This window comes from Metabacillus crassostreae (assembly GCF_016908395.1).
GTDB lineage: Bacteria > Bacillota > Bacilli > Bacillales > Bacillaceae > Metabacillus > Metabacillus crassostreae.
Genome location: NZ_JAFBDU010000010.1, coordinates 1 through 57,671, shown reverse-complemented (window position 1 = coordinate 57,671; position 57,671 = coordinate 1). Strand labels below are relative to the sequence as shown.

General features: G+C 35.3%; 46 protein-coding genes (1 of these 46 running past the window's edge). 40 read left to right on the top strand and 6 right to left on the bottom strand.

Going from position 1 to position 57,671, the window contains the following annotated elements:
- From JOC75_RS20785 to JOC75_RS20750, 8 genes are all read left to right on the top strand, one after another.
- Positions 1-791 carry the 3' end of a sensor histidine kinase gene (locus JOC75_RS20785; protein WP_338036618.1) on the top strand. It extends 946 nt beyond the left edge of the window, so 791 of the gene's 1,737 nt are visible here — the last part of the coding sequence; its start codon lies beyond the left edge, outside the window; the stop codon is at positions 789-791.
- Positions 788-2,176 carry a response regulator transcription factor gene (locus JOC75_RS20780; RefSeq protein WP_204955889.1) on the top strand — a complete coding sequence of 463 codons (1,389 nt, stop codon included), beginning with the start codon at positions 788-790 and terminating at the stop codon, positions 2,174-2,176. The genes JOC75_RS20785 and JOC75_RS20780 overlap by 4 nt, the downstream gene beginning before the upstream one ends.
- Positions 2,177-2,443: 267 nt before the next feature.
- Positions 2,444-4,120, top strand: coding sequence for an extracellular solute-binding protein (locus JOC75_RS20775; RefSeq protein WP_204955888.1), 1,677 nt, complete (start codon positions 2,444-2,446; stop codon positions 4,118-4,120).
- Between the two features lie 160 nt (positions 4,121-4,280).
- The gene (locus tag JOC75_RS20770; RefSeq protein WP_239589608.1) at positions 4,281-5,135 is read left to right on the top strand and encodes an ABC transporter permease; all 855 of its coding nucleotides are present in this window, start codon (positions 4,281-4,283) and stop codon (positions 5,133-5,135) included.
- A 16-nt stretch (positions 5,136-5,151) separates the two neighbouring features.
- Entirely contained in the window at positions 5,152-6,036 is an 885-nt protein-coding gene (locus tag JOC75_RS20765; protein WP_204955886.1) for a carbohydrate ABC transporter permease, read from the top strand.
- Positions 6,037-6,151: 115 nt separating this feature from the next.
- Complete coding sequence (locus JOC75_RS20760; protein WP_204955885.1) at positions 6,152-8,521, top strand: glycoside hydrolase family 31 protein; 2,370 nt, start codon at positions 6,152-6,154, stop codon at positions 8,519-8,521.
- Between the two features lie 214 nt (positions 8,522-8,735).
- A complete protein-coding gene (locus tag JOC75_RS24510; RefSeq protein ID WP_204955884.1) occupies positions 8,736-8,981 on the top strand; it encodes a pullulanase-associated domain-containing protein in 246 nt (81 codons plus the stop codon).
- The gene (locus tag JOC75_RS20750; protein WP_239589605.1) at positions 8,866-10,461 is read left to right on the top strand and encodes an alpha-amylase family glycosyl hydrolase; all 1,596 of its coding nucleotides are present in this window, start codon (positions 8,866-8,868) and stop codon (positions 10,459-10,461) included. Before JOC75_RS24510 ends, JOC75_RS20750 begins: the two co-directional genes overlap by 116 nt.
- Positions 10,462-10,623: 162 nt before the next feature.
- Here the strand turns inward: JOC75_RS20750 and JOC75_RS20745 are convergent, their stop codons facing one another.
- Positions 10,624-11,154 carry a YcxB family protein gene (locus tag JOC75_RS20745; protein ID WP_204955883.1) on the bottom strand — a complete coding sequence of 177 codons (531 nt, stop codon included), beginning with the start codon at positions 11,152-11,154 and terminating at the stop codon, positions 10,624-10,626.
- Positions 11,155-11,345: 191 nt separating this feature from the next.
- Between JOC75_RS20745 and JOC75_RS20740 the strand changes: the two genes are divergently transcribed.
- From JOC75_RS20740 to JOC75_RS20725, 4 genes are all read left to right on the top strand, one after another.
- Complete coding sequence (locus JOC75_RS20740) at positions 11,346-12,182, top strand: C39 family peptidase (RefSeq protein WP_204955882.1); 837 nt, start codon at positions 11,346-11,348, stop codon at positions 12,180-12,182.
- A 262-nt stretch (positions 12,183-12,444) separates the two neighbouring features.
- A complete protein-coding gene (locus JOC75_RS20735; RefSeq protein ID WP_204955881.1) occupies positions 12,445-13,281 on the top strand; it encodes an MIP/aquaporin family protein in 837 nt (278 codons plus the stop codon).
- Positions 13,282-13,308: 27 nt separating this feature from the next.
- Positions 13,309-14,835, top strand: a complete 1,527-nt coding sequence (glpK, locus tag JOC75_RS20730; protein ID WP_204955880.1) for a glycerol kinase GlpK — start codon at positions 13,309-13,311, stop codon at positions 14,833-14,835.
- A 260-nt stretch (positions 14,836-15,095) separates the two neighbouring features.
- Entirely contained in the window at positions 15,096-15,641 is a 546-nt protein-coding gene (locus tag JOC75_RS20725) for a glycerol-3-phosphate responsive antiterminator (protein WP_204955879.1), read from the top strand.
- Between the two features lie 44 nt (positions 15,642-15,685).
- Here JOC75_RS20725 and JOC75_RS20720 read toward each other — a convergent pair whose 3' ends face one another.
- Positions 15,686-16,171: a hypothetical protein gene (locus JOC75_RS20720; RefSeq protein WP_204955878.1), complete on the bottom strand. Its 486-nt coding sequence runs from the start codon at positions 16,169-16,171 to the stop codon at positions 15,686-15,688.
- A 144-nt stretch (positions 16,172-16,315) separates the two neighbouring features.
- Between JOC75_RS20720 and JOC75_RS20715 the strand changes: the two genes are divergently transcribed.
- From JOC75_RS20715 to JOC75_RS20695, 5 genes are all read left to right on the top strand, one after another.
- A complete protein-coding gene (locus JOC75_RS20715) occupies positions 16,316-17,143 on the top strand; it encodes a DUF2935 domain-containing protein (protein WP_204955877.1) in 828 nt (275 codons plus the stop codon).
- A gap of 541 nt (positions 17,144-17,684) precedes the next feature.
- The gene (locus JOC75_RS20710) at positions 17,685-19,124 is read left to right on the top strand and encodes a PTS mannitol transporter subunit IIBC (protein WP_204955876.1); all 1,440 of its coding nucleotides are present in this window, start codon (positions 17,685-17,687) and stop codon (positions 19,122-19,124) included.
- 343 nt (positions 19,125-19,467) lie between these two features.
- Entirely contained in the window at positions 19,468-21,570 is a 2,103-nt protein-coding gene (locus JOC75_RS20705; RefSeq protein WP_204955875.1) for a BglG family transcription antiterminator, read from the top strand.
- Between the two features lie 3 nt (positions 21,571-21,573).
- On the top strand, positions 21,574-22,005 hold the full coding sequence (locus JOC75_RS20700; RefSeq protein WP_146947702.1) for a PTS mannitol transporter subunit IIA: 432 nt from the start codon (positions 21,574-21,576) through the stop codon (positions 22,003-22,005).
- A 1-nt stretch (position 22,006) separates the two neighbouring features.
- Positions 22,007-23,143 (top strand): mannitol-1-phosphate 5-dehydrogenase, encoded by a 1,137-nt coding sequence (locus tag JOC75_RS20695; protein WP_204955874.1) that lies wholly within the window; start codon positions 22,007-22,009, stop codon positions 23,141-23,143.
- 128 nt (positions 23,144-23,271) lie between these two features.
- On the opposite strand, the gene JOC75_RS20690 is transcribed toward JOC75_RS20695, so the two are convergent.
- Entirely contained in the window at positions 23,272-24,567 is a 1,296-nt protein-coding gene (locus JOC75_RS20690; RefSeq protein ID WP_204955873.1) for an aminotransferase class I/II-fold pyridoxal phosphate-dependent enzyme, read from the bottom strand.
- Positions 24,568-24,951: 384 nt separating this feature from the next.
- On the opposite strand from JOC75_RS20690, the gene cls reads away from it, so the two are divergent.
- On the top strand, positions 24,952-26,400 hold the full coding sequence (gene cls, locus JOC75_RS20685; RefSeq protein WP_204955872.1) for a cardiolipin synthase: 1,449 nt from the start codon (positions 24,952-24,954) through the stop codon (positions 26,398-26,400).
- 645 nt (positions 26,401-27,045) lie between these two features.
- Here cls and JOC75_RS20680 read toward each other — a convergent pair.
- Positions 27,046-27,891 carry a TetR/AcrR family transcriptional regulator gene (locus JOC75_RS20680; protein ID WP_204955871.1) on the bottom strand — a complete coding sequence of 282 codons (846 nt, stop codon included), beginning with the start codon at positions 27,889-27,891 and terminating at the stop codon, positions 27,046-27,048.
- Between the two features lie 372 nt (positions 27,892-28,263).
- Here JOC75_RS20680 and JOC75_RS20675 point away from each other — a divergent pair, with 372 nt between their 5' ends.
- The 12 genes from JOC75_RS20675 (at position 28,264) to JOC75_RS20620 (ending at position 47,553) form a co-directional block, all read left to right on the top strand.
- Positions 28,264-31,437, top strand: coding sequence for an efflux RND transporter permease subunit (locus tag JOC75_RS20675; RefSeq protein WP_204955870.1), 3,174 nt, complete (start codon positions 28,264-28,266; stop codon positions 31,435-31,437).
- A gap of 292 nt (positions 31,438-31,729) precedes the next feature.
- Positions 31,730-32,536 carry a pyruvate, water dikinase regulatory protein gene (locus JOC75_RS20670; RefSeq protein ID WP_204955869.1) on the top strand — a complete coding sequence of 269 codons (807 nt, stop codon included), beginning with the start codon at positions 31,730-31,732 and terminating at the stop codon, positions 32,534-32,536.
- Between the two features lie 4 nt (positions 32,537-32,540).
- Positions 32,541-35,210, top strand: a complete 2,670-nt coding sequence (ppdK, locus tag JOC75_RS20665; RefSeq protein ID WP_204955868.1) for a pyruvate, phosphate dikinase — start codon at positions 32,541-32,543, stop codon at positions 35,208-35,210.
- Positions 35,211-36,038: 828 nt separating this feature from the next.
- The gene (locus JOC75_RS20660) at positions 36,039-36,662 is read left to right on the top strand and encodes a DUF47 domain-containing protein (RefSeq protein WP_204955867.1); all 624 of its coding nucleotides are present in this window, start codon (positions 36,039-36,041) and stop codon (positions 36,660-36,662) included.
- A 14-nt stretch (positions 36,663-36,676) separates the two neighbouring features.
- Entirely contained in the window at positions 36,677-37,675 is a 999-nt protein-coding gene (locus JOC75_RS20655; protein ID WP_204955866.1) for an inorganic phosphate transporter, read from the top strand.
- A gap of 113 nt (positions 37,676-37,788) precedes the next feature.
- Positions 37,789-37,962, top strand: a complete 174-nt coding sequence (locus JOC75_RS20650; RefSeq protein ID WP_204955865.1) for a hypothetical protein — start codon at positions 37,789-37,791, stop codon at positions 37,960-37,962.
- Between the two features lie 430 nt (positions 37,963-38,392).
- On the top strand, positions 38,393-39,979 hold the full coding sequence (locus JOC75_RS20645; protein WP_204955864.1) for a peptide chain release factor 3: 1,587 nt from the start codon (positions 38,393-38,395) through the stop codon (positions 39,977-39,979).
- Positions 39,980-40,227: 248 nt separating this feature from the next.
- Positions 40,228-40,677 carry a GNAT family N-acetyltransferase gene (locus tag JOC75_RS20640; protein WP_204955863.1) on the top strand — a complete coding sequence of 150 codons (450 nt, stop codon included), beginning with the start codon at positions 40,228-40,230 and terminating at the stop codon, positions 40,675-40,677.
- Between the two features lie 37 nt (positions 40,678-40,714).
- Positions 40,715-40,948 (top strand): DUF2198 family protein, encoded by a 234-nt coding sequence (locus JOC75_RS20635; protein WP_204955862.1) that lies wholly within the window; start codon positions 40,715-40,717, stop codon positions 40,946-40,948.
- Between the two features lie 668 nt (positions 40,949-41,616).
- Entirely contained in the window at positions 41,617-43,602 is a 1,986-nt protein-coding gene (gene uvrB / locus JOC75_RS20630; protein WP_204955861.1) for an excinuclease ABC subunit UvrB, read from the top strand.
- A 7-nt stretch (positions 43,603-43,609) separates the two neighbouring features.
- Positions 43,610-46,483 carry an excinuclease ABC subunit UvrA gene (gene uvrA, locus JOC75_RS20625; protein ID WP_204955860.1) on the top strand — a complete coding sequence of 958 codons (2,874 nt, stop codon included), beginning with the start codon at positions 43,610-43,612 and terminating at the stop codon, positions 46,481-46,483.
- Positions 46,484-46,653: 170 nt separating this feature from the next.
- Entirely contained in the window at positions 46,654-47,553 is a 900-nt protein-coding gene (locus JOC75_RS20620; RefSeq protein WP_204955859.1) for a GNAT family N-acetyltransferase, read from the top strand.
- Positions 47,554-47,903: 350 nt separating this feature from the next.
- Here the strand turns inward: JOC75_RS20620 and JOC75_RS20615 are convergent, their stop codons facing one another.
- Positions 47,904-48,062, bottom strand: a complete 159-nt coding sequence (locus JOC75_RS20615; protein ID WP_204955858.1) for a hypothetical protein — start codon at positions 48,060-48,062, stop codon at positions 47,904-47,906.
- A 159-nt stretch (positions 48,063-48,221) separates the two neighbouring features.
- Here JOC75_RS20615 and JOC75_RS20610 point away from each other — a divergent pair, with 159 nt between their 5' ends.
- The 5 genes from JOC75_RS20610 (at position 48,222) to JOC75_RS20590 (ending at position 51,882) form a co-directional block, all read left to right on the top strand.
- Positions 48,222-48,545 (top strand): magnetosome magnetite crystal formation protein family, encoded by a 324-nt coding sequence (locus JOC75_RS20610; protein WP_204955857.1) that lies wholly within the window; start codon positions 48,222-48,224, stop codon positions 48,543-48,545.
- A gap of 31 nt (positions 48,546-48,576) precedes the next feature.
- Positions 48,577-49,662 carry a DUF4097 family beta strand repeat-containing protein gene (locus tag JOC75_RS20605; RefSeq protein ID WP_204955856.1) on the top strand — a complete coding sequence of 362 codons (1,086 nt, stop codon included), beginning with the start codon at positions 48,577-48,579 and terminating at the stop codon, positions 49,660-49,662.
- 29 nt (positions 49,663-49,691) lie between these two features.
- Complete coding sequence (locus JOC75_RS20600; RefSeq protein WP_204955855.1) at positions 49,692-49,889, top strand: PspC domain-containing protein; 198 nt, start codon at positions 49,692-49,694, stop codon at positions 49,887-49,889.
- A gap of 1 nt (position 49,890) precedes the next feature.
- The gene (locus tag JOC75_RS20595; RefSeq protein WP_146947742.1) at positions 49,891-50,253 is read left to right on the top strand and encodes a phage holin family protein; all 363 of its coding nucleotides are present in this window, start codon (positions 49,891-49,893) and stop codon (positions 50,251-50,253) included.
- A 105-nt stretch (positions 50,254-50,358) separates the two neighbouring features.
- Entirely contained in the window at positions 50,359-51,882 is a 1,524-nt protein-coding gene (locus JOC75_RS20590; RefSeq protein WP_204955854.1) for a metallophosphoesterase, read from the top strand.
- A 41-nt stretch (positions 51,883-51,923) separates the two neighbouring features.
- Here JOC75_RS20590 and JOC75_RS20585 read toward each other — a convergent pair whose 3' ends face one another.
- Positions 51,924-52,613 carry an N-acetylmuramoyl-L-alanine amidase gene (locus JOC75_RS20585; protein ID WP_239589604.1) on the bottom strand — a complete coding sequence of 230 codons (690 nt, stop codon included), beginning with the start codon at positions 52,611-52,613 and terminating at the stop codon, positions 51,924-51,926.
- Positions 52,614-53,012: 399 nt separating this feature from the next.
- On the opposite strand from JOC75_RS20585, the gene hprK reads away from it, so the two are divergent.
- The 5 genes from hprK (at position 53,013) to JOC75_RS20560 (ending at position 57,165) form a co-directional block, all read left to right on the top strand.
- Positions 53,013-53,948 carry an HPr(Ser) kinase/phosphatase gene (hprK, locus tag JOC75_RS20580; protein WP_204955852.1) on the top strand — a complete coding sequence of 312 codons (936 nt, stop codon included), beginning with the start codon at positions 53,013-53,015 and terminating at the stop codon, positions 53,946-53,948.
- A 251-nt stretch (positions 53,949-54,199) separates the two neighbouring features.
- Positions 54,200-55,018 carry a prolipoprotein diacylglyceryl transferase gene (gene lgt / locus JOC75_RS20575; RefSeq protein ID WP_204955851.1) on the top strand — a complete coding sequence of 273 codons (819 nt, stop codon included), beginning with the start codon at positions 54,200-54,202 and terminating at the stop codon, positions 55,016-55,018.
- A gap of 39 nt (positions 55,019-55,057) precedes the next feature.
- On the top strand, positions 55,058-56,005 hold the full coding sequence (locus tag JOC75_RS20570; protein WP_204955850.1) for a nucleoside recognition domain-containing protein: 948 nt from the start codon (positions 55,058-55,060) through the stop codon (positions 56,003-56,005).
- A complete protein-coding gene (ppaX, locus tag JOC75_RS20565) occupies positions 55,995-56,636 on the top strand; it encodes a pyrophosphatase PpaX (RefSeq protein WP_204955849.1) in 642 nt (213 codons plus the stop codon). Before JOC75_RS20570 ends, ppaX begins: the two co-directional genes overlap by 11 nt.
- A 1-nt stretch (position 56,637) precedes the next feature.
- Positions 56,638-57,165: an acyltransferase gene (locus tag JOC75_RS20560; protein ID WP_204955848.1), complete on the top strand. Its 528-nt coding sequence runs from the start codon at positions 56,638-56,640 to the stop codon at positions 57,163-57,165.
- Positions 57,166-57,671 lie beyond the last annotated feature (506 nt).

The following is a 57,671-nucleotide window of genomic DNA, read 5'->3' as shown; positions in this document are numbered from 1 at the left end:
TGACGAAATTCAATAGAGAAGTGAAAACATTAATACAGACTGATACTCATAATACAGAACTAACTAAAATTCCCGAATTTGATAGTTTACTTAATCAAGTAAGAACGATGAAAACGAAGATTTGGGATTTGTATAGAGAAGTTGAACAAAAAGAAAAACGAAGAGCAGATTTAGAGGTAGAGAAATTATTGTATCAAATTAATCCACATTTCCTTATGAATACACTAGATACCGTGCGTTGGCTGGCTGTTTTTAACGGAAACAAAGAAATTGATAAGTTAGTTCTCTCGTTAAATAAGTTGCTTAGTTATAATCTTGGGAAAATGGGTGAAGAAACAACGGTTGAGAAAGAAATAGAGGCTGTAAAGGAATATTTGCAATTACAACAAATTCGCTATGATTTTCAATTTGATGTGGATATTGATGTTGATGAAAATACGATGGGGATTTCTATTCCTCGATTTATTCTTCAACCCTTGGTGGAAAATGCTCTTTATCATGGGGTTAGTGATGATGGTTATATCCACGTAGATATAAAATTGATGGATAAACTTCAGATTACGATTCAAGATAATGGCTCGGGAATGTCAAAAGAAGAAATTGATCTTTTACTTCTTGATCCAAAGAATGAAAGCCAAAAGGTGGGGATGGGAATTGGGATGAGGTATGTAAAGAGAATACTCGAATCAAATTATGGAGAAAAAGCAAATTTGGAAATTAAAAGTGAGGTTGGAAAAGGAACAATCGTTTCTATACTCCTACCTGTGTCTGGAGGTGAAAGTGTTCAATGATACGAGTGTTAATTGTAGACGATGAAAAAATCGTTCGTAAGGGATTAATATCATTCATGCCTTGGGAAGAATTTGGAATGTCTGTCGTGGGAGAAGCTAATAATGGTGAGAAAGCTCTTGAATTTTTGGAAACGAACAAGGTTGATCTAATAGTAACGGACTTAGCTATGCCTGTTATGTCAGGTATTGAATTAATGGAGGAGGTAAGCCGAAAATTTCCACACATTCAAATTGTTGTTCTTACGCTGCACCAAGACTTTGAATATGTACAAAAAGCCCTTCGCATAGGAGCAGTTGACTATATTGCTAAAACTGAGTTAGAAAAAGAGCAATTTGAAGATGTCCTAGGAAGAATAGTTTCATTAATCGAACAGAAAGATTCTTCAAACAAAAATTTAAGTAATGAGAATGAAATTGAAGCAACAGATGATCTAGTTGTGCTATACGCATTAAACCTCCAAAAGGATGAAGCAAAGTTAAATTCAGCTTTATTAAAAAAAGCGCTAGAAGCAGATTCTGGGATATGGTATTGGACAGATATTGTAGAACAAGAAAAAACATTAATAATTGAGTGGCTGTCTGAAATTGATTCAAACTCAGAACATGCTCTAATAATGTTTCAAAATCTGAAAGGAATGGATCGAAAATCGATTCTACAACTTCTACGTGGATATCAAAAGAGTGACTTGTTTTATGATTACAATCCTGCAGAGTCTTTTCAGATTGTTCATAGTGAAGATGTGTTGATGAAGAAGAAAAAAGAAACGAAATATGATTTAAATGAAATGAAGGAGAGATGGCTATCTGGTGAATGGCTTTATGATGAAACTATTTTTGCTCGAATGATTCATGAGGTTAAATCTTTGCGGATGCAACCAATAAGATTAACAAGGTTTTTTTATTCATTAACAGATGAATGGAACCGGCTCTACAGTCAAATTTTGTCTGAACCCATCACAATAGAAGATTTTCTGTCCAGTTGGTTTCATTTTGAGAAATGGTTAAGAGAAACGAGAGAAATCATTAAGGTAATAAATACGAAAACTCCTTATTCAGATGAAATTCATGATAGTATCATGAGAGCTGTGACAATGGCACAAAGAATGATCAATCAGCCTTTGACAGCAGGGGAGATTGCGAGAAAAGTGAATATGAGCAGTAGTTATTTTAGCCAATGTTTTAAAGATATTATTGGTCAAACTTATACAGATTATTTACGGGAAATTCGCATAGAGAGAGCAAAAGAATATTTGCAAAATTCTTCAAAAACGATTCAGTGGATATCGGAGAAGGTTGGATATAACGATGAAAAATACTTTAGCAGACTGTTTCGAGATTATGTAGGAGTATTGCCTAGTGAGTATAGAAGAAGCTTCAAAGAGTAAGTAGGATATAGGTCTCGTTCGAATTAAAGTTCACTTTATTCGAACCTTTTTATTTTTCACAAATCACACAGCCAAGAATGAGGAGTAAATAAGGAAAACTAAAAAAGGGTAGAAAACGTTCGGAAAAAAGATAGACATTTTTCGGACGTTTTTCTAATTGTTAGTAGAATAATCAACTATATTTGAAATCGCTTTCTAACTTATAGAATCAGACATCGTGATATATTGAAAACGTAAACAATAAAGGGAATCAAGAGGGGGATTAGGATGAAAAAGCTGTTCACACTTTTTAGTATGCTTTTAGTTATTGCAAGTTTAAGTGCTTGTATGGGAAATGATGTAAGCAGTAACGAATCAAAAGAAAACAAAAGTAAAACTTCCGAAGAAAATATTGATCCGCTAGGAAGTTTTTCGGAGCCTGTTGAAATTTCAATTGGAAGAGGTATTGATCCGAACTATAAATTTGAAGGTGATGATACACCTGAAGACAATGTATACACACGTTGGTTAGAGGATCAGTATAACATTGTTTCAAAACATGAATGGGAAGCAACAGCAGGAGAGGACTATGAACAAAAAGTAAGTTTGTCAATTGCTAGTAATGATATCCCAGATGCTATGGTAGTTAATGAAACTCAACTTAAACAAATGGTTAAAGCAGGTCAGTTAGCAGATTTAACTGATGTTTATGAGGATTATGGTGCAGAGCGATTAAAGGATATTTATAAGTCAAATCCAGGACTATTAGAGAATGTAACTTACGATGGAAAGCTATATGCATTACCTGAGACTACACTTCCATCAGCACCTTTAACTTGGATACGACAAGATTGGCTTGATGAACTAGGTCTTAAGGCACCTAAGACTTTAGAAGATCTTGAAAAAATTGCACAAGCATTCATTGATAATAAAATGGGTGGAGAAAATACATTAGGAATCGTTGGAACATCACAAGGAGGAGCGCTGAGTTCAACATTTCTGACCTCAAGTGATCATTTCTTAAATTTCTCATCCCTATTCTTTGCGAATAATGCTTACCCGGGAATATGGGTAGAAGATAAAGATGGAAAGGCTGTTTATGGATCTACTACATCAGAAACAAAGAAAACACTTGAAATGATGCGCGATTGGTATGCAAAAGGGATTATAGACAAGGAAATGGCTTTAAGAAAAAGTGCGCAAGAAGTTCTAGTAAGTGGGAAAGCGGGTATCTTCTTTGGTCCTTGGTGGTCACCTTATAATCTGGAAGATTCCATTAAAAATGATCCGAAAGCTAACTGGCGTCCATATGCTGGTCCAGCAGATTCCACAGGGAAAATTAATTCAAACGAAACTACTGGAAGCACTTATGTAGTAGTAAGCAAAGATTATGAACATCCAGAAGCCGTGATTAAGATGCTTAATATTCATGTTAGCGAGAAAGATGCTAGTTATGAGGAAGTAGTAGCGGATAAGCAAATGACTTCACAGGAAATTCCGTTATTCATGGTAATGGGTCATGGAGATCAGTTAGAGTATGCTGTAACTTCAACACAGAAGCATCTCGCTGGAGAACTTAAGCTAGAGGATATTGATAAAGTAAACTATGGCTTTGCGTATGATCTGGCAGAACATGTGAAGAATGTGAAAAAGGAACCGTACGATGACTATAACATTCAATACTGGGATAGAGCCGGAGATGAAGCATTCTTCACTCATTTATACGCTCATCTAAATGGGGGCTCTGCTTTCATCAATGCAGATATCAATTATGTTCGTAGTATAGCCACAGCAAAAACAAAAACGATGGAATTAAAATGGAATAATTTAAAGAAATTAGAAGATGAAACGTTCCTAAAAATTATCATGGGTAATGCACCACTAAGTGATTTTGATAAATTTGTTGAGAAGTGGCACGACCAAGGTGGAGACCAAATCACGAAGGAAGTAAATGAATTAAAGTAAAAAAAGTCAAGACGGGTGGGTATTCACTCGTCTTGATATCTTCTTAAGGAGGATAAGTATGGAAAATAAAACGGAAACGATAAAAATTCATCGTGGTGTTCGTATCAACCTTAGAACAAAGGCTAAGAAAAACAGATCTGATTATAAGCATTACTTTTTGATGCTGCTTCCGGGAATCATATGGTTATTCTTTTTTAATTTATTGCCTATGTATGGAATCTTAATGGCTTTTAAAGATTTTAATCCAGGGATAGGATTATTCAAGTCAGAATGGATTGGATTAGACAATTTTAAGTATATGTTTGAGCTTGATGATAGTAAGCAAATATTTAGAAATACGATTCTCATTGCATTAGCAAAAATGATTGGAAACTTAATTGTGCCATTAGTATTTGCTTTGATGTTAAATGAAGTGAAAAAAAAGTTTTTTACCCGATCTGTTCAGACGATTGTCTATTTACCTCACTTTTTGTCTTGGGTCATTATAGCTGGCATTATGTTGGATATGTTTTCGATCTCTGGTCCGGTCAATCAATTTATTACTACGATAGGAATTGAACCTATTTTGTTCTTTGCTGATGCGGAAATATTTCCAGCTCTTGTTGTTGGTAGTGATATATGGAAGGAATTTGGATTTGCGGCAATTATTTATTTTGCAGCACTAACATCTATCAGTCCAGAATTGTATGAAGCGGCTGCTATTGATGGAGCTTCTCAGTTTAGACGGTTAATAAGTATTACGCTACCGAGTATATTACCTGTTGCTGTTTTATTAGGTACGTTAAGCATGGGGAACATTTTGAATGCAGGTTTCGACCAAATTTTTAATCTTTATAATCCACTTGTTTATTCAACTGGAGATATTATCGACACATGGGTTTACCGGGCTGGGCTTATTGATATGCAATATGGTTTAGCAACAGCAGTGGGACTACTAAAATCTGTTGTAGGATTTATTCTTATTGCGGTCTCATATGGATTAGCATATCGTTTTGCGAATTATCGAATTTTCTAATAAAGGTGTGATGTAAATGGTAGAAGATAAATCAGCACTATCTAAATTTTTCAATGGATTTAATGTTTTTTTGCTTATGTTAATTACGTTTCTTTGTATTTATCCTGTTTGGTATACGTTAGTTATCTCGTTAAGTGATAAAGCAGCTGTCTCTGCAGGGCAAGTATTTTTTTGGCCAAAAGATTTTACTTTAGCAGCTTATTCACTAATTATTGAGGATGCTAAATTTCTTAAATCATTTTTTGTGTCAATCCAACGAGTGGTCTTGGGGACAATCACTACCTTTGTTGTTGTGGTATTAATGGCATATCCACTATCAAAAACATCAAAAGAGTTTGGACCAAGAAATATCATTATGTGGCTTTTAATTTTTGCGATGCTTTTTAATGGTGGTTTAGTTCCATGGTATATGACAATGAAAACTCTGGGAATGACAAACAATATATGGGGACTTGTCCTTGGTGGTGGATTACCTGTATTTAATGTCATTTTGGTCATGAATTTCTTTAGAAACCTGCCAAAGGAATTAGAAGAGTCAGCAGTAATGGATGGGGCAGGTCCATGGAGAATTCTATTTAGTATCTATTTACCATTGTCAAAGCCAGTATTGGCGACAATCTTAGTATTTACGATTGTTATGCATTGGAATGAGTTTTTTCAGGCACTGGTGTTAATGACAAATAATGATTTATATCCATTACAAACATATATACGTTCGGTCACTGTGGAAATTGATCCTTCAAAAATTGATGCAGAATCAGCACAACGAATTGCAAGCTCTTCCAATCAAACCTTGAATGCTGCGAAAATATTCATTTCAATGCTTCCTCTTTTAGTGATTTATCCGTTCTTCCAAAGATATTTCGTTAAAGGAATTACACTTGGATCTGTTAAAGGCTGAGGAAAGAAAAAGAGATTTAAAGTGATGTTCACTCACATTTCGATACAAGAACAAAAAACTCGTTTGATTTAATAGTGTGAATGAAACAATGATTAGGATATAAGGAGGTCTATGGATGCAAGATACAAGTTTCGCTATCCATCCGGGAAGTAAAAAGTCTATTGAAGGGGTTCCGTATCATGATATTGGTAATTTGAATTCTTTTACGAAAGTCGATAACATATTTTCATTTGTTTGTGAACAAGGGTTTGTGAATCTACAATTCTATAAGGAGGAAATTGTAAGGGTTGTTATGAACCCTTTTGCATCACCTACTATGGAAAGTAGTTTTGCACTAGTAATAGAACCAGAAGTTGTTGAGGTAGATGTTAGAGAAACTATAGAAACAATTGAACTTCATACTTCTAAACTATCAATAAAAGTCTTTCGTACCCCTTTTCGTATTGCTATTTATGATCATAATGAACGTATACTAGTTCAAGAAACCATACGTGGTATGGGATATAACGACAAAAAAGAAGTTATTTGCTATAAAGAGATGAAAAAAGAAGATCATTTCTATGGATTTGGTGAGAAGACCAGCTTTTTAGATAAACGTGGAGAAAAGATGACGATGTGGAATAGTGATGTGTTTGCACCACATAATCCAGAAATCGATGCACTGTATCAATCTATTCCGTTTTTTATGACCTTAAACAAAGGTTTTGCTCATGGTATTTTCTTTGATAATACATTCAAATCAGTGTTTGATATGAAAACAGAAAATGATGTTTACTCTTTTTCTGCTGAAGGTGGGGAACTAGACTACTATGTGATGTTAGGTCCAACACCTAAAAATGTATTGGAACAATATACAACACTTACTGGTCGGATGGATATTCCGCCAAAATGGGCACTCGGTTATCATCAATCCCGTTACAGTTATGAAACGGAAGCAGAAGTGCGAGAACTTGTTAATCATTTCTTAGAAAAAGAGATACCGGTGGATGCGATCTATTTAGATATTCATTATATGGATGGTTACAGGGTTTTTACATTTGATCGCGAACGTTTTCCAAATCCAGAACAACTTTTGAAAGATTTAAAGAAAGCAGGTATTCATGTCATACCAATCGTTGATCCAGGAGTTAAAGAAGACCCGGAATACTCTATCTATCAAGAGGGGATTTATGGTGATAAATTTTGTCAATACATTGACGGTCAAATCTATCATGGAGATGTTTGGCCAGGAAAAAGTGCCTTTCCGGACTTTACAAATAGTGATGTGAGAAAGTGGTGGGGAGAAAAACATAAATTTTATACAGATATGGGGATAGAGGGCATTTGGAATGATATGAATGAGCCAGCCGTCTTTAATGAAACCAAAACTATGGATACAAAGGTGATGCATAATCAAGATGGAAGCCTTAAAACTCATAGAGAAATGCATAATTTATATGGCTTTTATATGGGAGAAGCAACCTATAGCGGTATGAAAAATCTACTAAATGGTAAGCGGCCATTTTTATTAACTCGTGCTGGTTATGCTGGGGTTCAACGTTATGCAGCGGTTTGGACTGGGGATAACAGAAGTTTCTGGGAGCATTTACAAATGGCCATTCCAATGTGTATGAATCTTGGAATTTCTGGTGTGGCTTTGACTGGACCAGATGTAGGTGGGTTTGCACACGATACGACTGGTGAGTTGTTAGCGCGTTGGACACAATTTGGGACATTTACTCCTTATTTCCGTAACCATAGTGTGCTTGAAAGTATCCGCCAAGAACCATGGTCATTTGGTGAAGAAATCGAAGCAGTTGTAAAAAAATACATCCAACTTCGATATAAATGGATGCCTCACCTCTATACTTTATTTCATGAAGCTAGCAAAACGGGTGTACCAGTTATGCGTCCATTATTTATGGAGTATCCAAATGATCATCATACCTTCAACTTATCTGATCAATTTTTAATCGGTGATAATGTTATTGTCGCTCCAATGACAAAACCCGATACATTCCACCGGGTAGTATATCTTCCTGAAGGTAATTGGATCAATTATTGGACTGGTGAAGTAAGTGAGGGTAATAAACACATTTTAGTAGAAGCAAAACTTGATATTTTACCAATTTTTATAAAAGAAGGTTCGTTTGTATCTAATGGTTCTATTAAACAATCAACAAAACAGCTTGAGGAGGATTTACAAATTCATTTGTACCCATCTAATAGTGGCACTGCAAGCTACGTTTTATATGAGGATGATGGAAACACATTTTCTTATGAACAAGGGCAATATTTAGAGAAACATATTAACTGTGAATTTCATGGAAATAGACTTGAATTTACAATTGAAAATAAAGGGACCTACAAGCCTGATTGGAAACAATGGTCATTGATCATACACGGATCTGTTGAAGAAAAGGAAGTCCTATTAAATGGAGAAGAGATTTCACCTTTATTGATCCAAAATGAAGGTGAAATGGTTCGCTTTAAGTTGGATATTTAATAGAGTTTTTTCTAATAGTCTTTTCACTAACTTTATTGCTTTTTTAATCATTTTTTTTTGTTGTAATGAAACCGTTTAAGACAAGACCGCATAGCGACGAGGAGGCCCACCGCACGCCCATGGCCTTTGAGTTTAAAATTCTTAAACTTTGAGTTAATAAAAAACTAGAAAGGTAGACTTGTGAACTTTAATTTTAAAAAAGAAGGAGTAGGGTATGTTGAAAAAATATTTGAGTAAGAGTGTAGTACTATTAATGATGGCGATTATGTTAACTTCGAATGTTCATTTTCCTTATCCAAACACTGCTTCAGCTGAGACTACTGATGATACAATAAGAATTTATTATGAAAGAGAAGATCAAAATTACGACACATGGGGACTTTGGTTATGGGGGGGTTGCTGCAACACCTTCAGATCAAGTGGGTGGTTGGCCAACAGGTGCTACTCCTTTTTCAAATGATCAAATAGGAGAGCATGGTGCATATGTAGATGTTAAATTAAATGAAAATTCAGAGGTCATCAATTTTATTGTGGTTAATCGTGAAACAGGAGAGAAAGACGGGGATAGCAAGGGGTTTACCAAGTTAAATGAATATGAACAAGTTTATATTAAAGAGGGAGATGATTATGTGTATACCTCTCCTGATTACACAGTCACAGTTGAAAATAGTACCGCCCATTTTCCAGAATGGTCAAAGGATTCAACAATTTATGAAGTGAATGTCAGACAATATACACCCGAAGGAACCTTTAAAGCATTTGAAAAACATTTACCTCGATTAAAAAAATTAGGAGTTGAAGTATTGTGGTTTATGCCAATTCATCCAATTTCTGAGGAGGGAAGGATCGGAACGTTAGGCTCATACTATGCCATACAAAATTATAAAGCAATAAATCCGGAGTTTGGCACAATGGAAGATTTCAAAAGCTTGGTAGATAGAGCACATGATATGGGCTTCAAAGTCATGCTTGATTGGGTTGCCAATCATACAGGTAAAGACCATATTTGGACAAAAAATAAAGAATGGTACACATTGAATAATGAAGGGAATATTACTCATCCTCCGGGAACAGACTGGATGGATGTAGCAGATTTAAATTTTGAAAATGATGATATGCGAGCTGCTATGCTTGATGCGATGAAATATTGGGTACAAGAAGCCGATATTGACGGGTATCGTGCTGATTACGCAGGTGGTGTACCGGTAGACTTCTGGGAAACAGCGCGAAAAGAACTAGATAAAATAAAGCCAGTTTATCTGTTAGCAGAAGATAATGTAGAATTTGACTTGTTAAAGAATGCTTTCAACCTCAATTATGGATGGGAGCTTACTCACACGATGAGAGATATTGCAGCAGGTAATAAAGGAACAACAGGCATAAAGTCGTATCTTCATAAAATGAAACAGTTTTATCCAACTGGCTCCTATGCCATGCATTGGACTACTAATCATGATGATAATTCATGGGAAGGTACTACATCAGAGTTATTCGGTGAAGTTGAAAAAACAATGGCTGCATTAACCTTTACTTTACCAGGCATACCATTAATTTATTCTGGTCAAGAGGCAGGACTTAATAAACGCTTGGCATTCTTTGATAAAGACGAAATTTCGTGGCAAGACTTATCTATGCAAGAGTTTTATAAAGATTTCATTCGATTAAAAAAGAAAAATCAGGCATTGTGGAATGGTTCAACTGGTGGAGAAACGAACATTTTAGAAACATCTGATGAACGTATTCTTGCTTTTGAAAGAGTAAAAGGTAAATCGAAGGTAATTGTTGTCGCTAATTTATCAACAGAAACTGTTTCTGGTCAGGTAGAAGCTAACATGTCAGAAGGAAAATATCACATGTTTCCTTCGAATAAACTCTTCAAAATGAATAGCAAACAACAGTTCAATTTAGAGCCATGGGCTTATCAAATTATGGTTAAATAGATAGTAGAACTGAATTACTTATGAGGAAATTATTAAAAGGTAAAATAAAAGGGCTTGGCGATTCCAAGCCCTTTTTATCTTGTGTATTTTTCATATTAAAAGCTGGAAAAAATAATAGCGCATGGAGAAAAAAATTCTCCATGCGCTTATTCCTTTTATCAATCACATCATTTTAACCTTCTTAGCATTCATATTATTAACAATCAGCTTCTTAAAAAGAATAATATCTTTCTTGTTTTCAAAAAATCTCTTTGGTATAAGAAAAGCTTTATTTTTAGAAATGTACAGGCGAAACATTTCATAGTGTTCATGTGCTACTAAAATGTCATTCCAATCCAAGGAAGAGTTGGATCTTCTTACTTTTTGATTTATTCCAACGTTATCAAATGTATATGTTAATTCGCTTTTTATTAGTTGATCACTATTATATTCTCTACGAATACGGATACGTAATCCTATTATCAAGATTAATGTAAAGAAGCCTGCAATAATTAAAGCAATTATGAATGAAATGGGCACTATTAATATCCAATCACCAGAAAAAAGACGAGTGCACATATAGGTTAAAACTAATAGTGCAGTAATAAAATAACCAATGACAATCTTTCTTTGATGATAACGATTATGCTTTTGATAGTCCTTAAATGTTAACGTTCCCGTGGCTGTAACTTCTATTTGTTTATCTTGTGGCATTTTTCCTCCTTAATTTTAATATAATCATTTATTCTAGCATATATATTCCTATGACTCTAAAAATTATGTTAGGTAACTACACTATTTACCAGTGTAGGATCTTAAAATGGTAATGCTAGTTGCTCTTAGAATAGATATAATATACTTATAAGTTTTTTTATCTGTATTAGGTTTTTTGAAAGGAGTTTACTATGAGTTTGTTACTTATTTTTATTACGGCTCTCATAGCTCTTATTTTATTAATAACATATATAAAAAGTAGTAAGAAGTCGATTTATTATATGGGTTGGCTTGCTGTTCTTCTCTTTTTTACGACATTTATTTATAATGCTAAACAGTTAAAAGCAGAGTTTAATATTTTAGTAAACTCTTTGGATGAACCAGCATTTTTACAGAGTGTGATGACTGGTGAAGAAGTTATCCTTACTGAAAGAATGTTAGATGTACCTTTAGTATCACAGCTTCCAGAACTACCAAGAGGGTGTGAGGTAACTAGCTTAGAAATGCTTCTCTTATACGAGGGGATTGAAGTAGATAAAATGGAGTTAGCTAAAAATGTGAAAAAGGATCCTACTCCTAAGACTGTTAAAAATGGTGTGATTCACTTCGGCAATCCTCACTATGGCTTTGTTGGAGATATGTATACCTATAACAACCCTGGTTATGGAGTTTATCACGAGCCAATTGAGGAGCTAGCTGAAAAGTATCTGCCAAATAAAGTGGTTAACTTGTCAGGAAACGATTTTGAGGAAGTCATTAAGCATATTAATGCGGGTTCACCTGTATGGGTGATCGCGAATACTACGTTTAAAACTCTACCAGAATCACTTTTCGAAACGTGGGAAACACCACAGGGTAAAATTAAAATCACCTATAAAGAGCATTCAGTTGTTGTAACAGGCTATGATGAACTATTTATTTATTTTAATGATCCGCTAGCGAATAAGAAGGATCGAAAAATACCGAAAGAAAATTTTATCGCTGCTTGGGAGCAGATGGGGAAACAGGCAATTGCTATAAAACGTTAATTGATTGAAAGTAACTTATTACCACTAATTTACTGGATAAACAAAACAAATTTGCACATTTTTGTTAAAAAAGCGTTTACAAATGGTATTTATTTCTATATACTAAATTTAACAAGTTAAATCGTGCTGATGAGTGATGGAGAGACAGCCATTTGCAACTAATAAATTATTTTATTAGTTGTAAGTGGGCTGTCTTTTTTTTACTCTAAAAATATCTAACTTGTTAACAATGTAAGCAATGACAAAACAGGGGGGATACTTTATGTCAGCTTTTTTAGGTGAAATTATTGGTACGATGATCCTGATTATTTTTGGTGGAGGCGTTGTTGGAGGGGTAGTTCTAAATAAATCAAAGGCACAGAATTCTGGTTGGATCGTTATTACGATGGGCTGGGGATTTGCGGTAGCATTTGGAGTATATGCTGTTGGCGGTATTAGTGGTGCTCATTTAAATCCAGCGGTAACAGTAGGTTTTGCATCAATTGGCCAATTTCCATGGGCAGATGTACCAACATATATAGCAGCACAAATGATTGGAGCGATTCTCGGTGCAACGATCGTATGGTTATACTATTATCCACATTGGAAAGCAACAGAAGATAAAGGAGCAAAATTAGCAGTTTTTGCTACAGATCCAGCAATTGCTCATTCTCCTTCTAACTTTATAAGTGAGGTTCTAGGAACAGCGGTATTAGTTTTTGGATTATTATCAATAGGTGCAAACCAATTTACAGAAGGTTTAAATCCGATTATTGTTGGTTTCTTTATTACAGCGATTGGTCTTTCACTTGGTGGAACGACGGGATATGCAATTAACCCTGCCCGTGACCTTGGACCACGTATAGCACACTTTTTACTTCCGATTGCAGGAAAAGGGTCCTCTAATTGGAAATATGCATGGATACCTGTGGTAGGACCTATTGTAGGTGGGGTTTTAGGATCACAATTTTACCAGGTTTTATTTGTAAATGGCTCTGAGGTTGGATTATATATTTTAATAGGGTTATTGGCAATCATAGTTATAGGAGTAAGGCTTACGAGTGGAAGCAAAACAGTAGAAATGAATAAATCAGCGAATATAAATAATCAAGCTCTTTAATACTTACTATAATTGGAGGGAATTAATATGGAGAAAAAATACGTTTTATCACTTGACCAAGGAACAACAAGCTCAAGAGCGATTTTATTTAATAAAAATGGCGAAATCGTTGATGTGGCTCAAAAGGAATTCACACAGTATTTTCCGAAGCCAGGCTGGGTTGAGCACAATGCTCAGGAAATTTGGAGCTCAATATTAGCTGTTATTTCAGAGCTATTAATTAAAACGAATGTTTCTCCAAAAGAGATTGCTAGTATTGGAATTACAAACCAACGTGAAACAGCGGTTGTATGGGATCGTGAAACAGGTCAACCAGTTTATAATGCAATTGTTTGGCAATCGCGACAAACAGCTGAAATTTGTGAAGAATTAAAAGAAAAAGGTTATAACGATTTGTTCAGAAGTAAAACTGGATTATTAATTGATGCATACTTTTCTGGAACAAAAGTGAAATGGATACTTGATCATGTTGAAGGAGCAAGACAAAAAGCGAATGAAGGTAAATTACTTTTCGGTACTATTGACACATGGCTAATTTGGAAGCTATCTGGCGGTACAAAGCATGTGACGGATTATACGAATGCCTCTAGAACTTTAATGTATAATATTTATGATTTAGCATGGGATGATGAATTATTAGAGCTATTAACTGTTCCGAGATCAATGCTACCTGAAGTTTGTTCTTCATCAGAGGTTTATGCTGAAACGGTTGATTACCATTTCTTTGGTGAAGCCGTACCAATCGCAGGAGTTGCAGGTGATCAGCAAGCAGCATTATTCGGGCAAGCGTGCTTTGAGAAGGGTATGGCTAAAAACACATACGGTACAGGTTGCTTCATGTTAATGAACACTGGTGAAAAAGCGGTTCCTTCGAAACATGGATTATTAACAACAATTGCTTGGGGAATTGATGGAAAAGTTGAGTATGCTTTAGAAGGTAGTATTTTTGTAGCCGGATCTGCAGTTCAATGGCTTCGCGATGGCTTAAAAATGGTTGATAGTGCCCCAGAATCAGAGGAATATGCAACAAAAGTAGATTCAACTGATGGAGTATATGTTGTTCCTGCTTTTGTAGGGCTAGGAACTCCTTATTGGGACAGTGATGCTAGAGGAGCAATCTTTGGAATTACACGTGGTACTTCAAAAGAGCATTTTATTCGTGCAACACTTGAATCACTTGCTTATCAAACGAAGGATGTTTTAACAGCAATGGAAGCAGATTCAGGGATAGAGCTGAAGAAGCTACGTGTTGATGGTGGGGCAGTTAAAAATAACTTTTTAATGAATTTCCAAAGTGATGTTTTAAATGTTCCTGTTGAACGACCTGTTGTAAATGAAACAACTGCGTTAGGAGCTGCATATTTAGCTGGTCTTGCAGTTGGATTCTGGGGAAGTCGAGAAGAAATTATGAATCAATGGAGTGTTGATACATCCTTTGAACCTACAATGGCTGAAGAACAACGAACAGCCTTGTATGATGGCTGGCAAAAAGCAGTAGAAGCAACTATGGGCTTTAAGCCGAATAAAAAGGTGAAAACCGAAGAAAAGGTTTAAACATATAGTAATAAAATTTATACATGTTAATAATTTTGGTCTGAGAATACTGAGGGGACCACAACAAAGCTGAAGTTTAAAATATCAGCTTTTGTTGTGGTCCATTTTTTGTTGTTAAACCTAGATGGTACTACCTAAAATAGGGAACATTTTGCGAAAAGTGTTTAACGATATTTATTGCAATTCCCATATTAGTTAATATATGTTAAAAGTATAGAGTTATATAGAGATAATAGATTAAACGGATATGAGGGGATAAAATGGATTTTAATGGACAGAAGATTTTGCCTGCGATTAAGACAATGAAGGACTTCGAAATTATTTTGAAAAGTGATATTGAGTACATCGTTATGCTTGAGGTCCATATTGCTCAAGTGGAAAACATCATGAAATATGCTCATAAGCATGAAAAAAAGGTTTTATTGCATGCTGACTTGATTCAGGGTCTAAAAAATGATGAATATTCCGCTGAATATCTCTGTCAAAAAATCAAGCCTGATGGTCTTATTTCAACAAGAGGTAGTGTGTTGAAAACCGCAAATAAAAATAACATTCTATCCATACAACGATTATTTTTATTAGATACAATAGCACTTGAAACAGGCTATAAATTAATACAAAAGGTACAACCCAAATTTATTGAAGTCCTTCCTGGCTGTGTTCCACATCTCATCGAAAGAATAAGTAAAGAAACTGGACTGCCAATCATAGCAGGAGGTCTTATTACAAATAACGATGAAGTTGAAAGTGTACTATCAGCTGGTGCGAAGGCTGTCACAACATCTAGGAAGGAATTGTGGACTTAAATAATTGTAAAAAAAGAGGACACGTTAAATGGTGTCCTCTTAAATCATGATTCTGTTACTGAATGCGAATTCTTTTGACCGATCACCTTATCATACACCACTTGAAATCCATACATTAATACCGATTTCACTAAAAATAATAAAGAGAGCTGGAACTTTGTCAGTTTGACGAGCGATACATAACCAACCTTTTTAAACCAATCAAGAGTAAAGTAAGTAAAAAAAGAATCAACAATGATATTTATTAACATGTATAAATTAAATTTTCCATACGTGTATTTTAAAATCCAAAATGACCCAACAAAGAATGGTCCCAATATTAAAGGTAACTCTCCGATCACATTAGGTTTTACATGGAGAGGGAACCACCACCATTTTTTCTTCTCTGCGAAATAGCCTTCAGCTGTTACATATAAACACATAAATAATGCTCCTGGCATAAATCTTAGCAGTGTTTTTTTCTTTAGAAGTGGGATAGATAACCAAGGTAAGAGAGTCATTAGTATCATGAAAACTTTTGCGTTCTTCATCGGCAAACAACCTTTGCAATTTTCTTTTATAAGTTAAATATCACCAGATATCGTGAAATTTATGTGTTTTTAAAAGAATAATTCATTTCTTGTTCAACTACGTAGTAAATATAAAAGAGATAGTTGGAGGGAGATGTTTTTTCAATGAAATATTATTCAATACCAATTTGGGATGAGCACTTATTCTGGCTAGAAATTTTACAGGATCATGCGTTTTTTGTAAGAGATCATCTTTCAGTAACAGAAACAGAGTATGTTCAAACATCACAGCAATATATTAATTGGTTTAATGAACTTATTTCGATGTTACATACAATGCCACGTACAGCAGACCATACAGATGTGGGGATGATCAGCTTTGCTAAAAGAGCATGGCCGGTAGCTAAAGGATATTTTGAATTTGAAGGAAAAATGCAGGCGTTAAGAATAGATAATAAAGTGAATCTTAATTTATCACCAACCTATCTAAATGGGACATTAGCGGAAAATCAAGAATATATACGGATCTTAAATTTTCTAGTTCAAGGAAAAGAGCCTGTGCCACTATCTTTAGAGGATTTAATGGATTTATGGCTAGAAGACCAGCTCGGTCATGCACTTTTATTTGACGATATACTTGATCCTATTGAAATATTTGCTACACAACAAGCAGAAGCCTACATAAGTAGATATCAAGTGTTTATTGTCCAAAATCGCCATCTGAAGGGATACTTACGATTCAAACAACCAGGCTTTGCTCGCCAAATGGAATTTGCCTACGATGTTGGCAAAACAACACTTGACATGAGTGAATTCATTTTTAACATGCTCCTGAAATACAAAGAAAATAAAGTGTTAAACAAATCAACATTACGCTTCCTCGAGCATCACTTTCCAGAAACCTGTTATTTCATCAAAAAGCTTAGCTTTTATGCACCAAGACTGCGGGAGGAAGCTAGTAAGTGCTCGTTGAAAAGACCTTCTTATTACTGAATATGGAGAACTTCGACAAAAACCGGGGCGTGCCTGTCACTTCCCGGTTTTTTTATGCCTAGATTGTGGGAGTGGTTTTAGAATCGATTTTTATGGTGGTGGAGATGAAGTCCTTTAGGTAGCAGCTTTAAACAGAAAAGTTCTTCATTGGAGAAATAAAGACCAAGATGATTGTATGTTTATTCCGATAGGATTTAGCGTAGATTAAATCAATAGATATGATTAAAAGTGACAAAGCAAAATTGATTTGTTAATTTGCATGAGAAAAAATAGGTCTCGTAAAGCAGTGTGACCTCAACTGAATTGTATTCGACAAAAACCGGGGCGTGACAGGCACCGCCTCAAAAATGCCACAAAATCAAGGAGTTTCGACAATGTTCGATATTGACAAAGTGGAAAGGTTTCTACCTTAAATTTAGTTTTGTCAACATTGTGTCAGACAAAATCATGTTTAGATTAAATTGTTTCTTTTATGTAATCGCTTTATTATTAAGACAAGAAAGAAACACAATAACAGAAATCTTATAAAGAGGTGACCATAATGGAAAACAATCAAAACAAAGTTGATTTTCGCGTTAAAGCTCAACGTTTTGGTAGTTATTTAAGTGGCATGATTATGCCAAATATAGGTGCATTCATTGCATGGGGTATTATTACAGCTTTATTCATTCCTACAGGTAGAATTCCTAATGAAACATTAGGTGCATTAGTTGGTCCAATGATTACGTATCTTCTTCCACTTTTAATAGGTTACACAGGTGGTAAGATGATTTATGACGTACGTGGTGGTGTCGTTGGTGCGACAGCTACGATGGGGGTTATCGTTGGTTCTGATATTCCGATGTTCTTAGGTGCAATGGTTATGGGACCACTTGGTGGATATTTAATCAAAAAAGTTGATGATCTTTTAAAGGACCGAGTTCGTCAAGGTTTTGAAATGTTAGTAAACAACTTCTCAGCTGGTATTTTAGCAGCGATCTTAACAATAGCCGCATTATTAGGAATTGGACCAGTCGTTGAAGGGTTAAACAACGTATTGGCAAGCGCGGTTAGAGTGATTTTTGATGCTGGTTTACTTCCGTTAGCAAGTATTTTCATTGAACCAGCAAAAGTTCTATTCTTAAACAATGCAATAAATCACGGTATTTTAAGTCCAATTGGTATACAGGAAGCAGCAAGCGCTGGTAAATCAGTTTTATTCTTATTAGAATCAAATCCTGGTCCTGGTTTAGGTATCCTTTTAGCTTATATGTTCTTTGGAAGAGGTTCAGCAAAACAAACAGCTCCTGGTGCAGTGGTCATTCACTTCCTAGGTGGTATTCACGAAATCTACTTCCCGTATATCTTAATGAAGCCTATGTTACTTCTTGCAGCAATCGCTGGTGGTATTAGTGGTGTATTCACTTTCACAGTTTTCGATGCTGGTCTTGTTGCTAGCCCATCACCAGGTAGTATTATTGCATTGCTTGCAATGACGCCTAAAGGTGGTTACGTAGGAGTAATTCTAGGTGTTATCGTAGCAGCAACTGTATCATTCTTAGTAGCAGCACTAATCTTAAAAACAAGCAAACAAACAGATGAAGATTTAACAGAAGCTACAGCAAAAATGGAAGCAATGAAAGGCAAGAAAAGCTCTGTAAGTGGCAACTTAGCAGCTACTGAATCTGCAATTGAAGCTACTACAAATGAAGGCTTTGATTTTGGAAATGTGAAAAAAGTCATCTTCGCATGTGACGCTGGTATGGGTTCAAGTGCGATGGGTGCATCAATCTTAAGAAATAAAGTGAAAAAAGCTGAAATTGAAGGAGTTGACGTAACAAACACGTCAATTAATAACATTCCAGCTGATGCAGATATCGTTATTTCTCACAAAGACCTAACAGATCGTGCAAAAGCTAAATTACCAACTGCATATCACCTATCAGTTGATAACTTCTTAAACAGCCCAAAATATGATGAAATTGTAGATGAATTAAAATAAGCTACAATAAAAAGGATGCCACATTATAGGCATCCTTTTTACGTTTTAAACAATATAGTGGTGGATTTTTTACTAGTGTTTTTTTGTCGATTTTATCTGATCAAAGGTGAAACCAGAAAACCGAAGATAAATATGACTTTTATGACCTTATCAGAGTAATATCAATTAAATGACTAATAATAATCATTAGTCCACACTCTCATTCGCCAACACCCATTACAACAATTAAATAATGTCATGAACACAGTTGAAAAAACCATACTTTCTATTGTTTGAATCTACATAGAAGTCAATTATATAATTAAACTATGTCAATAACTCATGTTGAAACGAGTGATGGAAAATGATTGTTTCTGCAAGGGAGCGTCTTATTCTTCAGTATTTAATTGAAGAAGCCAATCAGGAGGTTACGATTAAAGAGCTCGCTGATGTGATAGATGTTAGTGAGAGAACGATTCATCGAGATTTGAAAAATGTTGAATCTTTATTAAAGGAATTTAAGCTTGAATTAGTTAAACGTGCTGGAATTGGAATCAAAATTGTTGGGAATGAAGTTAATTTTCATGAATTAAGAATTTCGATTCATAAGCAGGATTATAAGGAATATACCCCTGATGAGCGGATGATGGTGGCGTTTTGCACCTTATTAGATCATCAAGATCCTATGAAATTGCAAACTCTTGCAAATGACCTTGGTGTGACAACAGCAACAATTAGTCATGATCTTGATAAAATGGAGCCCTTTGTGCAAGAATATGGATTAACTTTAATTCGAAGAAGAGGCTATGGAATTGAGTTAACCGGTTCTGAAGAAGCCAAGCGAAAGGCGATAACAAGCCTGATATCAAACCGGTTTGATGTTCCAGACTTTTTACGAATGGTCAGAGAAAATATTGATAGAAAATCAACAAACAAAATCGATTCTATTTCTGAACGACTTCTAGGGCTTGTAAAAAAGGATAAAATCATTGTGATTGAGAACTTGATTAATCAAATTAATTCTCGATTACCATACCCCTTGGCAGATAGCTCTTATGTTGGATTGGTTGTTCATCTTGCTCTTGCTATTGAGAGAATTCAACGCGGTGAGAAAATTACGATCAAAGAAGAGTATCTTGATCAGCTAAAAGACTCACGTGAATTTACTTTTGCGGAAGAAATAGCAGAAAAGCTAGAAAATACATTTAATATATCCATCCCACTTGATGAAAAAGGCTATATTACGATGCACTTAAGAGGTGCCAAGCTCAGGTTCGAAGGAAAGCTCGATATTCAAGATGAAAATGTTGAAATTGCTTATCTTGTGCAACGTTTAATTGAGCAGGTGGAACAGCTAACGAATAATAAGCTCCAAGATCAATCGCTATTTCAAGGTCTTCTTGCTCATCTTCAGCCAGCTATTTATCGTCTGAAGCAGGGTATGAAAATTACGAATCCTCTTCTTCAGGAAATTAAGCGGGATTATCAAGAGCTGTTTGAGATTATTCAGCAGGCAGTAAAAGTAACATTACCATTTGATAAAGTACCTGAGGAAGAGATTGGATATTTGGTTCTACATTTTGGAGCAGCTTTGAATAAAAAGAAAGTTGTTCGGAAATTAAAGGCTTTAGTTGTTTGTTCTAGTGGTATAGGAACATCAAAGATGCTTGTTACGCAAATTAATAATCAATTTCCTCATTTAACTGAACTGAGAAGTATTTCAGCATTTGAATTAAGAGATATTGATCTTAACCATTATGATATTGTTCTTTCTACCATTGCCATTGAGGAGATTTCGAGCGATTATTTGCTTGTTAGTCCGATCTTAACTCCGCAGGAATTGGAAAGAATTAAAAAGTATATAGAAGGAAAAGGACTTGAGATTTCAGGTATAAGCTCTTATGAAGAAAATCATCCGAAGGTAGAAGTAACATTAAATTTTGAGCAATTTAAAGAGTTTACCGCAAAATCTCAGGTTTTGATTCAGCTTTTAGAGGAAATGGAGCTTTTCAAAATTGCTGATCGTGATGATGTTAGCTCAATTTTGAAGCCTGTAAGTAAAAGATTAAAAGAAAAAGGGTTAGTTAAGAATGAGCAAGAAATTGTTGATGCTTTGTTACAGAGAGAACAAATTGGTGGCTTAGCCATACCTGAAACAAAGCTTGCACTATTTCACGCAAGAAGTCAGACCGTAATGAAGGCTGGCTTTCATGTTCTTGATCTTGAAAAACCTAGAATCCTCCGAGCAATGGACAATGAAATGCTTGAAGTATCAAGAATTCTTCTGTTGATAGCACCTGAGAAAGCAACAAGTGAGGAGCTTGAGCTCATGAGCTTTATAAGTGCCAGTATTATTGAATCTCAAGAGAGTATCGTTATGTTTGAAACAGCTACAAAAAGTAGTTTTATTCAATATATTAGTCAAAAATATTTCAAAAACTTTATTCAAAATTTAAGGAGTGTTTAATCGATGAGTATTTTAAATGCAGAAAACATCTTATTAAATCAAAATTATGAAAACAAAATAGATGCAATTAAAGCAACAGGACAAATTTTAGTAGAAAAAGGCTATGTAGAAGCAGCTTATATTGAGGCAATGCTACAAAGAGAAGAATTATCTTCAACATTTATGGGGAATTTCGTTGCGATTCCACACGGAACAGAAGATGCCAAAACATCTGTAATCAACTCAGGTTTATCAGTTATCCAGGTTCCTGCAGGAGTTGATTTTGGCAATGGCAATATCGTAAAACTTCTCATTGGAATCGCAGGTAAAGGTGATGAGCACTTAGAAATTCTTTCTAAAATTGCGATTGTACTATCTGAAGAAGAAAATGTAGAAAAACTAGTTCAAGCACAAACGAAAGAGGAAATTATTCAACTTCTTAGCGAGGTGAACTAATTTGAAGGCAACTCACTTTGGTGCTGGTAATATTGGTCGCGGCTTTATCGGGCTATTATTACATCAATCAGGATATCATGTTGAATTTGTTGATGTGAATGAAGCATTGATAGATGAACTTAATAAAGAAAAATCTTACCGTGTGATTCTTGCAAATGAAGAAAAACAGGAGTTTTTTGTTGAAAATGTTTCAGGAATTAATAGTCAACAATCTCCTGATACGGTGATAAATTCGATCGCAACAGCTGATATGGTTACTACAGCTGTAGGTCCACATATATTGAAATTTGTTGCTCCTTTGATTGCTGAAGGTTTAAAAAAGCGTAAGCAAGTTGGTGGTAATCCACTTAACATAATTGCTTGTGAAAATATGGTCGGAGGAAGCAGTGAGCTGCAAAAGCATGTTCTTGAAAAGCTGAATGATGAAGAAAAAGCTTGGACCCTGGAGCATATTGGTTTTCCAAATTCAGCAGTTGATCGAATTGTACCAAATCAAAAAAATGAACGTTTATTAGATGTACTTGTTGAACCATTTCATGAATGGGTAATCGATTCAACACAAATAAAAGGTGAACAACCAAATGTTGAAGAAGCATTATTTGTTGATAATCTATCAGCATATATTGAGCGTAAGCTATTCACTGTGAACACAGGACATGCAGCAACTGCATATTTAGGCAATTTAGCTGGCTTTGCTACTGTTGCTGAAGCAATTGCAAATGAAGAGGTTAAAGAAGATGTTCTTGGTACTTTAAAAGAAACAGGCAGTGTGCTAGTTTCTAAATACGGTTTTAACGAAAATGAGCATCAAGCTTATATTCAAAAAATAATTGGTCGATTCGCTAATCCTTATATTGTAGATGATGTACAACGTGTTGGAAGAGCGCCAATTCGTAAGCTTGGACCAAAAGACCGTTTAGTGGCACCAGCTTTAGAATACTTAGAAGAATTCAAGGAAGTACCAGATCATCTTGTAAAAGTAATCGTTGCTGCACTTCAATTCGTTTCCGAGGAAGATCAAGAATCAATTGATCTAAAGAAGATGATCGAGGAAAAAGGGACAGCACGTGCTTTTAGTGAGATTTCAGGCTTAGCTGAGACTCATCCGTTAGTGAAGGAAGTAGAAGAGAAGATTTAATCGACAAAAACCGGGTGGTGACAGGCACCTGTATCTGCAAAAAAAAGTCGCCTATGTAGAGAAGGCGACTTTTTTATTTGAGTTATCTGATCGACCTTAGTCGACAAAAACCGGGTAGTGACAGGCACCTATTTCTGCAGGTCTTCAGCACCTTGTGCAATTAAGTCAAATAGTTCTTCGATGTCTTCAGCTTCTACGCATGAGAAAGCGATGCGCAGGTCTGTGGAGTTGATGGAGATTGTTCCGACACCGTATTTGTCTAGTAGGTGTAAGCGTAATTCTTCAGCATTTATGCTGTGAAGCTTTAAGCACATGAAGTATCCTGAGTTGAATGGATAGTACGTCCAGTACTTTTGGAATTCTTCTTTGTTTAGCACTTCTTTTGTTTTATCCGCACGGCTTTTCATTAACGCAAACTTTTGCTCTTTTTCTACGTCAAACTCGTTTGATTGTAGTGATTGTAAAATAATCGATTGTGAAGGATGGGAGCTGCTTGAGATTGTTCCTCTGATAAGACCCTTCGTTTTTTGCTCAAGTGCATTTAGAATTGCCGCACTTTTACTTGCATATGTGATAAAGCCAACACGAAATCCCCATACGTAGTTTTCCTTCGTTGCTCCATCAATTTTAACTGGTAGTATTCTAGGATGAACATCAGCTAATAAACTGAAAATTGATTCTGTCATCGAATCTTCATAAAATAATCCAAAATAAGCATCGTCAATAAGTGCCACTATATTTAAACCAGCTTCAGCAGCTTCAGTTAAAACAGACACAATTTCCTTTGCTTCTGATTCTAGTGGTGTATAGCCTGTTGGATTGTTAGGGAAGTTTAGTAAAACAACCACTTTACCAGCAGAACTGTGTGAATGTATAGCTTCTTTTAATCCAGCACTATTAAATCCTTCTGCTTCATTAAATAAAGGAAAAGTTGTAACTGTGCCCCCGCGACGAACTTTAAATGTTAAGTTGTAGTTGCCCCAATATTTATCAGGTAAAATAACGGGTGTACCTTCGTCAACAAATAAGTCAGCTGCAATACTTAAACCATGTGTTAGTGCATTTGTTACGATAGGATTTCCTACGATTTCACCATTTAAGCTTGGATTATCTTTTAGTATTTTCTTTTTCCACTCTTTACGTAAATCTTCTTTTCCTTGTGGTGGTGCATAAGGGAAAAGGTCCTTAGCAGCGACTCTATCTCCGAAAAGATCTTGTATATGCTGAAAATGCATTGGTTCATTGTTTTCCGTTGCGATACCGATCGTCGCATTAAATCGATGTGCCTTTTTACCAGCTTCCGCTGATTGACTCAAAATACCCTTTGGATAAAACATTTCTTTTCCGAGCTGTGATAGCATATCGTATACATATTCATTTTCTTCTTTAACAGCTTGATTTAGCGATTGAGCTAATTCATTCATGCTCTACTTCACCTCTATAATTAATAAGTATTTTGAAAATTCATTAAGTGATATTTTATCATAGTAAAGGTTGTTCTCACAGTGGTATTTCAACATTTTAGTGAAAATTAAAGTCACAATTTGACACAAGTTTTTGTGAGGAAATAACCGAATGTCTTAAGCTTCTACAATTTCAGGAAATGAAGCGTTTTATTACAGAGCATACATTCAACCAATATCTAAGATAACCAGTTTTACGCTAAAATATCTTATGACACTTTATGGAAAATAACCTTTGTTAGCATATAATATACTTAAGGATATAAGATAGCGATACCCTTTACAAGTTAATTCATCATAAAGAAGCATGAACCTTTAAGTTAGAAACGATTGAGGAGATATATAATGAATATTGTATCAGTATTACTTGGTGTAATCATTGTTTTGAATATCTTATTTGCTGTTATTGTGATTTTTCGGGAACGAAGAGATGCACCTTCTTCATGGGCATGGCTGCTTGTGTTGTTTTTTATCCCGGTATTAGGCTTTTTATTGTATTTATTATTTGGGCAAAATTTAAGTCGCTATCGGATGTTTCAATGGGAAGATCGTAAAAGGCTTGGCATTGAGAAATTATTAGCAACACAGCTAGAGCACATCAGAAACAATACGTTTGAGCTTCAAGCCGACACAGCGATACATCATAAACAACTTATTAATATGCATGTAACAAATAATGATGCTGTTTTAACAGAAGATAATTCTATTGATATTTTTACAGATGGAAATGAGAAATTTGATCAGCTTCTTCAAGATATTAATGAAGCAAAACATCATATTCATTTGCAATATTATATTTTAAAAAATGATCAGCTTGGTAAGCGGCTTCTTTCTGCATTAACAACAAAAGCAGAGGAGGGAGTGAAGGTTAGAGTTTTATACGATGATCTCGGATCGCGGGGCTTAAGGCCCTCATTTTTCCGGAAGCTTCGAGCGGCAGAAGGTGAAGTTGAAGTATTTTTTCCATCAAAATTAAGGTGGATCAATTTGCGAATGAATTATCGTAATCATCGCAAGCTTGTGATCATTGATGGAAGCATTGGTTATGTTGGTGGCTTCAATGTGGGTGATGAATATTTAAGCTTAAATCCTACATTTGGCTATTGGCGTGACACACATTTACGTATTCAAGGAACAGCTGTACATGCGATTCAAACACGATTTATCCTAGATTGGAATCAAGCAACAGAAAAAAGATGTATTGCTTACTCACCAGAGCTATTTCCAAGTCCAGTAGTTACAGGGGAAAGTAGTATACAGATCGTGACTAGTGGTCCTGATTCTGAATGGGAGCAAATCAAAAATGGCTACATAAAAATGATTTCAACAGCGCAGAAATCAATTTATATCCAAACACCTTATTTTATTCCTGATGCAAGTCTTTTAGATGCATTAAAAATTGCCTGCTTATCAGGTGTGAAGGTTGAATTAATGATCCCAAATAAACCAGATCATCCCTTTGTCTATTGGGCCACACTGTCATATGTAGGTGAACTATTAAATTCTGGAGCAAAGGTTTACATATATGAGAACGGCTTTATTCATGCAAAAACAATTGTGGTAGATGATGAGATTTCCTCAGTTGGGACAGCCAATATTGATGTTAGAAGCTTTAAGCTGAATTTCGAAGTGAATGCTTTTATTTATGACCGAAAGATTTCCTTGCAGCTTGTTGACGCTTTTCGGAAAGATGTGGCACTATCACGTGTTTTAACTCTAGAAGCTTATCTTCAAAGAACACGAAGAATTCGGTTCAAAGAATCTGTATCACGCCTGCTGTCTCCGATTTTATGATTGCTAAGAAAGTGAATTTGGTGTGCTCCCATAACTTGGGGGCTTTTTTTATGGTGTATTCTTTTTGTAATGAGGTGGAGAGGGGGCGGTTTTTGTCGAAAATAGTCTAATCGCTGATAAATTCGGAAAATCGCTGATAAGTCCGGAAAATCGCCGATAAATCCAGAAAATCGCTGATAAATCCAGAAAAGACTTACTGACAAATCAGCCGCAATCCTAAGATATATATATAAATCAATGATAAAGTGATTGCAGCTTGCTCGAGGTGTGAAAAAGTGAACGTTATACTCGTAATCGGTGCATGAACAAATTAGATCCAGCCTACTTTTACTAAGATATTTAAAAATTTAGTTAGTCGTAAGTGCATTTTTAATTAAGAGCTGTTTTCGTAAAATTTATTGTTTTTTGGATCATGATGGAAACAACTCTGTATAAAGGCTAGTGGCATCTTTTCTTCTACAAATTTGCACCTTTTATGCGATAACACACTGGTTGCAACAGATAATGAGGTCTAAAAGCAACAATCTTTCAGAAAAGAGCCTAAACAAAAAGCCCTTTGATTAGTCAAAAAACATCTACCAATAAATATTACACTGACTTTACAATACAAAAAAACTAGCGAATTCATATCCGCTAGTTACTTCCTCATAGTTCGAAATAGTCTTTTATTTGATTTCGTAATGGTCGTAGCTGAGATTTTTCGGGTATGTTGTTGATCATTCCTTGGATAACAGGGAGTCTTGGTTTGTCTCTTTTTAGTTCATCCTCGATTACTTCAAGTGTGATGGTTAAATTTTCGTCTTCTGTTTCTTGGATGGCTTTTGCTAGCTGTTGAAGTAATGCATCTTTATTAGACGTGATCAGTGGTTCTGAGTGCTTTGTGATCCAGTCTAATGTAATAATTGGTTCTTCTTTTGATACTTTGTAGCCAGAGGCCAAGTCGTCCATTCGGTTCATGATATAGATTGATAGCTTTCTTACATCTATGGATGATTGTTCGAAAATAATTAATTTTAGATATGACTGTATAATTCCTTGAAGGATTATGTTTAAGTCATACATATAAGCACTGATCGAGGTACCGTATAGTCTTGTGAGTGATTGATGATAGAGATTTCCAATTTCGTAGCCCATTTTACGAATGAAATCTTCTACCTCTGTATTAATTGGTGTTGTTTGCTCTCTAAATTGCATAATAATAAAATCTTTGTGTCTATTGATTTCTTCGAATTGGATTGTAAGCTGATTTATGAATGCTTCTCGAGGATCAACACCTTCTATATCGATGGAGTCAATTTTTGATTTTATCATATTAAATTGATACTTAAAGGCTGCAAGTAGTAAAGCATCTTTAGATTTAAAGTGAAGATAAAATGCTCCCTTAGACATTCCGCATGCATCAACAATTTCTTGAATCGATGTTGTTGAGTAGCCCTTTTTAGCAAATAATCTGCTACCTGCTTCGATGATCATTTTTTCTTTAGCGTTCATGACAATCTCCTTTTAAGGATATTTACGTAATCTTTGCTGCTTTTAGAAATTTAAAAGTAATAGCACTATATATAGTTTTGTGGCATCTTTTCTTCTAAAAATCGTTTCTTTTATAAGATAAAACATTGTTTCTAATAAATTATGAGGTCTATTAGCAACAATACTTCAGAAAAGAGCCCTTTTAAAGCTTATCTATTTTAGTACCATTTATCTATTTGATGTCACCTCTTTTTTGTAATTCATGACCATTCGTTCACAATTTACAAAAAGTTAATATGGTATTTACGATATATTCATTGACGAATGACCGACTAGTCATTTATATTATTATATATTGTGACCTAGTAGTCAATGAAAAAAATGGAGGGTAATATGAATAGCTTAATTAATTTCGTGCTTAAAAACAAGTTTGCAGTATGGCTGCTTACGATTATTGTAACTGTAGCTGGTTTATATTCTGGGTTAAATATGAAGTTAGAAACAATACCTAATATTACTACCCCAATTATCTCTGTTACAACCGTCTATCCAGGTGCAACTCCTGAAGAGGTAGCAGATAACGTAACAGAACCAATTGAACAAACAGTATCAAATTTAAATGGAGTGAGCGTTGTTAGTTCAAATTCATTCCAAAATGCATCATCTATTCAAATAGAATATGGATTTGAAAAGGATATGGATGAAGCAGAAGATGAGTTAACTAGTATTCTAGCAAAGCTTGAATTACCAGAGGGTGCTAATGATCCTTCTGTTTCTAGAATTAGCTTAAATGCATTTCCGATCTTAGCATTAAGTATTGCTAATGATGATTTATCACTTGCAGAGCTTACAACAGAAGTAGAGGATAAAATTCTTCCAGCATTAAAAGGTGTTGATGGAGTTTCATCAGTTCAAGTATCTGGTCAACAAGTTGAGGAAATAGAGTTTTCTTTTAATGAAGAGAAAATGAAGGAATATGGTCTTGATGAAGAAACTGTTCAAAATATCATTAAAGGCGCAGATGTAAGTTTTCCTCTAGGTTTATACACATTAGATGATACGGAGAAATCTGTTGTTGTTGATGGGAATATTACAAATTTAGAAGATTTGCAAAACTTAGAAATACCTGTTATACCTTCAGCTGGTGCAGCACAGCAAGGAATGATGCCAAGTGAGCAGCAAGCTGGTATGACTGGTCAGTCACAAGCTGGGGCAGAAGCAGCTGATCAAGCACAAGCAGCTCAATCAATTGAGTTACCAACTGTTAAGTTATCAGAAATTGCTACCATTGAACTAGTTGGTAAAGCAGAATCTATTTCAAGAACGAATGGTAAAGAAGCAATAGGAATTCAAATTGTGAAATCTGCTGATGCAAACACAGTTGATGTGGCAAAGGAAGTAGCTGCAGAGTTAGCTGATTTTGAAGAAGAGATGTCAGGCTTAGACATTGTGTATACACTAGATCAAGCAACGCCGATCGAAGAATCTGTTCATACAATGCTAAGTAAAGCGTTATTTGGAGCTCTTTTCGCAGTTGTGATCATTCTCTTATTTTTAAGAGATATTAAATCAACGTTAATTTCAATCATCTCAATTCCGTTATCACTATTAATCGCGATTGTTCTTTTAAATCAAATGGATATCACGCTTAATATGATGACATTAGGGGCAATGACAGTTGCTATCGGCCGTGTTGTTGATGACTCGATCGTTGTTATTGAAAATATCTATCGAAGAATGTCTCTAAAAGGTGAAGTATTAAAAGGTAAAGCACTTGTTCGTGAAGCAACGAAGGAAATGTTTATACCGATTATGTCGTCAACAATCGTAACAATTGCGGTATTCCTTCCGTTAGCTTTAGTAAAAGGAATGATTGGTGAGTTATTCTTACCATTTGCTTTAACAATGGTATTTGCGCTATTAGCGTCATTATTAGTTGCCGTAACAATTGTACCAATGATGGCACATAGCTTGTTTAAGAAAAATTTATATGGTGAAGGCAAACAGCTGAAACAACATGATGATAAACCTGGAAAGCTTGCAGGGTCTTATCGAAAGATTTTAGAATGGACATTAAATCATAAGATTATTACATCAGCTATTGCGGTCTTAATGCTAGTTGGAAGCTTATTCTTAGTGCCGGTTATTGGTGTTAGTTTCTTATCATCTGAAGAAGAAAAAATGATGATGGTTACCTACAAACCAGAGCCTGGTGAAACAAGAGAACAAGCAGAAGAAATGACAGAAGTTGCAGAGAAATTCTTCCTAGATCGTGAACATGTGAAAACAGTTCAGTTTTCATTAGGAAGTGAAAATCCAATGAATCCTGGTGATACAAATAGTGCTTTATTCTTTGTAGAGTATGAAGATGATACACCAAACTTTACTGAAGAAAAAGAAAAGGTTATTGAAGATTTAACAGAAGAAGCATCTGGTGGTGGAGAATGGGCTTCACAGGATTTTGCATCTGCAGGAGCAAGCAATGCAATCACAATGTTTGTTTATGGTAATAGCATTGAAGACATTACACCTGTAGTTAATGACATTGAAGACATTATGAAAGATAATGATAATCTTAAAAATGTTGAAACAAGTATGTCTGAAACATATGAAGAGTACACATTTGTTGCAAATCAAGAGGAATTAAGTAAGCTTGGTTTATCAGCAGCACAAATCGGGATGGAGCTAAGTCCGACAAGAGAGCGTCCTGTTTTAACTAAGATTGAAAAAGACGGAGAAGAAGTAAATGTATATCTTCAAGTTGAAGAAGAAGAATACGAATCTGTTGATGATTTAACAGAAAAAACAATTACTTCACCTTTAGGTCAAACAGTAAAAATTGGTGATGTTGTCGAAGTGAAAGAAGGCGAAACATCTAATACGGTAACAAGACGTGATGGTAAAATTTACGTTCAAGTTTCAGGAGAAATTAAAACCGATGATGTTGCTAAAGTTTCATCTGATGTTCAAACAAAGGTTAGTGATTTAGACATTCCTTCATCGATTGAAGTAAATATGGGTGGAGTAACGGAAGATATCCAAGAATCATTTACTCAATTAGGATTAGCGATGCTTGCAGCGATTGCAATTGTATACCTTATCCTTGTTGTAACATTTGGTGGAGGTTTAGCACCACTTGCGATTCTATTCTCACTACCATTTACAATTATTGGAGCACTTGTAGGATTATTGATTGCAGGTGAAACATTGAGTGTGAATGCAATGATTGGTGCGTTAATGTTAATCGGTATTGTTGTAACAAATGCGATAGTATTAATTGACCGCGTTATTCATAAAGAAAAAGAAGGCTTAAGTACACGTGAAGCACTTCTAGAAGCGGGTACAACTAGACTACGTCCGATCCTTATGACAGCTATTGCAACAATTGGAGCGTTAATTCCATTAGCTCTAGGTCTTGAAGGAAGCGGAATGATTTCTAAAGGTCTAGGTGTAACAGTAATCGGTGGTCTAACAAGTTCAACATTGTTAACACTTGTCATTGTACCAATCGTATATGAAATGCTTAGTAAATTTAGAAAAAATAAATCATTAGTTGAAGAAGAATAAAGAGTGAAGGCCTGACATTTGTCAGGTCTTTTTTTTGAAAACAAACTAGATGAAAAAATCTCTCGTAACTACCATAAATGTGATACCCTTTGACCCCAATATCCCACACACTTCGTTTACTATCATCCACAAGTGCAAAAAACGAATAATTAAGCTTCACAGTATCAATAAAAAAACATGACAAAAAAGGTATTGCAGCAATTACTCAATGATGTTAATATAAAAAACAACTAATTAGTATAACACATTATAAATATTGTATAACTTAATAAAAAGCGTGGGGAGGTTTGATATGTCAAAAATCGTTTATGTTGTTTCTGATTCAGTTGGAGAAACAGCTGAGTTATTAGTAAAAGCTGTAGCAAGCCAGTTTAATGGCGGAGTAGTTGAGATTCAGCATTTTTCATATGTACAGGATATTGAAGATCTGGAACTAATACTTGCTCAAGCGAAAAAGAATGATGCGATTATCGCATATACGATTGTTGTTCCACTTTTAAAGCAATTTCTTGATGAAAAAGCTAAAGAAGAAGGAATTTTCGCTGTGGATTTAATGAATCCGCTCATGCACGCTTTTAGTACAAAGTTTAATAGTGAACCAAAAAGTGAACCAGGCTTGATGAGAAGATTGGATGAAAACTATTTTAGAAGAGTTGAAGCGATTGAATTTGCAGTTAAATATGATGATGGTCAAGATGTACGGGGAATTAAATCTGCAGACATAGTATTAATCGGTGTTTCACGAACATCAAAGACACCGCTTTCAATGTATTTAGCAAATAAGAGATTTAAGGTTGCTAATGTTCCATTAGTGCCAGAAATCGCACCACCTGAAGAGCTATTTACCATACCCAAAAGCAAATGTGTTGGTTTAGTTATTACACCTAATAAATTGAATGAAATCCGCATCGAACGACTAAAAAATTTAGGGTTAACAGCACAAGCTAATTATGCAAATTTAGGTCGTATTCTTGAAGAATTGGATTATGCTGAGAAAATTATGAAGCGCATAGGCTGTCCTGTTATTAATGTTTCAAATAAAGCTGTTGAAGAAACAGCTGATGTGATATTAGCAATGTTCAAAAAGAGAGGGGTATGATTTTATGAGTAAATTTGTTTATATGTTTAATGAAGGAAACAGTAATCAAAAGGAGCTTTTAGGAGGCAAAGGAGCCAACCTGGCTGAAATGACTAAAATAGGTCTTCCTGTTCCAGCTGGCTTTACTGTATCTACAAAGGCATGCCTTTCTTATTATGAACTGGGTCAATCGATTTCAGTAGAAATAGAGTTTCAAATCTTAGAAGCTCTTAAAAAGCTTGAAAAAGAAACAGGAAAAAAACTTGGTGATTCAGCAAATCCATTGTTGGTTTCTGTAAGATCTGGTGCAGTACATTCTATGCCAGGCATGATGGATACCGTTTTGAATCTAGGAATGAATGATGAAACAGCCCAAGGATTAGCTGAGCTAACAAATAATCCTCGTTTTGCATTTGATTGCTATAGAAGATTTATTCAGATGTTTAGTGATGTTGTACTGAAGGTAGATGCTTTTTATTTTGAACAGTGTGTAGAAGATACCAGAGAAGAAAAAGGATATAAATCAGATCCTGAGATGTCTGCAGCTGATTGGAAAGAAGTGATTGAGAAATACAAGATCATTGTGAAAAAGCACTCGAAAAAAATGTTTCCTCAAGATCCTAAGGAGCAGTTATTTCTTGCGGTAAATGCTGTGTTTGATTCTTGGAATAATCAACGAGCTGTTGTGTACCGCCGTCTTCAGAATATTCCTGGTGACTTGGGAACAGCAGTTAATATTCAAAGCATGGTATTTGGTAATATGGGCAATGATTCTGGAACTGGTGTAGCTTTTACTCGTAATCCTTCAACTGGTGAAGCGATGCTTTATGGAGAATACTTAATAAATGCACAAGGGGAAGATGTTGTTGCTGGCATTCGAACTCCTCAACCAATTGCTACCTTACAAGATGAAATGCCTACTGTTTATCAGCAATTCGTCGATACATCTGAGTTACTTGAAAAGCATTATAAAGATATGCAGGATATTGAATTTACAGTAGAACGTGGGCAACTTTTTATTCTCCAAACTAGAACTGGCAAGAGAACTGCACAAGCAGCGATTCGAATTGCAGTTGAAATGGTGAAAGAAAACATCATTTCTAAGCAGGAAGCTATTTTACGAGTTGATCCAGATCAATTAAATCAATTGCTTCATAGACAAATAGATGACTCTTCTGACAAAACAACACTTGCAAAAGGGCTACCAGCTTCACCTGGAGCAGCAACAGGTCAAGTTGTTTTTACTGCAGATGATGCAGAACGTTTATCACAAAATCATAAAAAGGTCATTCTCGTTCGACCTGAAACAACGCCAGATGATATTCATGGAATGATTGCCTCACAAGCTACCGTTACTAGTCGTGGAGGGATGACTAGTCATGCGGCAGTTGTGGCAAGAGGGATGGGCAAGGCGTGTATTTGTGGATGTGAAGGTTTGTCCATTGATTTAAAGAAAAAGCAATTTTCAGTAGGTGATACTGTCATAAATGAAGGAGACATTATTACGGTTGATGGCTCTACTGGTGAATTATTCTTAGGTGAAATTAAGATGATTGAGCCTCAGCTATCAGATGAATTTCAATTGTTATTAACCTGGGCTGATGAGGAAAGAAAGCTAGGAGTTAGGGCCAATGCAGACAATCCAGAAGATGCTAAAAAAGCACTTGAATTTGGCGCAGGTGGAATCGGGCTTTGTCGAACAGAGCATATGTTTATGGATCCCAAGCGAATACCAATCGTTCAGGAAATGATTTTAGCTGAAAATAATGAAGAACGAAATGAGGCACTTGAAAAGCTGCTTCCAATGCAGCAGGAGGATTTTGAGGGAATCTTTGAAGTGATGAATGGAAATCCTGTTACGATTCGGTTGCTAGATCCTCCTTTACATGAATTTTTACCTGATAAAGATGAATTACTTGTAGAAGTAACAAAGCTAAGGATGCTCAACAAACCTTCTACAGAGCTTCATGAAAAAGAAAGGCTGCTACGAAAGGTACGTCAATTGCACGAATTTAACCCAATGCTCGGACACAGAGGCTGTAGACTTGGATTAATTTTTCCTGAAATATATGTGATGCAAGCAAAAGCGATTTTTTATGCAATTACAAAAGTGACACAAAAAGGGATCAATGTTAAACCTGAAATTATGATTCCATTAGTTGGTCATGTTAATGAGTTAAAAGAAATAAGAAATCTAGTTCAAAGTGCGGAAATGGGAGTATCAGAGGAAACAGGACAGACATTCTCTTATTTAATCGGAACAATGATTGAAGTTCCAAGGGCAGCTTTAACCGCAGATTCTATTGCTGAAGTAGCAGACTTTTTCTCTTTTGGTACAAATGACTTAACACAAACAACATTTGGATACAGTCGTGATGATGCAGAAGGCAAATTCCTTCAAGCTTATATTGACCAAAAAATTCTCCAAGAAAACCCGTTTTCGTCCCTTGATGTCGAAGGTGTCGGAAAGCTCGTTGAAACAGGTGTAAAGCTTGGAAGACAAACAAAACCAAACTTAAAAACCGGCATTTGTGGAGAACATGGCGGAGAAAAGAAATCCATTCAATTTTGCCATGAAGTAGGATTAGATTATGTCAGCTGCTCACCATACCGAGTCCCACTAGCTAGACTAGCAGCAGCACAAGCGAATATTCGCCATTCGCAGGTAGAGCAAGCGCTCCAAGTTCAATTGTGATTTTGGAAAGTGATTTCTTTCGCTATTATGAACATTTAAACTGTGGAAATTTGCAAAGCTTGTGAAAACAGTCTTATAAGATCAGATTAGATATAAAAAAAATCAAATAAGATATCTTGGGCGTGAATTAAAAACGAATTCACGCTTTTAGTCTTGTTGATTTTACAATGTTTTGGACTATTTTTAATATTATTTTGAGCCATAATACAATTAGTTGAACATAAAGCACTCAGTTGAAAACAGGCCAAACATTACAGGGATTTTAGTATATAGATTATAAATTACTCCTTAAGAGATTCAGAGAAAACCTATACCAAATGTTTTAATTAGAAATCGATAAGAAGTAATATATAATTCTAATGGTCTATATGGATTATTGATATCCATCATCAAGATAAACTTAGTGAAATGGAGCGGAAGACACTCGACTCCTACGGGAATAGAGGAAAGGCTGAGACCCCGCAAGCGTAGCGAGGAGGCTCAGCTTCCTCCCCGTGGAAAGCGAGTGTCTGCAGCGCAATGAAACGAACTAGTTTCTACTTTAAACTACAATTTTGTATCTCTTCACAAAGTTTCCAATTGTTCTAAAACCCTCTAAAAAAAATATCCCAACTACAACATAAAATCTCCTTAATAATTTCATAGCGAAATCCAATAAGATAAGCTACAATTCTATTAATCTTACTCGACTTTTCATCAGCAGCGTTTTGCTCGAAAATATAGGGTGATAAGGGGCACTACTTTCAAAAAAATTATGATAGTAGTCATGTTTATTTCTTTTTGTACGTACTCTAATTACAGGACAAGTTGTTGATGGAGGAAAATGTTATGGTATTTTCAAAGGGTAAGAAAGATAAATTTTCAGAGCTGTTATTAAAAATCACAGACAATTTACAGCAAACAACCAAATATTGTTTACAACAAAAAATAACGAACCACCATGAATTACAGTTATTTTTAGAAACAGTTAAAGAGTATGAAACAACAGGAGATTCATTCATACATATCATTACAAAAGAACTGAATTCAACATTCATCACCCCTATTGATCGGGAAGATATTTTACAATTGGCTGTTGATTTAGATGATATTTTAGATGGTATCGAGCATATTGCTGCTTTACTTGAAATGTACTCTGTTACAAACTTAACAGATCATATGAAAAAGTTCATTGACATTATCCATCAATGTTCAATAGAAATTTCACATGCAATTGAATGTTTGTCACAAAAGAAATTACAGGAGATTTCACCGTATTCTTTAAAAATAAAAGAACTTGAATCGAACAGTGACAATTTATTGCGATTAGCGGTGAAAAATTTATTTGCCGTAGTGAAGGATCCTATTAAAATTATTCAACACAAGGATATTTACGAATCATTAGAAGGCATTGTGGATGATTGTCGTAAGGTATCAAATACATTAGATAGTATTGTGATGAAAAATGCGTAGAGGTAGAAGGTAGTATGGAAGAAACATTACTGATCACAGCCTTAATTGTCATCGGCGCATTAACATTTGATTTTATCAATGGCTTTCATGATACAGCTAATGCGATTGCAACAAGTGTATCAACAAAGGCATTAAAACCAAGGCAGGCGGTTTTACTCGCTGCAGTGATGAATTTCATTGGAGCACTAACATTCACGGGTGTTGCGAAGACAATAACAAGTGATATTGTGGATCCGTTTACACTGGAAAATGGATCGGTAGTCATTTTATCAGCTCTAATTTCGGCAATTTTCTGGGATCTGTTAACCTGGTATTACGGAATTCCAAGTAGTTCATCACATGCGATTATTGGGTCAATCGTTGGTGCAGCCATTGCTTCCTCAGGTTTTATTGGCATTAATTATTCTGGCTTTAGTAAGATTGTTCAAGCGTTATTATTATCACCCATATTAGCTTTTGTTGTAGGTTTTTTTGTTTATAGTTTGTTTAAAGTGATTTTTCGAAATCATTCTCTTACAAAGTCAAATAACCGATTCAGAAGATATCAAGTGTTAACTGCTGCATTTCAAGCATATACTCATGGAACGAATGATGCCCAAAAAGCAATGGGAATCATCACTCTTGCGTTAATCGCCAACAATTATCATGACTCAACAGAAATTCCTTTTTGGGTGCAATTTTCATGTGCGCTTGCCATGGGCCTCGGAACTTCAATTGGAGGTTGGCGAATTATTAAAACAGTAGGAAATAAAATTATGAAGATTCGACCAGTAAATGGTGTTGCAGCAGATATGTCTTCAGCTGCAATAATATTAGGTGCAACCATCTTTCATTTACCAGTAAGTACAACACATGTTATTTCCTCTGCGATTTTAGGTGTAGGAGCTTCACATCGTAGAAAAGGAGTTAACTGGGGAACAGCGCAAATGATGGTGATTACCTGGGTGATTACCTTACCAGCATCAGCCATTCTAGCAGGAATAGTCTATTATTTTCTCCAATTTTTCATGTGAGAAATATATTTCTAGCATACTATAAAATAATAACGCTATTTACACATTTCCCTGAATGATTTTTCTCATGTCTACATATAAATATGGACAAGGAGAATTGGGGGAGATTACAAATGAATGATCTTTTATTTTTAATTGTGTCACTTCTATTATTAAGCTTTATCACTGGAATGAAAATGCTAATCCATGTATGGAGTAAGAAATATGAGTATAAAAATGCGTGGGATTTAGTAGATGTAGATGACAGAAGAAATCAGTATAAAAGGAAATTAGGAAGAAATCGTTAAAAATTAATTACATCATGGTTAGTATTTATTAAAAAGCTATATTCTCTTTAGAAAAGGCTTGTTTCTACAAAATTTCCACAACCATATAATGTTTTATAGAAGCAGTAACTAATTAGGTTGATTTCAGTGGAAGGTGCAAGACTCACCACCTACCCTGCGAAATGCTAGCAACAGTATTGAAATCTATGTTTCAAGATTCCTGTAACGGAAATCAACCTACACTATGTTACATAGAAACTCAGTTGCAAAATTACACATAAAAGCTGACATTTATTGATGTCAGCTTTTATGTGTAATTTATTTTAAAAAATTGAGGGTATTTCTATGCAAACACATATATATATGTAAATGGATTTTCATAACAAATTGTTCTTTCTCTTGCTTTGTAGTATATTTGAAACACGAATTTATATAAAAGAGGTTATTGCTAATGAGCTTACAAAATGAAATAAATAAAAGACGTACGTTTGCTATTATCTCGCATCCGGATGCAGGGAAAACGACTTTAACCGAAAAATTACTTTTCTTTGGACAAATTATTCGTTCAACAGGAACAGTAAAAGGAAAAAAAACAGGAAAGTATGCAGCATCTGACTGGATGGAGATAGAGAAAAAACGTGGAATCTCTGTTACATCAAGTGTTATGAGCTTTCCGTATCATGATTTTCATGTAAACATTTTGGATACACCAGGACATGAAGATTTTAGTGAAGACACGTATCGAACATTAACTGCTGTTGATAGTGTTGTGATGATTATAGATTCTACAAAAGGTGTAGAGCCACAAACAATTAAACTGTTTAAAGTGTGTAGAATGAGAGGTATTCCAATCTTTACATTTATCAACAAGCTTGATCGTGAAGGTAGAGATCCATTAGAGCTTCTTTCTGAAATTGAAGAGGTGCTTGGAATTGAGTCATATCCAATGAACTGGCCTGTTGGAAGTGGTAAACGCTTCTTAGGTATTCATGATCGATTCAATAATAAATTTGTCCGTTTTAAAGGTGATGAAGAGGAAGAAATTATTCCTTTAGATGAAATTGCAGGCACTGATATTGAGGAAAGTGTTATTTATCAGGATACGCTAGGTGAGCTTGAGCTACTTGAAGAAGCTGGTAATGAATTTACTACTGAACGAGTTGAAAAAGGAGAGCTTACACCAGTATTCTTTGGTAGTGCTTTAGCAAACTTTGGTGTTCAAACGTTTTTTGATACATTTTTGCAATTTGCTGCACAGCCACAGCCACGAAAAACAGATCAAGGCTTAATTGAGCCTGAAAAAGATCAATTTTCTGGTTATATTTTCAAGATTCAAGCGAATATGAATCCAGCCCACCGTGATCGTATTGCCTTTTTCCGTGTATGCTCTGGAAAATTCGAGCGTGGTATGAGTGTAAATTTGAGCAGAACAAATAAAACAATCAAGCTGAATCAAACTCAAGCTTTTATGGCGAAAGATCGTGATACAGTAGATGAAGCATATCCAGGCGATATTATTGGGATTTATGATCCAAATATTTATCAAATTGGAGACACATTAATTGGTGGAAAAGAGTCTTATCAATATGAAGAATTACCTCAATTCCCACCAGAGTTATTTAAACGAGTTCAAGCGAAAAACGTAATGAAAGCCAAGCAGTTTAGAAAAGGCATTGAACAGCTTGTGCAAGAAGGTGCGATTCAGCTTTATCGCCAAGAACTGAATGATTCGATCATTTTAGGTGCAGTTGGGCAGCTACAATTTGAGGTTTTTGAATACCGTATGAAGGCAGAATATAATGTAGACATTGAGTTCACTGCTTTAGGAGAACGAATCCCACGTTGGATTAAAAGCGAGAAGTTTGAAAAACGCTTCTTTGATTCAAGAAGTATGCTAGTTCGTGACCGTTTTGGTGCGTATGCCGTGTTATTTGAGAACGAGTTTACGTTACGATACTTCCTTGAAAATCAAAAGGAAATTGAGCTTGTTGATTTATTAGAAGAAAATGACTATCAAGGTACAACATCACAAAAATAATGATCTTAGGCTATATGTGTAAAATTTGTTGCTTGGAGTAAATTGAAGGATATATCACTGTATAAAATCTAGTGGCATCTTCTCTAAATAATACCTTTTATAAGATAAAACACTGTTTTAAACTTGTTATTAGGTCAATTAGCAGCAATCTTTCAGAAAAAAGCCTGTCTCAAGAGGTTAATTCATTTCGAATTAGCCTCTTTTTCAATGCACATGTTATGATAAAGCTAAAAAGCGTGGGGATTATGTTGAACATTATTAAAGCAGAATTAACAGATCTGAATCAGGTTGCAACGCTATTTAATGATTATAGAATTTTTTATGATCAGCCTTCAAATATGGAAGGAGCAACATCTTTTATTAAAGAACGAATGACTATGAAGGAATCAGTAATTTTTCTAGCATTGGATGGAGAAATACCAATGGGATTTGTGCAATTATACCCGATTTTCACATCAGTTGGTATGAATCGTAAATGGCTGTTAAATGATTTGTTTGTTTCAGCAGACTATCGCCGTCATGGGGTGGGGAAAGCACTTATGAATGCAGCAAAAAAGCTTGCAGAAGAAACGAAAGCTGCAGGAATTTTATTAGAAACAACAAAAGATAATAACAAAGCACAAGCTCTTTATGAAAGTGTAGGTTATGAAAAAGAGGATTCTGTTTATTTCTACAATCTTTCTTTATCTAAATCTTAATTATTATAATTGATTTTATTTGAATAGGAGATTTCTAATGGTTTTAAAAGCAATCTTAGCTTTAACTTTACCTTTTTTACTTGTGTTACTTTTCACACGTGTTAGCTATAACCATTATGTTGGAACGGCATTAACAGCAGCTCTTTTACTAGCATCTTATTCAAGAGGATATGCAGATACATGGCTTATTATGGTTTTAGATTTTATCTCACTATCAGTTGGCTTTTTTTACGCCCGTAAAATGAAGGCAGATCTTATCAAGAAGAAATAGGTTTGACAAGCTACATAAAAAGGAATACTTAAAAGAGCTACTAGAAATAGCTCTTTTTTGAATTTACTAAACTAAGGATAAAGGTTTTTTTGAAACTATATTTCTTATGGGTATTAAAGAAGAAATACAATCACACTAAATGATCTAACTATTTAGAGAATGTTTTAGAATATAAGTTTTTTTAGAATATTTGCAGCAATAAATTTTATAAAAGCCATGTTAAGCTGAATATTTTTTAGAGAGGTGTGTTCAAAGGGAGAACCCTCAGGCACGCAGCATATGAGGAGGATCCCTATGAAACAATGAACTACATTTTTTGCCCGCGGAAAGCAAGTTTCTGGAGCGAAATGAAACGGACTCGTTACTATCTAAAAATTATAATTAACCTGGCAAGAAATTCACATTCAAAAAAACAATGCGAACTTTAGTTCGTATTTTTAGTCATTTAATATAAAATTATGGTAATATGTAGATAATTAAGGCTCTTTTCTTAAAGATTGCTTCCATTTGACCTAGTTATGCCGTGGAAACACTTTTTTATAGAATTAAAGTGACTAATCAAACCAGAAAAGATGCCACTAGATGGTATACAATGCAGTTTACTTAGAGTTGCTAAATCGAACAATGTGTCCGAAAATAACCTTATTGAAACGAATGGAGGCTTATGCGTGAGCGAGCAATTTGAATTAGTCTCAAAATACAAACCAGAAGGTGATCAGCCTAAGGCGATTACTTCGTTAGTTGAAGGAATACAGCAGGGGAAAAAACATCAAACATTACTAGGAGCAACAGGAACAGGTAAAACCTTTACTGTATCAAATGTAATTAAAGAGGTTAATAAACCTACACTCGTTATTGCTCATAATAAAACATTAGCAGGGCAGCTTTATAGCGAGTTCAAGGATTTCTTCCCTAACAATGCTGTTGAGTATTTTGTTAGCTACTATGATTATTATCAGCCAGAGGCATATGTTCCACAAACAGATACATTTATTGAAAAAGATTCAAGTATAAATGATGAAATCGATAAACTTCGTCACTCAGCTACTTCATCACTATTTGAACGTAAAGATGTTATTATCATTGCTAGTGTTTCTTGTATTTATGGTCTTGGTTCTCCAGAAGAATATAAAGAGCTTGTTGTTTCATTAAGAACAGGTATGGAAATTGAGAGAAACCAACTATTACGAAAGCTGGTTGATGTTCAATATGAACGAAACGATATTGATTTTCGTAGAGGAACATTTCGAGTACGTGGTGATGTTGTAGAGATTTTCCCAGTATCACGTGATGAACAATGTATTCGAGTTGAATTTTTTGGTGATGAAATTGATCGAATCCGTGAAGTTGATGCGTTAACAGGTGAAATTTTAGGAGAACGCGAGCATGTTGCGATTTTCCCAGCATCTCACTTCGTTACCCGAGAAGAAAAAATGGAAAAGGCAATTGTGAATATTGAAGCAGAGCTTGAGGAGCGATTAGAGGTTTTACGAGAAAATGGGAAGCTTCTTGAAGCACAGCGCCTTGAACAAAGAACAAGATATGATCTAGAAATGATGAGAGAGATGGGCTTTTGCTCTGGAATCGAGAACTATTCCCGTCATTTAACATTGCGACCATCAGGATCAACGCCATATACGCTGATCGATTTCTTTCCTGATGATTTTCTAATTGTGGTTGACGAATCACATGTTACCCTTCCACAAATTAGAGGGATGTTTAATGGTGACCAAGCACGAAAACAGGTTTTAGTAGATCATGGCTTTCGTTTGCCATCAGCGATGGATAACCGCCCACTTCGGTTCGAGGAATTTGAAAAGCATTTACATAATATTCTTTATGTTTCTGCGACACCAGGTCCATATGAGATGGATCATTCACCTGAGATGATCGAGCAAATTATCCGACCAACTGGATTACTTGATCCAACAATTGATGTTCGTCCGATTGAAGGTCAAATTGATGATTTAATCGGTGAAATTCATGATCGAGTTGAGAAAAATCAACGTGTGTTAATTACAACTCTAACGAAGAAAATGTCTGAAGATCTAAGCAGCTATTTAAAGGAGCTTGGGATAAAGGTAAATTATCTTCATTCAGAAATTAAAACGTTAGAGAGAATTGAAATTATTCGTGAGCTTCGATTAGGTAAATATGATGTGCTTATTGGAATCAACCTTTTAAGAGAGGGTTTAGATATTCCCGAGGTCTCGCTAGTCGCAATTCTTGATGCAGATAAAGAAGGTTTTTTACGTTCTGAGCGTTCACTCATTCAAACAATCGGTCGTGCAGCACGTAACTCTGAAGGTCATGTAATTATGTATGCGAATAAAATTACAAAATCGATGGAAATTGCGATGAATGAAACACAGCGTCGTCGTGAAATTCAAGAAGAGTACAATAGAAAGCATGGAGTTACTCCAAAAACAATCCAAAAAGAAATTCGTGATGTTATTCGTGCAACAATGGCTGCTGAATCAACTGAAGAATATGATGCACCGATTTCAAATAAATTAGCGAAATTAACGAAAAAAGAACGTGAAAAAGTAATAGAAGGAATGGAAATAGAAATGAAAGAAGCAGCAAAAGCATTAAACTTTGAACGTGCTGCAGAATTACGTGATTTAATTTTAGAGTTAAAAGCAGAGGGGTGAAACGAGGATGGCAATGGAACATATAATTGTGAAGGGAGCACGTGCTCACAATTTAAAAAATATTGATGTAACCATACCGCGTGATAAGCTTGTCGTCTTAACAGGATTATCAGGTTCAGGGAAATCGTCATTAGCTTTTGATACGATTTATGCAGAAGGTCAACGACGATATGTTGAATCATTATCAGCATATGCACGTCAATTTTTAGGTCAAATGGATAAGCCTGATGTTGATGCAATAGAAGGTTTATCACCTGCGATTTCAATCGATCAAAAAACAACAAGTAGAAATCCACGTTCAACTGTTGGGACAGTAACAGAAGTGTATGATTATTTACGACTTTTATTTGCGCGTGTTGGTCGTCCAACTTGTCCAATTCATGGCATTGAAATCACATCACAAACGATTGAGCAAATGGTCGATCGAATTCTCGAATATCCTGATCGAACAAAGCTTCAGGTCTTATCTCCAATTGTTTCAGGACGAAAGGGAACACATGTGAAGGTTTTTGAGGATATTAAAAAGCAAGGCTATGTACGAGTAAGAATTGATGGTGAAATGCAGGAGCTTTCAGAAGAAATCTCATTAGAAAAAAATAAAAAGCATTCAATTGAAGTTGTTATCGATCGTATTGTTGTCAAAGAAGGTGTAGCATCTCGTTTAGCTGATTCATTAGAAGCTGCACTTCGTCTTGGTGAAGGCAAGGTTATGATCGATGTAATGGGGGAAGAAGAACTTCTTTTTAGTGAACACCATGCCTGTCCACAATGTGGTTTTTCAATCGGTGAGCTTGAGCCAAGAATGTTTTCATTTAACAGTCCTTTCGGCGCATGTCCTGGCTGTGATGGTTTGGGTTCAAAGCTAGAAGTTGATTTAGATCTTGTTCTTCCAAATAAAGATTTAACTTTAAAACAGCATGCCATCGCACCATGGGAGCCAACAAGCTCACAATATTATCCACAAATGCTTGAAGCTGTTTGTAATCATTACGGAATTGATATGGATATTCCCGTGAAGGATCTTCCAAATCATATGATGGATAAAATATTATTTGGTAGTGATGGAGAAGAAATCTATTTCCGTTATGAAAATGATTTTGGCCAAATTCGTGAAAATTACATACAATTTGAAGGTGTAGTCAGTAATGTAGAACGTCGTTACAAAGAAACAAGCTCAGATTTTATTCGTGAGCAAATGGAAAAATATATGGGTCAGCAAGATTGCCCAACATGTAAAGGACATCGTCTTAAAAAAGAATCGTTAGCGGTGTTAATCCAAGGAAATCATATTGGTGAAATAACAAAGCTGTCAGTTCAAGATTCCTTATCATTTTTTCATTCCCTTTCACTTACGAAAAAAGAAATGACCATTGCGAACTTAATTTTAAAAGAAATAAGTGAGAGATTAGGTTTCTTAAATAATGTTGGTCTTGATTATTTAACATTAAATCGAGCAGCTGGAACACTGTCAGGTGGAGAAGCACAGCGTATTCGCCTTGCCACTCAAATTGGCTCACGCTTAACAGGTGTTTTATATATCCTTGATGAACCATCGATTGGTTTACATCAACGTGATAATGACCGATTAATTCAAACACTGCAAAATATGCGGGATATTGGGAACACACTTATCGTTGTCGAGCATGATGAAGATACAATGATGGCTGCTGATTATTTAATCGATATTGGACCTGGTGCTGGAATTCATGGTGGACAAGTTATCTCTGCAGGTACACCTGAGGAAGTAATGAATGATGAAAATTCCTTAACAGGACAATATTTAGTAGGACGTAAATTTATCCCTCTACCATATGAACGAAGAAAACCGGATGGTCGGTTTATCGAAATTAAAGGTGCAAAAGAAAATAACTTAAATAATGTAAGTGTGAAATTCCCACTTGGAACGTTTATTTCAGTTACTGGTGTATCGGGTTCTGGGAAAAGTACATTAGTTAATGAAATTCTTCATAAATCACTGGCACAAAAACTGCATAAAGCAAAAGCTAAGCCTGGTGAGCATAAAGAGGTTAAAGGAATAGAATATCTAGAAAAGGTTATTGATATTGATCAATCTCCAATCGGGAGAACACCCCGATCGAATCCAGCAACATATACTGGAGTATTCGATGACATTCGCGATGTGTTCGCGACAACAAATGAAGCAAAAGTACGAGGTTATAAAAAAGGTCGCTTTAGCTTTAATGTAAAAGGTGGACGTTGTGAAGCCTGTCGTGGAGATGGAATCATTAAAATTGAAATGCACTTCTTGCCTGATGTGTATGTTCCTTGTGAAGTATGTCATGGTAAAAGATATAACCGTGAAACACTTGAAGTCACATATAAAGGAAAAAACATTTCTGATATTCTTGAAATGACTGTTGAGGATTCTGTTAGTTTCTTTGAAAATATTCCAAAAATCAAACGTAAACTACAAACCATTTATGATGTTGGATTAGGATATATTACACTTGGACAACCAGCTACAACTCTTTCAGGTGGGGAAGCGCAAAGGGTTAAGCTGGCATCAGAATTACACAGACGATCAACAGGTCGCTCATTATATATTTTAGATGAACCAACAACAGGCTTACATGTTGACGATATTGCACGTCTTCTAAAAGTACTACAACGATTAGTTGATAATGGTGATACCGTTCTAGTTATTGAACATAATTTAGATGTGATTAAAGCGGCAGACTATCTTGTTGATTTAGGTCCTGAAGGTGGAGACAAAGGTGGCCAAATTATCGGAGTCGGAACACCAGAAGATATTATGAACAATGAAAAATCCTATACAGGAAAGTATCTAAAACCTGTCATTGAAAGAGACCGTGAACGGATGCGAAAGCTTGTAAAAGAAAAAGAAGAAGTAACACAATAATAGATAATTATGCAAAAAACTACTCTTGATTTAGCAGGAGTAGTTTTTTTACTTACTGAAGTGTTACCTTTTAAATAGTTACAGTAATAAGAAGACAAAGATTGAAATGTAAATTAAACTAAAGTTAAAAAGGATTTTGGTTGCGCATTTTATTTTAAAGGATGATTGATATGGAAGCTATTGCTTTAACACATGTGTATAGAGAGAACTTCATTGCGTACTGCAAGAAATATCGAAAAGATGTTGATGATTCCTTCTTATATGATGAAGATTTAAGAGATTTTGAACTCAACGATGATAACCCTACTTACGTTATTCTAAATCAGGAAAGAGAAATTATTGCTGCTGCCTCCTTAATGATTGATGAATACAATAAACGAGGGAAAAAAGCTCGTTTTCGACTCTTTCATTCTGAAGTAGATGATTTTAGCTACTACAGCTCACTTTTAGAGAAGGTTCTGCTACATACAAAGGGCTTGGATAAGGTATTCCTTTTTATTAATCTCGAAAATGAAAAATTAATGAATACAATGAAAAAATTGAATTTCACAATAGAAAGATATTCATTTGTTCTTGTAAGAGAAAATACAGAGGTGGAAGAGCCAGCATACTCCACTGAATACACCGTTAGAGATTTTAGACAGGGAAAAGATGAGGAAGTTTGGTGTAAGGTTAGAAATGATGGCTTTGCGAAGCTTCAAGGAAATGAAACACCAATTGATCGAGAGAATGTAGCGAAGATGCTTTCAAGTGAAGACTATCTAGAAGGTGGAATGAAAATTCTCTATCATCAAGAAAAACCTGTTGGAGTTGTGAGGTGTACGGATGATGTTTACCTTAATGAACCAACAATGAATATAGGACCTATCAGCATCCTTCCTGATTATCAAGGAAAGGGGCTAGGTAGGAATTTACTAAGAACTGCACTCAAATTTGCGCAAAAACAATTCTATAAAAAAACAATATTATGCGTGAATGCTGAAAATGATCATGCCAAAAAACTATATGTTCAAGAAGGCTTTAAACAGGTTGAAGCAGTGGCTTGTTTTAAGTATGATCTATCAGTGTAAGGTGACTGAGTGTAAAAAAGCGTAGTAGTCAATTAATCTATGAGATATTTTAAAGAGCAACGTCGATATTACGTTGTTCCATATATTAGTTAGGGCTATGTTAAAGCTCTTCTAAATGTTAATTTTCAACACTCTGTTGATTGTAGCGGAAGACGTGAGACTCCTGCGGGAATGCGAGTCAAAGGGAGACCCCACAGGCGCTCGCGCCGAGGAGGCTCCCGAACCGCCCGCGGAAAGCGAACGTCTGCAGCGGAAAGAAACAGCCAAATTTAGAAGCTATATAAAAATTATACATGTTTTATATAAAAATAATCTAAGTAAAATGTATATAGAGAAATACTCAGCTACCTCTACGACGAATGGTGTGTCTGCAGCACTTCTTCAGCTTTTTCCTTTGAATGAAGTATCGAGTAGCTTGCACGATATCCCTTTTCTATTAATGGGTGTACAAGTTCAGCAAAAGCCGAATCATCTCCAGTTCGAACTCGTTTTATTAATTCTTTTTCCATAAAAGGCAACTCCCTTTGTTCTAGTACTTAATAGGCGTATATACTTTTCATTTGGATGCATATTTTCGAAAAAAATAAATCACTTTCTGGAAAACTCCGCCAGTTTATTGAAACCTCTTTTATCCTTCATCCGTATTAAGAGTAAGGGAGAGTGAAGTAATGGATAAAACAAATAAGATAATAGCATCATTAAATTACTTTAGTGTGTTTTTTGCACCGTTTTTGTTACCGATAGCAGTTTACTTTATCGTTGATCATCATGAAGTTAAAGAACATGCGAAAAAGGCCTTGATTTCACATATAGTTCCATTTCTCTCAATTATTGCACTAATCGTAACTGTTGTATTTAGCGGGTTTTCAAATCCATCAGAAGCAGTAATGTTAACTGTCTTTTTTGGAGGTATTTTAGTCGTTGGAATAATCAATCTGATCGTTTTTATTTGGAATATTGTTAAAGGAATTAAACTATTAATGACTGTATAACAGAGAAAAATATAAACTGAGGAGAATGAACATGAAAGAACAAAAAATAAGAATTTTAAAACTTGTTGAAGAGGGTAAGCTATCTGCAACTGAAGCACTTTCTTTAATCGAATCATTAGAAAGTGAAAAGCAAGAAAAAGAAGCAAAGCTAACTGCGTTATCAACAGAAGTTATCAATCAGGGTGAACAGCAAAAAAGTGAACATCAAGAAACAAATGATTTTAAGCAATCATTAGGAACAAAATTAATGGACTGGGTTGATACAGCTGTTAAAAAAGTAAAGGAAATTGATCTTGATATAAATTTTGGGAAATCAATTGATCTTCAGCACATTTTTCAATTTCCAGGAGCAGCCTTTCATGACATAGATATTAACGTTCCTAATGGAAGCGTAAGTATCCAGCCTTGGGGTGATCAAGATATTCGAGTTGAATGTGATGCAAAGGTGTATCGAGTAGAAAATAATGAACAAGCAAGAGAGACATTTTTATCAAGCATTGACTGCACAGTTGAGGGAAATCGCTTCATTTTCTTCACTGAGAAAAAAACATTAAAATTGAACTTAACTGTAAAGGTCCCAGAGCAGTTATACGAAAATATAAAGGTGAAATTGTTTAATGGTCCAATAAGAGGGGAAAATCTACATGTAGAGAGTTTAAAAGCGAAAACGGCAAATGGAGTTGTCTCATTTTCATCTATTACTGCTAAAAAAGCTGAATATGAAACAGCAAATGGGCAAATTATGCTTGCAAACTCAAAATATGAAAAGCTTGCTGCAGAAACAATAAGTGGAATTATTGAATTTGACGGAGTAGTTGAACGAGCTGATATTCAAAGCTTTAATGGAAACCTTATGATCAAGGTTAAAGATCATGCTTGTGAAACACTATATGCAAAAACAACAACAGGAAACATCGAAATTCTTTTACCAGAAGAAAGTAGGCTAGTAGGTGATTTGAAATCGAATTTAGGTGCTGTTTCAACACTATTGAAGGATGTTGAAATTTCATATGAAAAAAGTGATACGATCCAAAAGGAATTAAGGTTTAGAACATCAAAGGAACCTACGTTAACTTTATTTGCAGATTCTAAAACAGGATCTATTGTCGTTAAGTAATTCAACAAGAAATTAAGGGTGAAAATACAATGAAAAGTTTATACAGATCAACAAGTAATCGAAAACTATCAGGAGTGCTTGGTGGTTTATCAGAATATTTAGGCATGGATGCTTCTTTACTCCGAATATTGTTTGTGATAGTAGGGGTTTTTACAGCATTTCTTCCATTAGCAATCATTTATGTCGCGTGGATCTTTCTAGTTCCGGAAGAATCGGAAGTTAGTTGATATGGTGAAATGGATTGTAAGTATTCTTGTTAATGCATTAATTTTAATAGTTGTTGCTGGCTTTTTTGATTCATTCCATTTAAGTGGTATTGGAGCAGCACTTGGAGCCAGCTTTATTTTGTCTGTTCTAAATGTACTAATCAAACCATTTTTAATTTTACTTACATTACCTGTAACAGTCCTAACACTTGGATTATTTCTGTTTGTCATAAATGCCATCACCTTAATGATAACAGAAGGATTAATGGGGGATTCTTTCGTAATAGAAGGATTTGGTACAGCGTTAATTGCTGCTATCTTTATCTCTTTGTTACATCTAATGATTCAAAAGGGAATCGTTGAGCCGATGAAGAAAAGCAAATGATAATATGATCATTGGTGAGACGATCCTCACTTTTTGTCGAACGTAACATTTTGTTTAATCTTATATTCTTAAACACCCTGTACATACTATTAATGGGTGAATAGTATGGACAATAAGAAACTTAGAAAAACAGTACTTCTTTTATTCTGGTTCACAATTCTTGTACCAATGATTTTTCCTTCAACAAAAGCTGTAAGTCATTCAGTTAACTCTTCGAAAATTAAATATAGTGCTGCACAAAGCTACTATCATACACATCGGTATTTATCCACAAATAAGAAACATATGAAAATAAGTGAAAATGCTACAAAAACAGAGCCGCCTAAAAAGTTCAACCCTTTAGGTGAGATAGAGTTTTCAAAAGAGAAATATCATTCATTGCTTCAAAAAAATAGTGAAGAAAATGAAACACACGCTGTTTCCAAATTTCCTTATCACAGATTTGATGTAAGAGTTGAAGCAGATATTCAACCTTCAGATATGCTATCACTTCATTGGGAAGGAAAGTCGCTTTCTGGAAGGCAGGTAACCATGTATGCTTGGAATCTGAATGAAGATAAGTGGGTAGCGGTAGATCAAAAAGTAGCGGGTGAAACTAAATTTGAACTAAATGGGACAATTACTGCAGATCAATATGTAGAAAATAATAAAGTTAGTGTGATTGTTCAAGATCAAGTATTACCTTCATCAAAAGGCTATGATTATTCTTTTGTTTGGATGACAGATACTCAATATTATGCACAAGATCATCCGGCGATTTTTAAATCAATAACAGAATGGATTGCACAAAATAAAGATGTAATGAACATTAAATATATCTTCCATTCTGGTGATATTGTTAATAAAGGCAAAGAAGAACAGCAATGGAGCAGAGCTAGTGCACATATGAACACATTAGATGTGGCAAAAATTCCATATGGTGTTTTACCTGGAAATCATGATGAAGGAGATCATTTAGCCTATTATACACAATATTTCGGGAAATCTAGATTTCAGAATAAAGATTATTATGGAGGATCATATGAAAATAATCGAGGTCATTATGACTTAATTTCTGTGGACGGAAAAGATTATGTTTTTGTTTATATGGGCTGGGATGTAGAGGACAAGGATATTGAGTGGATGAATGATGTGCTTCAGCAGTATTCAGATCGAACCGCAATTTTATCACTGCATAGTTATTTAGAGAAAAACGGAAAACGAAACAGAGAAGGAAATAAAATATATGAAAAAGTTGTGATGACCAACAAAAATGTTGTTGCTGTGCTGAGTGGTCATTATCACGGCAGTAAGCACAGAGTTGATGAAATCGATGATAACCAAGATGGAATTGTTGATCGAACGGTGTATCAACTGCTTGCTGATTATCAAAAAGCACCAAATGGAGGCAACGGATTTATTAGGCTGCTTCATTTTGATAAAGAAACAAACACAATTGATGTTCAAACCTATTCACCATATGTTAATCAATATTCCTACTATGATCCGATAAAGCATCCAGATAAAGATCAATTTACGATGAATATTGATCTGCAACAAGCTAAAAAGATGATCTCAACAACTTTATTTGAGGTTAATGTTTACAAAAAGATTGATGGCTTTAAAGTGGCGGAATCAGCTGCTTATTAAAAATAGGGTCAGACCCCCATTGTGGAGTCTGACCCTGTTTACTATTCATTAACAACAATCGTATCATAGCCCTTTTTCTTAAGCTCTTTTGCTAGGTTTATGGCATGCTGTTTTTGTGCAAATGCACCTACTTGGACTTTATATAGTGTTGAAGTAGGTGTTTTCTTTTTCTTTTTTAACGAATAATAGGAGGCAATACCACTAGCTATGGCTTTTGCACATAATGCTCTATAAGCGTCTGTACGAAGTAGTGCTGCTTCTACCTTGTTGGTCATAAAACCACATTCACATAAAATGGCTGTCATCTTTGTTTTTTCTAAAACATAAAAATCAGCAGTTTTTACTCCACGATTTTTTCGCTTTGTTTCTTGTATAAGCGCTTCTTGAACTTTTACTGCTAACTCAGCCGCCTCTTTAGGCTTTGTTTGATAAATAAATGTTTCAATTCCTTCAGCGGATGTCCATACCCTTCCATTTCCATGTGCATTAGCGTGAATCGACACAAACAAATCAACATTCGCAGAATTTGCTCTACTTGTTCTAACATGTAATGAAACATCACTAGAATCAGAATGTGAGAACATGACTGAAACTCCCTCAAACAACATCAAAAGCTCCTTTAATTTACTCGCAACCGCCGAATTAAACTCATACTCCTTCATCCCATCCACAGTTCTCTTACCTGGCGTATCTTTTCCATGCCCCGCATCAATCATAATTTTCACCCACATTCCCCTCCTTTTGTATAGAACGTAATAATTATCGTTCACATCTATATAGGAACTTACCTATACAGAGTAGCGTTAAAACAAACTCATATTTGTAACTGAAAATTAGCACCAATACTTCAAAATGTAAGACTATAAAAATAGAATGTGGAATAATAAACAAGATAAAACAACTTCTATTTTTGTTTATAACACTCTAATGCTAAAATGGACTTAGAGTTATGTAAGTTTTTAAAAAAGGCTGTTTCGTTAAAGTGTGATCATTATAATATCCGCAACAGCAAAATGGAACGGATAAGTTAAGAGCAAACAAACTATTTATTCAAAAAACAGCACTATGCAAAGTAAACAAGACATTAACCCAACTGTCTAATGCTCTTGTTATAAAGGAGGATATATATTGTGGCAAAAGTTCGCACAAAAGATTTAATCGATAAATTTAGCATGGAACTAATTAGTGGTGAAGAAGGAATAAATCGACCAATTACAACAAGTGATTTGTCACGACCAGGAATTGAAATGGCTGGTTTCTTTACATATTATCCAAAAGAAAGAGTTCAATTACTTGGTAAAACAGAACTTTCATTTTTTCATCAGCTTTCAAATCAAGAGAAAAAGCATCGTATGGACGAATTATGTACAGATGTGACACCTGCAATTATTTTATCAAGAGAATTAGAAGCACCAAAAGAATTACTTGAAGCTTCAGAAAGATCGGGTGTTGCCGTATTACGTTCACCTATGAAAACAACAAGACTTTCAAGTCATTTAACGAACTTTCTTGAAGGAAAGCTAGCTCCAACAACTGCCGTTCATGGAGTATTAGTTGATATTTATGGTGTTGGTGTGTTAATCATCGGTAAAAGTGGTGTTGGTAAAAGTGAAACAGCTCTTGAATTAGTGAAACGCGGACACCGTTTAGTAGCAGATGATTGTGTTGAAATTCGTCAAGAAGATCAAGATACATTAATAGGTAGTGCACCAGAGCTTATTGAACATTTATTAGAAATTCGTGGGTTAGGAATTATTAATGTGATGACGTTATTTGGAGCAGGTGCTGTTCGCAGCTTTAAACGAATCACATTAGTGATTAATCTTGAGCTCTGGGATCAAAACAAGCAATATGATCGTCTTGGTTTAGAAGAAGATAAGATGAGAATAATTGATACTGATGTAACGAAGTTAACAGTTCCTGTTCGTCCTGGACGAAATCTGGCGGTTATTATCGAGGTTGCTGCAATGAACTTCCGTCTGAAGCGCATGGGTGTAAATGCGGCTGAGCAATTCACTAGTAAGCTTGCTGGTGTGATTGGAGATGGAGATCAAGAAGAGGAATAAACCTTACATCTAAGAGGAAAAGCTTCAAGACTATCTGCAGAGCTATTCCTTTTTAGTCACTAAAAGCAACATGTTTTGAGAAATAGCTATAAGAAGAATTGTGGAATCGGTATAATACCGATTCCATTAATAATGAATAAACACAGTGTTAAATTTTCATTAATATTACCACGTCAAAAGGAAAATGTTGTATGGTAATAAGGGGAAAGTACTTACATAAAAAGTGAAAAAATGTATTGGGAGATGAAGATATGGAAGATAGTATAAAGCCTATTAATCCCGTATTTCTAGACTTAGGTCCAATTCAAGTCCATTGGTATGGAGTGATTATTGGCTTAGGAGCTTTACTGGGTCTTTGGATTGCGATGAGAGAAAGTGAAAGACGTGGATTACATAAAGATACCTTTGTCGATTTAGTACTATTTGCGATTCCAATTGCTATTCTTGGAGCAAGAGCTTACTATGTCATTTTTCAATGGGATTATTACTCGCAAAATCCAGGAGATATATTTAAAATATGGAATGGTGGTTTAGCGATACACGGTGGATTAATTGCTGCCTTCATTACAGGTGCTGTTTTTGCACGTGTTCGCAAAATTTCTTTCTGGAAGCTAGCTGATATTGGTGCACCAAGTATTATTCTTGGTCAGGCAATTGGTCGTTGGGGGAATTTTATAAACCAGGAAGCACATGGTGGTGCTGTGACAAGAGAATTTCTAGAAGGACTATTTCTTCCTGAATTTATCGTGAACCAAATGTATATTAATGGCCAATATTATCACCCAACCTTTTTATATGAATCTTTATGGAGCTTAGTAGGATTCATTGGTTTAATGCTACTAAGAAAAGCAAATTTCAGAAGAGGAGAGCTTTTCTTAACGTATATTATTTGGTATTCAATCGGACGCTTCTGGGTAGAAGGATTAAGAACAGATAGCTTGATGTTAACTGAATCACTGCGTATCGCACAGGTGATATCGATTGTGTTAATACTGATTGCTGTGGCAGTAATAATCTTCCGTCGTGTGAAAGGCTATTCAAAGGAAAGATATCTAGATGTAAGTAAATAATTAGCGTAGTTTATAACATAGCAGCGAGGAGAGAGTCACATGGGGAAAAGTTTAAAAGCAGGACTTCAAGCTGGCTTTCAAACAACCTGGACATTAGGAAAGATTATTTTTCCTGTTACATTAATTGTTAGCCTGCTTCAATACACACCAATATTAGGATGGGTTGCAACATTAATTACTCCACTTATGGGGATATTTGGTTTATCAGGAGAAGCAGCGATTCCCTTAGTTATTGGAAATTTCTTAAACCTATATGCAGGTATAGGTGCGATTCTATCATTAGATTTAACTGTAAAAGAAGTATTTATTCTCGCCCTTATGCTATCTTTTTCTCACAATCTACTGATTGAATCTTCAGTAGCTGCAAAGGTAGGACTGAAGCTGTGGGTAATTCTTGCAGTTAGAATTGGTCTTGCCCTTATATCTGCATTTGTAGTGAACCTTGTATGGCAAGGTGGCGGTGAGATGGCTCAATATGGATTTGTAAGTTCCGCAGAGGTTGTGCCAAATGGTTGGCTAGAGATCATTAGTATCGCTTTACAAAAAGCTGCATTAGGGGTTGTTCAGCTTGCATTAATAGTCATCCCGTTAATGATTGCGATTCAGTATCTAAAAGATTTAGGGCTACTAAAGGTATTTACAAGGTGGATGGCACCTGTTACACGCTTTTTAGGAATGAAGGAAAATACATCAATGACATTGGTAGCAGGTCTAACGATTGGTTTAGCTTATGGAGCGGGTGTCATGATTCAAGCTGTAAAAGAAGATAATGTGAGTAAAAAGGATTTAACTTTGGCATTTATTTTCCTTGTTGCTTGTCATGCTGTTGTGGAAGATACATTAATCTTCATACCACTAGGAATTCCTGTTTTACCATTACTTATCATTCGATTAGTAGTAGCGGTTGTGTTGACAATAACGATTGCAACGATATGGCGTAAAGTGGAAGCTGCACCAAGAAGAAAGGAAGCGACTTATGAAAATTAACACTCTTTTATTCGACTTAGATGGAACCTTAATTAATACAAATGATTTGATCATTGAATCGTTTTTACATACGTTACACACGTATTATCCTGATCAATACGTAAGAGAAGACATTTTACCATTCATTGGTCCAACTCTTTACGATACATTCTCAACGATCAATCCTGAGAAAGTAGAAGAAATGATCACAGTTTATCGTAAATTTAATCATGAACAACATGATGTACTTGTTACAGAATATGAAACAGTATTTGAAACGGTTAAAGCGTTAAAAGAGCAAGGATTTAAGCTGGGAATTGTGACAACAAAAATACGTGATACCGTAAATATGGGCTTAAAGCTAACAAAGTTAGATCAGTTTTTTGATGTTGTTGTTACATTAGATGATGTCGAGAACGCTAAACCACATCCAGAGCCTGTTTTAAAGGCGTTAAAACAGCTAGGATCTTCACCAGAAGAGGCCATTATGGTAGGAGATAACCACCATGATATTGAGGCAGGGAAAAATGCTGGTACAAAAACAGCAGGAGTATCGTGGAGTGTAAAAGGTAGAGAATATATTACTAGCTACAAACCAGATTATATCTTAGAGAAAATGAGTGATTTATTACCAATTGTCGGAGAGAAATAAGTTGAGAAAAACAACTCGTTATCCAGTTACTGGAGCAAACTCTTTATGGCATGTATACAAAACAGTTCCATTTTGGAAGGTAGTCCGCAACTTTGTTGTGATTCAGCTTGCACGATATACACCATTTTTAGCTATGAAAAACTGGTTATATCGAACCTTTCTAAAAATGAAAGTAGGAGATCAAGCCTCTTTCGCATTAATGGTCATGCTTGATGTGATGTTCCCTGAAAAAATTTCTGTAGGTAAAAACACTGTAATCGGCTATAACACAACAATATTAGCTCATGAATATCTCATAAAAGAATATCGACTTGGAGATGTCGTCATTGGTGATGAAGTATTAATTGGCGCAAACTCCACAATCCTTCCAGGCGTAACAATCGGACATGGAGCCATTGTATCAGCAGGAACCCTCGTCCACAAAGATGTCCCAGAAGGAGCCTTCGTAGGCGGAAACCCAATGCAATTAATCTATACAAAAGAAGAAGTACTAAAACGCAATTTATCTACAACAGAAGATAATTCATAAATAGGACCGAACCTCTTCATCAAAGACGGTAGAAAAGGTGTTGTTTCTCCCTATCTACCCTTGAGAGAGGGGAGGTTCTTTTGTTTATTTAACAGTGCTAACGTGTTAATTTTTATAACAGATAATAGCATTAGCATTTATCTTGAGGGAAATAAGAGATTCTTTTTTCGTATGAGAGCATTCTCGTAAATTGAGTGCTAGTGGAGTCTTTTTTGACATACTTGTCCCACATGAGTTAGATTCATTTAATCTTAACAACAAAGTTCTAAAATAACTCTGAGCTTAACTATAGGCTCTTTTTGAAGGTTTTTAATCAAGTAGAGACTAGTATCTTATATGGCAAACAACCTCAACAGATTTCTGTGTATTATTGGTTTTAAAATTTGTTGCTCATAGTGGAATGGAGCGGAGGACATTTGACTCCTGCGGGTGCAGAGGAAAGGTCGAGACCCCACAGGCGAAGCCGAGGAGGCTTGACTTCCTCCCCGCGGAAAGCAAATGTCTGC

What these genes read in the sequence shown, in the direction of transcription:
- JOC75_RS20605 (WP_204955856.1), top strand. Translation starts at nt 48,577, where the DNA reads ATGAAAGAACAAAAAATAAGAATTTTAAAACTTGTTGAAGAGGGTAAG.
- glpK (WP_204955880.1), top strand. Translation starts at nt 13,309, where the DNA reads ATGGAGAAAAAATACGTTTTATCACTTGACCAAGGAACAACAAGCTCA.
- cls (WP_204955872.1), top strand. Translation starts at nt 24,952, where the DNA reads ATGAATATTGTATCAGTATTACTTGGTGTAATCATTGTTTTGAATATC.
- JOC75_RS20690 (WP_204955873.1), bottom strand. Translation starts at nt 24,567, where the DNA reads ATGAATGAATTAGCTCAATCGCTAAATCAAGCTGTTAAAGAAGAAAAT.
- JOC75_RS20620 (WP_204955859.1), top strand. Translation starts at nt 46,654, where the DNA reads ATGGAAGCTATTGCTTTAACACATGTGTATAGAGAGAACTTCATTGCG.
- JOC75_RS20765 (WP_204955886.1), top strand. Translation starts at nt 5,152, where the DNA reads ATGGTAGAAGATAAATCAGCACTATCTAAATTTTTCAATGGATTTAAT.
- JOC75_RS20670 (WP_204955869.1), top strand. Translation starts at nt 31,730, where the DNA reads ATGTCAAAAATCGTTTATGTTGTTTCTGATTCAGTTGGAGAAACAGCT.
- JOC75_RS20585 (WP_239589604.1), bottom strand. Translation starts at nt 52,613, where the DNA reads ATGTGGGTGAAAATTATGATTGATGCGGGGCATGGAAAAGATACGCCA.
- JOC75_RS20655 (WP_204955866.1), top strand. Translation starts at nt 36,677, where the DNA reads ATGGAAGAAACATTACTGATCACAGCCTTAATTGTCATCGGCGCATTA.
- JOC75_RS20735 (WP_204955881.1), top strand. Translation starts at nt 12,445, where the DNA reads ATGTCAGCTTTTTTAGGTGAAATTATTGGTACGATGATCCTGATTATT.
- JOC75_RS20780 (WP_204955889.1), top strand. Translation starts at nt 788, where the DNA reads ATGATACGAGTGTTAATTGTAGACGATGAAAAAATCGTTCGTAAGGGA.
- JOC75_RS20610 (WP_204955857.1), top strand. Translation starts at nt 48,222, where the DNA reads ATGGATAAAACAAATAAGATAATAGCATCATTAAATTACTTTAGTGTG.
- uvrA (WP_204955860.1), top strand. Translation starts at nt 43,610, where the DNA reads ATGGCAATGGAACATATAATTGTGAAGGGAGCACGTGCTCACAATTTA.
- JOC75_RS20760 (WP_204955885.1), top strand. Translation starts at nt 6,152, where the DNA reads ATGCAAGATACAAGTTTCGCTATCCATCCGGGAAGTAAAAAGTCTATT.
- JOC75_RS20715 (WP_204955877.1), top strand. Translation starts at nt 16,316, where the DNA reads ATGAAATATTATTCAATACCAATTTGGGATGAGCACTTATTCTGGCTA.
- JOC75_RS20740 (WP_204955882.1), top strand. Translation starts at nt 11,346, where the DNA reads ATGAGTTTGTTACTTATTTTTATTACGGCTCTCATAGCTCTTATTTTA.
- JOC75_RS20680 (WP_204955871.1), bottom strand. Translation starts at nt 27,891, where the DNA reads ATGAACGCTAAAGAAAAAATGATCATCGAAGCAGGTAGCAGATTATTT.
- JOC75_RS20745 (WP_204955883.1), bottom strand. Translation starts at nt 11,154, where the DNA reads ATGCCACAAGATAAACAAATAGAAGTTACAGCCACGGGAACGTTAACA.
- JOC75_RS20720 (WP_204955878.1), bottom strand. Translation starts at nt 16,171, where the DNA reads ATGAAGAACGCAAAAGTTTTCATGATACTAATGACTCTCTTACCTTGG.
- JOC75_RS20710 (WP_204955876.1), top strand. Translation starts at nt 17,685, where the DNA reads ATGGAAAACAATCAAAACAAAGTTGATTTTCGCGTTAAAGCTCAACGT.
- JOC75_RS20725 (WP_204955879.1), top strand. Translation starts at nt 15,096, where the DNA reads ATGGATTTTAATGGACAGAAGATTTTGCCTGCGATTAAGACAATGAAG.
- JOC75_RS20775 (WP_204955888.1), top strand. Translation starts at nt 2,444, where the DNA reads ATGAAAAAGCTGTTCACACTTTTTAGTATGCTTTTAGTTATTGCAAGT.
- JOC75_RS20615 (WP_204955858.1), bottom strand. Translation starts at nt 48,062, where the DNA reads ATGGAAAAAGAATTAATAAAACGAGTTCGAACTGGAGATGATTCGGCT.
- lgt (WP_204955851.1), top strand. Translation starts at nt 54,200, where the DNA reads ATGGAAGATAGTATAAAGCCTATTAATCCCGTATTTCTAGACTTAGGT.
- JOC75_RS20650 (WP_204955865.1), top strand. Translation starts at nt 37,789, where the DNA reads ATGAATGATCTTTTATTTTTAATTGTGTCACTTCTATTATTAAGCTTT.
- JOC75_RS20600 (WP_204955855.1), top strand. Translation starts at nt 49,692, where the DNA reads ATGAAAAGTTTATACAGATCAACAAGTAATCGAAAACTATCAGGAGTG.
- JOC75_RS20770 (WP_239589608.1), top strand. Translation starts at nt 4,281, where the DNA reads ATGCTGCTTCCGGGAATCATATGGTTATTCTTTTTTAATTTATTGCCT.
- JOC75_RS20595 (WP_146947742.1), top strand. Translation starts at nt 49,891, where the DNA reads ATGGTGAAATGGATTGTAAGTATTCTTGTTAATGCATTAATTTTAATA.
- JOC75_RS20635 (WP_204955862.1), top strand. Translation starts at nt 40,715, where the DNA reads ATGGTTTTAAAAGCAATCTTAGCTTTAACTTTACCTTTTTTACTTGTG.
- JOC75_RS20705 (WP_204955875.1), top strand. Translation starts at nt 19,468, where the DNA reads ATGATTGTTTCTGCAAGGGAGCGTCTTATTCTTCAGTATTTAATTGAA.
- JOC75_RS24510 (WP_204955884.1), top strand. Translation starts at nt 8,736, where the DNA reads ATGTTGAAAAAATATTTGAGTAAGAGTGTAGTACTATTAATGATGGCG.
- ppaX (WP_204955849.1), top strand. Translation starts at nt 55,995, where the DNA reads ATGAAAATTAACACTCTTTTATTCGACTTAGATGGAACCTTAATTAAT.
- JOC75_RS20675 (WP_204955870.1), top strand. Translation starts at nt 28,264, where the DNA reads ATGAATAGCTTAATTAATTTCGTGCTTAAAAACAAGTTTGCAGTATGG.
- JOC75_RS20750 (WP_239589605.1), top strand. Translation starts at nt 8,866, where the DNA reads ATGAAAGAGAAGATCAAAATTACGACACATGGGGACTTTGGTTATGGG.
- JOC75_RS20700 (WP_146947702.1), top strand. Translation starts at nt 21,574, where the DNA reads ATGAGTATTTTAAATGCAGAAAACATCTTATTAAATCAAAATTATGAA.
- JOC75_RS20590 (WP_204955854.1), top strand. Translation starts at nt 50,359, where the DNA reads ATGGACAATAAGAAACTTAGAAAAACAGTACTTCTTTTATTCTGGTTC.
- ppdK (WP_204955868.1), top strand. Translation starts at nt 32,541, where the DNA reads ATGAGTAAATTTGTTTATATGTTTAATGAAGGAAACAGTAATCAAAAG.
- JOC75_RS20660 (WP_204955867.1), top strand. Translation starts at nt 36,039, where the DNA reads ATGGTATTTTCAAAGGGTAAGAAAGATAAATTTTCAGAGCTGTTATTA.
- JOC75_RS20645 (WP_204955864.1), top strand. Translation starts at nt 38,393, where the DNA reads ATGAGCTTACAAAATGAAATAAATAAAAGACGTACGTTTGCTATTATC.
- JOC75_RS20570 (WP_204955850.1), top strand. Translation starts at nt 55,058, where the DNA reads ATGGGGAAAAGTTTAAAAGCAGGACTTCAAGCTGGCTTTCAAACAACC.